Origin of the sequence: Alkalibacillus silvisoli (genome assembly GCF_039521975.1) — a bacterium.
Lineage (GTDB): Bacteria > Bacillota > Bacilli > Bacillales > Alkalibacillaceae > Alkalibacillus > Alkalibacillus silvisoli.
Window position 1 is genome coordinate 1 of record NZ_BAAACZ010000009.1, and the last position, 57671, is coordinate 57671.

General features: G+C 35.6%; 53 protein-coding genes, 1 rRNA gene and 1 other annotated feature. Of the genes, 40 read left to right on the forward strand and 14 right to left on the reverse strand.

Annotated features, from left to right (window positions below; genetic code table 11):
• Positions 1-140: 140 nt before the first annotated feature.
• Positions 141-256 (forward strand): 5S ribosomal RNA (gene rrf, locus ABDZ63_RS04190).
• Positions 257-1185: 929 nt separating this feature from the next.
• Here rrf and ABDZ63_RS04195 read toward each other — a convergent pair.
• The gene (locus ABDZ63_RS04195; RefSeq protein ID WP_343781990.1) at positions 1186-2460 is read right to left on the reverse strand and encodes a BaiN/RdsA family NAD(P)/FAD-dependent oxidoreductase; all 1275 of its coding nucleotides are present in this window, start codon (positions 2458-2460) and stop codon (positions 1186-1188) included.
• Between the two features lie 90 nt (positions 2461-2550).
• On the opposite strand from ABDZ63_RS04195, the gene ABDZ63_RS04200 reads away from it, so the two are divergent.
• The 8 genes from ABDZ63_RS04200 (at position 2551) to ABDZ63_RS04235 (ending at position 9833) form a co-directional block, all read left to right on the forward strand.
• Complete coding sequence (locus tag ABDZ63_RS04200) at positions 2551-4173, forward strand: putative polysaccharide biosynthesis protein (RefSeq protein WP_343781991.1); 1623 nt, start codon at positions 2551-2553, stop codon at positions 4171-4173.
• 12 nt (positions 4174-4185) lie between these two features.
• Positions 4186-4896, forward strand: coding sequence for a pseudouridine synthase (locus tag ABDZ63_RS04205; protein ID WP_343781992.1), 711 nt, complete (start codon positions 4186-4188; stop codon positions 4894-4896).
• 14 nt (positions 4897-4910) lie between these two features.
• Positions 4911-5474: an RNA 2',3'-cyclic phosphodiesterase gene (gene thpR / locus ABDZ63_RS04210; protein WP_343781993.1), complete on the forward strand. Its 564-nt coding sequence runs from the start codon at positions 4911-4913 to the stop codon at positions 5472-5474.
• Positions 5474-6379, forward strand: a complete 906-nt coding sequence (locus ABDZ63_RS04215) for a nuclease-related domain-containing protein (RefSeq protein ID WP_343781994.1) — start codon at positions 5474-5476, stop codon at positions 6377-6379. The genes thpR and ABDZ63_RS04215 overlap by 1 nt, the downstream gene beginning before the upstream one ends.
• 27 nt (positions 6380-6406) lie before the next feature.
• Positions 6407-7321, forward strand: a complete 915-nt coding sequence (locus ABDZ63_RS04220) for a diacylglycerol/lipid kinase family protein (protein ID WP_343781995.1) — start codon at positions 6407-6409, stop codon at positions 7319-7321.
• 108 nt (positions 7322-7429) lie between these two features.
• The gene (locus ABDZ63_RS04225) at positions 7430-8227 is read left to right on the forward strand and encodes a phosphotransferase (RefSeq protein WP_343781996.1); all 798 of its coding nucleotides are present in this window, start codon (positions 7430-7432) and stop codon (positions 8225-8227) included.
• An 88-nt stretch (positions 8228-8315) separates the two neighbouring features.
• The gene (gene trmB / locus ABDZ63_RS04230) at positions 8316-8948 is read left to right on the forward strand and encodes a tRNA (guanosine(46)-N7)-methyltransferase TrmB (protein ID WP_343781997.1); all 633 of its coding nucleotides are present in this window, start codon (positions 8316-8318) and stop codon (positions 8946-8948) included.
• Between the two features lie 30 nt (positions 8949-8978).
• Positions 8979-9833: a YtnP family quorum-quenching lactonase gene (locus ABDZ63_RS04235; RefSeq protein WP_343781998.1), complete on the forward strand. Its 855-nt coding sequence runs from the start codon at positions 8979-8981 to the stop codon at positions 9831-9833.
• A gap of 176 nt (positions 9834-10009) precedes the next feature.
• Here ABDZ63_RS04235 and ABDZ63_RS04240 read toward each other — a convergent pair whose 3' ends face one another.
• Positions 10010-10321 (reverse strand): PepSY domain-containing protein, encoded by a 312-nt coding sequence (locus ABDZ63_RS04240; protein ID WP_343782000.1) that lies wholly within the window; start codon positions 10319-10321, stop codon positions 10010-10012.
• A 147-nt stretch (positions 10322-10468) separates the two neighbouring features.
• On the opposite strand from ABDZ63_RS04240, the gene ABDZ63_RS04245 reads away from it, so the two are divergent.
• A complete protein-coding gene (locus ABDZ63_RS04245; RefSeq protein WP_343782001.1) occupies positions 10469-11536 on the forward strand; it encodes a M42 family metallopeptidase in 1068 nt (355 codons plus the stop codon).
• Positions 11537-11589: 53 nt separating this feature from the next.
• Here ABDZ63_RS04245 and ABDZ63_RS04250 read toward each other — a convergent pair whose 3' ends face one another.
• On the reverse strand, positions 11590-12030 hold the full coding sequence (locus ABDZ63_RS04250; protein WP_343782002.1) for a YtoQ family protein: 441 nt from the start codon (positions 12028-12030) through the stop codon (positions 11590-11592).
• 148 nt (positions 12031-12178) lie between these two features.
• Here ABDZ63_RS04250 and ABDZ63_RS04255 point away from each other — a divergent pair, with 148 nt between their 5' ends.
• From ABDZ63_RS04255 to murC, 6 genes are all read left to right on the forward strand, one after another.
• Positions 12179-12685, forward strand: coding sequence for a hypothetical protein (locus ABDZ63_RS04255; RefSeq protein ID WP_343782003.1), 507 nt, complete (start codon positions 12179-12181; stop codon positions 12683-12685).
• Between the two features lie 23 nt (positions 12686-12708).
• Positions 12709-13731, forward strand: coding sequence for a PTS sugar transporter subunit IIC (locus ABDZ63_RS04260; protein WP_343782004.1), 1023 nt, complete (start codon positions 12709-12711; stop codon positions 13729-13731).
• A gap of 99 nt (positions 13732-13830) precedes the next feature.
• Positions 13831-14643 carry a DUF1444 domain-containing protein gene (locus tag ABDZ63_RS04265; protein WP_343782006.1) on the forward strand — a complete coding sequence of 271 codons (813 nt, stop codon included), beginning with the start codon at positions 13831-13833 and terminating at the stop codon, positions 14641-14643.
• A gap of 5 nt (positions 14644-14648) precedes the next feature.
• Positions 14649-15266, forward strand: coding sequence for a YtpR family tRNA-binding protein (gene ytpR, locus ABDZ63_RS04270; RefSeq protein WP_343782007.1), 618 nt, complete (start codon positions 14649-14651; stop codon positions 15264-15266).
• Positions 15267-15305: 39 nt separating this feature from the next.
• Positions 15306-16415 (forward strand): nicotinate phosphoribosyltransferase, encoded by a 1110-nt coding sequence (locus ABDZ63_RS04275; RefSeq protein ID WP_343782008.1) that lies wholly within the window; start codon positions 15306-15308, stop codon positions 16413-16415.
• Between the two features lie 1097 nt (positions 16416-17512).
• Positions 17513-18808, forward strand: a complete 1296-nt coding sequence (gene murC / locus ABDZ63_RS04280; RefSeq protein WP_343782009.1) for a UDP-N-acetylmuramate--L-alanine ligase — start codon at positions 17513-17515, stop codon at positions 18806-18808.
• A gap of 89 nt (positions 18809-18897) precedes the next feature.
• On the opposite strand, the gene ABDZ63_RS04285 is transcribed toward murC, so the two are convergent.
• Positions 18898-20013: an aminopeptidase gene (locus ABDZ63_RS04285; protein WP_343782012.1), complete on the reverse strand. Its 1116-nt coding sequence runs from the start codon at positions 20011-20013 to the stop codon at positions 18898-18900.
• 146 nt (positions 20014-20159) lie between these two features.
• Between ABDZ63_RS04285 and ABDZ63_RS04290 the strand changes: the two genes are divergently transcribed.
• From ABDZ63_RS04290 to ytxJ, 3 genes are all read left to right on the forward strand, one after another.
• A complete protein-coding gene (locus ABDZ63_RS04290) occupies positions 20160-20576 on the forward strand; it encodes a DUF948 domain-containing protein (protein ID WP_343782013.1) in 417 nt (138 codons plus the stop codon).
• A 24-nt stretch (positions 20577-20600) separates the two neighbouring features.
• Positions 20601-20993: a YtxH domain-containing protein gene (locus ABDZ63_RS04295; protein ID WP_343782014.1), complete on the forward strand. Its 393-nt coding sequence runs from the start codon at positions 20601-20603 to the stop codon at positions 20991-20993.
• A 115-nt stretch (positions 20994-21108) separates the two neighbouring features.
• The gene (gene ytxJ / locus ABDZ63_RS04300) at positions 21109-21429 is read left to right on the forward strand and encodes a bacillithiol system redox-active protein YtxJ (RefSeq protein ID WP_343782015.1); all 321 of its coding nucleotides are present in this window, start codon (positions 21109-21111) and stop codon (positions 21427-21429) included.
• Positions 21430-21466: 37 nt separating this feature from the next.
• Here ytxJ and mntR read toward each other — a convergent pair whose 3' ends face one another.
• Both mntR and ABDZ63_RS04310 read right to left on the reverse strand, forming a co-directional pair.
• Entirely contained in the window at positions 21467-21892 is a 426-nt protein-coding gene (gene mntR, locus ABDZ63_RS04305; protein WP_343782016.1) for a transcriptional regulator MntR, read from the reverse strand.
• A 97-nt stretch (positions 21893-21989) separates the two neighbouring features.
• Positions 21990-24143 (reverse strand): cell division protein FtsA, encoded by a 2154-nt coding sequence (locus ABDZ63_RS04310; protein ID WP_343782017.1) that lies wholly within the window; start codon positions 24141-24143, stop codon positions 21990-21992.
• Between the two features lie 187 nt (positions 24144-24330).
• Between ABDZ63_RS04310 and ABDZ63_RS04315 the strand changes: the two genes are divergently transcribed.
• The 4 genes from ABDZ63_RS04315 (at position 24331) to motS (ending at position 28160) form a co-directional block, all read left to right on the forward strand.
• The gene (locus ABDZ63_RS04315; RefSeq protein WP_343782018.1) at positions 24331-25410 is read left to right on the forward strand and encodes a bifunctional 3-deoxy-7-phosphoheptulonate synthase/chorismate mutase; all 1080 of its coding nucleotides are present in this window, start codon (positions 24331-24333) and stop codon (positions 25408-25410) included.
• Between the two features lie 131 nt (positions 25411-25541).
• Positions 25542-26537, forward strand: a complete 996-nt coding sequence (gene ccpA, locus ABDZ63_RS04320; RefSeq protein WP_343782019.1) for a catabolite control protein A — start codon at positions 25542-25544, stop codon at positions 26535-26537.
• A 53-nt stretch (positions 26538-26590) separates the two neighbouring features.
• Positions 26591-27409, forward strand: a complete 819-nt coding sequence (gene motP, locus ABDZ63_RS04325; RefSeq protein ID WP_343782021.1) for a flagellar motor protein MotP — start codon at positions 26591-26593, stop codon at positions 27407-27409.
• The gene (gene motS, locus ABDZ63_RS04330) at positions 27399-28160 is read left to right on the forward strand and encodes a flagellar motor protein MotS (protein ID WP_343782022.1); all 762 of its coding nucleotides are present in this window, start codon (positions 27399-27401) and stop codon (positions 28158-28160) included. Before motP ends, motS begins: the two co-directional genes overlap by 11 nt.
• A 182-nt stretch (positions 28161-28342) precedes the next feature.
• On the opposite strand, the gene ABDZ63_RS04335 is transcribed toward motS, so the two are convergent.
• From ABDZ63_RS04335 to ABDZ63_RS04350, 4 genes are all read right to left on the reverse strand, one after another.
• Positions 28343-29515: an acetoin utilization protein AcuC gene (locus ABDZ63_RS04335; protein WP_343782023.1), complete on the reverse strand. Its 1173-nt coding sequence runs from the start codon at positions 29513-29515 to the stop codon at positions 28343-28345.
• Positions 29512-30159 carry an acetoin utilization AcuB family protein gene (locus tag ABDZ63_RS04340; RefSeq protein WP_343782025.1) on the reverse strand — a complete coding sequence of 216 codons (648 nt, stop codon included), beginning with the start codon at positions 30157-30159 and terminating at the stop codon, positions 29512-29514. The genes ABDZ63_RS04335 and ABDZ63_RS04340 overlap by 4 nt, the downstream gene beginning before the upstream one ends.
• A gap of 13 nt (positions 30160-30172) precedes the next feature.
• Positions 30173-30811 carry a GNAT family N-acetyltransferase gene (locus ABDZ63_RS04345; RefSeq protein ID WP_343782026.1) on the reverse strand — a complete coding sequence of 213 codons (639 nt, stop codon included), beginning with the start codon at positions 30809-30811 and terminating at the stop codon, positions 30173-30175.
• A gap of 106 nt (positions 30812-30917) precedes the next feature.
• Positions 30918-33893: a transglycosylase domain-containing protein gene (locus ABDZ63_RS04350; protein WP_343782028.1), complete on the reverse strand. Its 2976-nt coding sequence runs from the start codon at positions 33891-33893 to the stop codon at positions 30918-30920.
• Between the two features lie 132 nt (positions 33894-34025).
• Positions 34026-34228 (forward strand) — a binding site (T-box leader).
• 59 nt (positions 34229-34287) lie between these two features.
• Between ABDZ63_RS04350 and tyrS the strand changes: the two genes are divergently transcribed.
• On the forward strand, positions 34288-35556 hold the full coding sequence (gene tyrS / locus ABDZ63_RS04355; RefSeq protein ID WP_343782029.1) for a tyrosine--tRNA ligase: 1269 nt from the start codon (positions 34288-34290) through the stop codon (positions 35554-35556).
• A gap of 154 nt (positions 35557-35710) precedes the next feature.
• Entirely contained in the window at positions 35711-37255 is a 1545-nt protein-coding gene (locus ABDZ63_RS04360) for a glutathione ABC transporter substrate-binding protein (RefSeq protein WP_343782030.1), read from the forward strand.
• 111 nt (positions 37256-37366) lie between these two features.
• Here the strand turns inward: ABDZ63_RS04360 and ABDZ63_RS04365 are convergent, their stop codons facing one another.
• Positions 37367-40186, reverse strand: coding sequence for a UPF0182 family membrane protein (locus tag ABDZ63_RS04365; protein WP_343782031.1), 2820 nt, complete (start codon positions 40184-40186; stop codon positions 37367-37369).
• A 198-nt stretch (positions 40187-40384) separates the two neighbouring features.
• Here ABDZ63_RS04365 and ABDZ63_RS04370 point away from each other — a divergent pair, with 198 nt between their 5' ends.
• From ABDZ63_RS04370 to ABDZ63_RS04380, 3 genes are all read left to right on the forward strand, one after another.
• Positions 40385-41857 carry a UDP-N-acetylmuramoyl-L-alanyl-D-glutamate--2,6-diaminopimelate ligase gene (locus tag ABDZ63_RS04370; protein WP_343782033.1) on the forward strand — a complete coding sequence of 491 codons (1473 nt, stop codon included), beginning with the start codon at positions 40385-40387 and terminating at the stop codon, positions 41855-41857.
• A gap of 137 nt (positions 41858-41994) precedes the next feature.
• Complete coding sequence (locus ABDZ63_RS04375) at positions 41995-43200, forward strand: erythromycin esterase family protein (protein WP_343782034.1); 1206 nt, start codon at positions 41995-41997, stop codon at positions 43198-43200.
• Positions 43201-43313: 113 nt separating this feature from the next.
• Positions 43314-44231, forward strand: a complete 918-nt coding sequence (locus ABDZ63_RS04380) for a cation diffusion facilitator family transporter (protein ID WP_343782035.1) — start codon at positions 43314-43316, stop codon at positions 44229-44231.
• Positions 44232-44410: 179 nt separating this feature from the next.
• Here ABDZ63_RS04380 and rpsD read toward each other — a convergent pair whose 3' ends face one another.
• Positions 44411-45013 (reverse strand): 30S ribosomal protein S4, encoded by a 603-nt coding sequence (gene rpsD / locus ABDZ63_RS04385; protein WP_343782036.1) that lies wholly within the window; start codon positions 45011-45013, stop codon positions 44411-44413.
• A 255-nt stretch (positions 45014-45268) separates the two neighbouring features.
• A complete protein-coding gene (locus ABDZ63_RS04390; RefSeq protein ID WP_343782037.1) occupies positions 45269-45748 on the reverse strand; it encodes a GAF domain-containing protein in 480 nt (159 codons plus the stop codon).
• Positions 45749-45828: 80 nt separating this feature from the next.
• On the opposite strand from ABDZ63_RS04390, the gene refZ reads away from it, so the two are divergent.
• The 10 genes from refZ to ABDZ63_RS04440 all read left to right on the forward strand — a co-directional run bounded on the left by refZ (position 45829) and on the right by ABDZ63_RS04440 (position 55012).
• The gene (gene refZ, locus ABDZ63_RS04395) at positions 45829-46416 is read left to right on the forward strand and encodes a forespore capture DNA-binding protein RefZ (RefSeq protein ID WP_343782038.1); all 588 of its coding nucleotides are present in this window, start codon (positions 45829-45831) and stop codon (positions 46414-46416) included.
• Positions 46417-46733: 317 nt separating this feature from the next.
• Positions 46734-48428, forward strand: coding sequence for a septation ring formation regulator EzrA (gene ezrA / locus ABDZ63_RS04400; RefSeq protein WP_343782040.1), 1695 nt, complete (start codon positions 46734-46736; stop codon positions 48426-48428).
• A 16-nt stretch (positions 48429-48444) separates the two neighbouring features.
• On the forward strand, positions 48445-48837 hold the full coding sequence (locus tag ABDZ63_RS04405; protein WP_343782042.1) for a hypothetical protein: 393 nt from the start codon (positions 48445-48447) through the stop codon (positions 48835-48837).
• Between the two features lie 103 nt (positions 48838-48940).
• Positions 48941-50077, forward strand: coding sequence for a cysteine desulfurase family protein (locus ABDZ63_RS04410; RefSeq protein WP_343782044.1), 1137 nt, complete (start codon positions 48941-48943; stop codon positions 50075-50077).
• Between the two features lie 5 nt (positions 50078-50082).
• Positions 50083-51285 (forward strand): tRNA uracil 4-sulfurtransferase ThiI, encoded by a 1203-nt coding sequence (gene thiI, locus ABDZ63_RS04415; protein ID WP_343782045.1) that lies wholly within the window; start codon positions 50083-50085, stop codon positions 51283-51285.
• Positions 51286-51360: 75 nt separating this feature from the next.
• Positions 51361-51552: an alpha/beta-type small acid-soluble spore protein gene (locus ABDZ63_RS04420; protein WP_343782046.1), complete on the forward strand. Its 192-nt coding sequence runs from the start codon at positions 51361-51363 to the stop codon at positions 51550-51552.
• 517 nt (positions 51553-52069) lie between these two features.
• Positions 52070-52729 carry a hypothetical protein gene (locus ABDZ63_RS04425; protein WP_343782047.1) on the forward strand — a complete coding sequence of 220 codons (660 nt, stop codon included), beginning with the start codon at positions 52070-52072 and terminating at the stop codon, positions 52727-52729.
• The gene (gene ytfJ, locus ABDZ63_RS04430) at positions 52707-53132 is read left to right on the forward strand and encodes a GerW family sporulation protein (protein WP_343782049.1); all 426 of its coding nucleotides are present in this window, start codon (positions 52707-52709) and stop codon (positions 53130-53132) included. The genes ABDZ63_RS04425 and ytfJ overlap by 23 nt, the downstream gene beginning before the upstream one ends.
• Positions 53133-53204: 72 nt before the next feature.
• Positions 53205-54185, forward strand: a complete 981-nt coding sequence (locus ABDZ63_RS04435; RefSeq protein WP_343782050.1) for a class I SAM-dependent methyltransferase — start codon at positions 53205-53207, stop codon at positions 54183-54185.
• A gap of 17 nt (positions 54186-54202) precedes the next feature.
• Positions 54203-55012: an EcsC family protein gene (locus ABDZ63_RS04440; protein ID WP_343782051.1), complete on the forward strand. Its 810-nt coding sequence runs from the start codon at positions 54203-54205 to the stop codon at positions 55010-55012.
• A gap of 37 nt (positions 55013-55049) precedes the next feature.
• On the opposite strand, the gene ABDZ63_RS04445 is transcribed toward ABDZ63_RS04440, so the two are convergent.
• Entirely contained in the window at positions 55050-55499 is a 450-nt protein-coding gene (locus ABDZ63_RS04445) for a universal stress protein (RefSeq protein ID WP_343782052.1), read from the reverse strand.
• Positions 55500-55707: 208 nt separating this feature from the next.
• Here ABDZ63_RS04445 and ABDZ63_RS04450 point away from each other — a divergent pair, with 208 nt between their 5' ends.
• Positions 55708-56418 (forward strand): SDR family oxidoreductase, encoded by a 711-nt coding sequence (locus ABDZ63_RS04450; protein ID WP_425541949.1) that lies wholly within the window; start codon positions 55708-55710, stop codon positions 56416-56418.
• Positions 56419-56501: 83 nt separating this feature from the next.
• On the forward strand, positions 56502-57614 hold the full coding sequence (gene ald / locus ABDZ63_RS04455; RefSeq protein ID WP_343782055.1) for an alanine dehydrogenase: 1113 nt from the start codon (positions 56502-56504) through the stop codon (positions 57612-57614).
• Positions 57615-57671 lie beyond the last annotated feature (57 nt).

Here is a 57671-nt window from a genome sequence, read left to right on the forward strand (position 1 = left end):
TGGTGACACGTGGAGCTGACGGATACTAATCGATCGAGGACTTAACTTAAATCAAGTGATAAAACACGTCTTCGACTTTGGTTGATTCTTATCTAGTTTTGAAGGTATTGGACCTTCAATTAATCTGATATAATGATTTGTCCGGTGGTTATGGCAGAGAGGTCACACCTGTTCCCATGCCGAACACAGCAGTTAAGCTCTCTAGCGCCGATGGTAGTTGGGGTTCTTCCCCTGTGAGAGTAGGACACCGCCGGGCAACTTAAAAAGTAGTGCAGTTAAACATACTTAACTGCACTACTTTTTTATTTAGGCTCTACAATATTTGTTGGGGTAGAGACACAATTCAGAGTGAGGTTTTGGATAGCGGCCGCCCGGCGTCAGGCGTTCCGCTTACGGTGGATGCTTGCACCCAAAGGGCACAAGTGCAACATCTGCTCAAACTTCCCTAAGGGCGTTTGTCGCAGTGTTTTCTTTGCCGCAGCACGGCTCGAGCCAAACAGCCTCATCGATTAGACATCTTAGTATTTTGCACCGAGGAGTCTCGAACCGTGCCCGCGGAAAGCGAAGCATTTTGATGTAGCGATGATAAATATATTCGTTAAAAGGAAAATAAGTGGATGGTGTAACTTTTTATATCACCACATTTGAAATAGAACCTAAAAGCTCTAAAAAGCAGTGATTTAAAAATGAATATATAATCGAGACACAGTAGAACAAGTTGAAGTGGAATTTGGGAGAATAATAGAACCGTATTGATTAACAATCTCCCCCATGAATTTATTAAAGAAGCAGGAAAGTCCAACAAAATGTGAGGGCAAATAATAAATAGCCAGTATTGTATTGGATTGACACAATAGCGTAAAAAACATTTTGTATTTAAAATTACAAACGAAAAAGGGCTTATTATTAAGGCTCTGTTAAAGTTTAGTGTATTTACAAATAGCATAGATCTTAAACAAAGCGACGTGATAGTTGAATAAATCTCGATTGTCTTGTTCAACTACGGGCTGCTTTAGTTTTACATGACAAGATGAAAAAACACTTGGACATAAAAATCCAAGTGTTTCCCACTGCTGTTTATTATTCGCTAATTATACGGTGTTTTAATTTGTTATAACTTGTTTTCACATTGTCTACTCGTTATAAGAACTACTTAACAGATTTAAAGGCAGAACCTTAAGTGGATTAATTAGTATAGTTTGCTGTCACCTGTTGTGCAGCATTTAACCCAGCAATATAACCAGTTGAAAAAGCTGCTGTAATATTAAACCCACCTGTATAACCATGGATATCTAAGATTTCACCACAGAAATATAGACGATCCATTATTTTTGAAGCCATTTGATTTGGAACAATCTCTTTTAATGATATTCCACCACCTGTTATAAAAGCCTTCTCGATCGGTAATGTACCATTAACATAGAATTCAAAGTTCTTTATAAGGTGAGCGAGGTTAATTACTTTTTTCTTTTCTAAGTGATGATAGGTTGTTGATGGATCAATTTCAGCTTTTTCTATGAAATATAATAACACGCGCTCCTGTACAAAAGGTTTCCAAATATGTTTAACAGATTTATTAGGTGCTTCTTTAGAAGCTTTCATTAACTGATCAAGTAATTGTTGTTCGTTTAAGTCAGGGAAACAATCAACTGATACCTTTAATTGATCAACTTTATGTTTTTTTAATGCTTTAACAACATATTGACTTAGTCTAAGTGCTGCTGGACCTGATATACCTTCATGTGTAAATAAAACGTCCCAACGATGTGTTTTAATCGGTTTACCATTAGGTTTTAATGCAGTAATCGCTACATCACGTAAAGAGATTCCTTGTAAAATCTTTTGTTGGATAAATGGTTCTTTAGATGTGATTGGGACTTCTGTTGGATATAATTCTGTAATTGTATGTCCAGCCTTTTTAGCCCAGGCATAACCTTGACCTTCACTACCTGTATGTGGAACTGACTTGCCTCCTACGGCAATGATAACTGACTGGGTTTCGATTTTCTCCCCATCTTCTAGAATGATCGAATGAGAAACATCATCATAATTGACAGCTTTCACCTTTGTATTTAACATTGTATCAACTTGATGATTGTCTAGTTGTTCTAACAACTTATTTACTACTGTGATTGCCTTATCATTAACAGGAAACATTCTCCCTTTATCTTCTTCTTTTAACTTAACATCAAGCGATTCAAAATAATCGATAATTGAATAGTTATTGAAGATCGAGAATGCACTATATAAAAATTTACCATTCCCAGGAATATGTTCGATCAATTCTTTATCGGGTAAAACATTGGTAACATTACAACGCCCGCCACCACTGATGGCAAGCTTTCTACCTAGCTTCTTCCCCTTTTCAATTAATAAGGTGTTCACTCCATGTCTTCCAGCAGTGATTGCTGCCATTAAACCTGATGGACCACCACCAATTACAACAACGTCATATTTCAATTTAATTTCAAACCCTTTCTACTCGTTATTTTCTCTATTGTATATGATAAAATAAAAGAATCGGAAAGAAAAATAATTGTAGGTGAAATTATGTCACAATCTAATATACTTCGTGGCACTATGATGTTAACAGGTGCCAATTACTTATCAAAAATACTAGGGTTGCTTTATGTGATTCCTTTTTTCGCATTAGTAGGTGAGTCGGGTGGAGCATTATATTCTTATGCATATAATCCGTATCAAATATTTTTAACGATATCATCATTAGGTATTCCAATGGCGATGTCTAAATTTGTAGCAAAGTATAATGCTTTAGAAGACTATGCTACTAAAGAAGCGGTGTTTAAATCAGGCTTAATTTTTATGTTTGGGACAGGCATAGTCACATTTTTAGTGATGTTTTTTAGTGCTGAATGGTTAGCGCAAATTTTTGTCCCAGCTGACGGTGACTACTCTAATTCCATCAGTGATGTTACATTTGTTATTCAGATGGTTAGTTTTGCATTGTTAGCTGTTGCTCCTATGAGTTTAGTTAGAGGGTATTTTCAAGGGCATGGTTCAATGGGGCCGAGTGCGATTTCAATTGTGATCGAACAAATTGTTAGAATTGTGTTCTTATTAGTCGGTGCTTTTGTTGTAATAAAAATCTTAGATGGTTCGATTACAATGGCTGTTGGTATTGCTGCTTTTGCTGCTTTTATTGGTGCAATTGCATCAAGTTTAATATTAACTTCAATTTACCGTAAAAGACGACCAGAAATGAAGCGGCAATTAAGACAATCTGGTAAAACCTCAGATATTCCACGTCGAGATTTATACCAGGAGTTATTATCTTATGCCGGTCCGTTTATTTTAGTTGGACTTGCTACCCCGTTATATCAAATAGTCGACCAAATGACATTTAACCGCACGATGGGGAATATTGGACTTGCTGATATATCTGAACAACTATTATCTATTATGATCGTTTATGGACATAAACTCGTTATTATCCCAGTAACGTTAGCTATTGGTTTGGCAATGGCTTTATTACCATCGATTACTCATGCTTTTACTCAAAATAATCATCAAGAATATCAAAGTTATATTAGTAAGTCTTTTCAAATTGTGATGTTATTAATTTTCCCAGCAGCTGTTGGATTATCACTATTATCAAGTGAGGCGTACGGAACGTTATTTGACCCTGAAGCTATCTCTTATGCTGGTCCAATATTAGCGGTATATGCTCCAGTTTCATTATTTTTCGCTTTATTTACCGTAAGTGCATCGATGTTACAAGGGGTTAATAAACAAAACTTTACGGTAATTAGTTTATTTGTAGGTTTATTAATTAAAATTGTATTAAATGTACCACTGATTACAGTCTTACAAGCTGAAGGTGCTGTTATTGCAACAGGTTTAGCTGTACTAACAGCTTCTATATTAAATATTATTAAACTTTATAGGGAAACTAAGTTTGATTTAAAACCATTATTTAAAATTTCGTTATTAATAATTATTTTAACGACCATTATGGCTGTTACTGTACTAATTACGAGATGGCTAGTAGGATTGCCTTTTAGTGGAGAGGTGACAAGGTTCCAATTGTCTGTTCAACTATTTGTTCCGGTTATCATTGGTGCTTACAGTTATTTATGGATGGCATACAAAACAACGTTATTAGAACGGCTATTAGGTGAGCGCGTTAGACGTTTTTCTAAACTATTTATATAGGGGTTATGATACATGCGTTTAGATAAATTGTTAGCAAACGAAGGGTTTGGATCGCGAAAAGATGTAAAAAAAATCATTAAACAAGGGTCAGTCCTAGTAAACGGAAATGTAGAAAAGGATGTTTCAAAGCATGTTGACCCAAAACAGTCGGAAGTCGTTGTAAACGGTGAGGCGATTGAATATCAAGAATTCGTTTATGTTATGTTAAACAAGCCTAAAGGGGTGATTTCAGCAACGGAAGACCCTAAACATAAATGTGTAACTGATTTATTAGACTCATTTTATAATAAATTTAATTTATTTCCTGTCGGTCGTTTAGATAAAGATACTGAAGGGCTAATGTTACTAACGAATGATGGTGATTTAGCCCATCGTTTAACATCTCCTAAGCATAAAGTCAATAAAGTATATGAAGCCACAATTAGTGGTGTTGTGACTGATGAAGATGTTCAAGCTTTTAGAGAAGGAGTGACGTTAGAAGATGGTTATTTGACTAAGCCAGCAATTTTGGAAGTGGATGATACGACAGATGAACATTCCTGGGTAACCGTGACGATCAGAGAAGGTAAATTCCACCAAATAAAACGAATGTTTAAAGCACGTCATCATGAAGTTCGGTTTTTAAAACGGCTTAAGATGGGCGCTTTAAGCTTAGACTATGAATTAGCATTAGGTGAGTACCGCGAGCTAAGTGAAGTAGAACTTGAACAATTAAAAGGTTAAAGTGGTGATGATGAGTGGGTCATTATTTTATTGGTATTAAAATTCCGACTGATATCTGTCAAGGTCTATTAAAGTGGCAAGAAGCAGTTCAACCTTACGTCAGTTATCGACAGTGGGTCCACGTACAAGATTTTCATATAACATTAAAGTTTTTAGGCCCGGTCTCTGACCAACAAGTTTCTAAGCTCATTGAACAACTTAATGACTTAATGTTTGTTAAAAGATTTGAATCAACAATTACAGGGGTTAGTTTTTTTGGTCAACGCAAGCAACCACGAGTTCTATTTGCAAAACTAGATCATTTAAATGAACTTCATCAATTAAAAACTGAAATTGAAAGCACTTGCGCTTCATTAGGGTTTGAGGAAGAATCACGACCTTTTAAACCACATATTACATTGGCGAAGAAGTGGAAGAACCCCAAGAAACACTTAGAGCAAGATTTAAATAATGAGATTCAACCTATTTTAGAAACCATTCAAATGACTGAATTTCACTTATTTAAGATTGATCCCAAGACACAACCGAAATATGAAATTATTAAAACTTTTCATTTTACAGAAACAGGTGAAGACTAATGGCTCAATTGATAAAATTACAAGATTATATCTCACGTTATGAGACAGATATATATCGTTATCCGACTCAATTCCTAAGGCTAAAGAAAGAAAACTATGAAGCCATTCATGCGAAATGGCTACAAGAACAAGAGAATCAATTAGAACCGAGCATTGACGAAGAACCTGACTCACCTGGCCGGTGGAAAAGGTGGTTTAAAAAGCGGCATGAATCAAATGAAGAGATTCAAGGTTCCACATTACCTGAAACAGAAGAAGAGCTAAAATATCAATTTTTAGAGAAAATATATCACTTTCAATTAAAATGGGCTTCAAGTACATTGCAAGAAGTGTCGTTTTTAGACCCACATTATGAACTTGATGAACGATTAAAGTATTTTTTAAAACGTTTTCCTGATACGTATTTGATACTTTATCAGCCTATTTTCAGACTTAAACAAGCTTTATTTGAAATTGAAACGATCATGATCACACCAACATCGATCATTTGCTTGAATTGGTTAAATGATGATGAAGATGATACGACAACTTATGAACCAATTGATCAGCGAAAATGGCTGAAAAGGGTGAATGGAGAGAAATCAACTATCGTGAATCCAAACCTTGCATTAAAAAGATCAGAAGGTGCCCTAAGAAATATATTAAACTATAAAGAAATCAATTATCCAATTAAAAAACTTGTGTTATCAATGAATGGGACAATTAATCATCATCATACTCCATATCAAACAGAGTACATAGACATAAAAAACTATGAATCTTGGTTTAATGAAAATAGACAAACTAAAACACCGCTGAAGCACCAACAATTAAAAGTTGCAAATGCCCTGCTCCAACATACACAAATTACTTCAATCAGTAGGCCTGAGTGGGAAGAAGTTGATGAAGAACTTGACCCTATTTAAAGGCTGAATAAATGAGAGGTTAAAAATATGTATGCACTCATTTTAAATCCAAAAGCAGGAAACGGTAAAAGTAAAAGCGTGTACCAAAAAATGATTAAACAAAATCACATTAATGAACACCTGTATAAAATGTACGTAACGAAGTATCAAGGACACGCTACAGAAATCGTTCAACAAATTAAAGAGGAGAACGAACAAGTTGAAAAAATAATTGTAATTGGTGGGGATGGCACTTTATATGAAGTTATTAATGGTATAAAAAAGTCAAATCTAGTAATACAGTTAGCTTTTATACCAGCTGGTTCAGGTAATGACTTTGCAAGAGGCTGTCAGATTCATTTGAATCCATATAAGCAAATTAAACAGTTATTCACTAATCCGAAAACCATTCAATATTGGTTCGGCCAATATGAAGTCAATGAAGACCAATACTTATTTGCATCTAGTATTGGCTTTGGATTTGATGCTGAAGTGGCCAAGGTAGTTAATGAATCTAGGCTCAAAAAATGGTTTAATGCACTTCATTTAGCGCCTTTAATCTACGTATACGGATTACTCATGACAATATTTAAATATAAACCTAAAACTTTGTCTTTAAATGTCGATGGGGAATGTATTAAAATAGATCATACGTGGTTAATAACTGTCAGTAATCATCCGTATTTTGGCGGTGGTATGAAAATTGCACTAGATGCTGAAGTTAATCCAAATAACTTTACAATTACTACTGTTAACAATATTTCGCGGTGGAAGCTATTATTTTTATTCATCACGGTCTTTTTCGGGAAACATACAAAACTAAAAGAAGTTCATACATTTGAAGCGAAAGAGATTAAATTATCTTCAGAAGTCCCGATTATGTATCAAGCAGATGGCTATACAAATGAGACACAGCAGTGCGTTATAAATAAAGAACAGGAATCTATTACAATAATAAAGTGAGAATTATGTCAAAAACACTTGAAAAATACTCTTTAAATAAGTTATTCTATTCTAGTCTGACTATTTAATTCAATTCGAACGACACGTAGTAAAGTAGGTGAGTGAACGATGGAACAAGTATTAGGTTCCGATTGGTTAATTACACCAGCAGGGGGCAGCTCAGGAGAAGCTTACTTGGCTGAAAATAATAACCAACAAAAATTATTTTTAAAAAGAAATTCATCGCCGTTTCTAGCGATTTTATCAGCTGAGGGAATCGTACCGAAACTTGTATGGACGAAGAGATTAGCAGATGGGGATGTCATTACAGCCCAAAAATGGCTTGAAGGACGTGTTTTAACCAAGTCCGAAATGAAGCAAGACGATGTCGTTCAACTAATTAGTAAAATTCATCACTCATCTGAAATATTACACCTATTTATGCGCATGGGAAAAAAACCTTTAGAACCATGGCATTTACTCGTGAATTTACATGAAAAAGCTCGTAAGCTACGAGTCTCTAATATTGATTTTGTTAAACAATCAACCGATTTCTTGTCTAATAATATAGACTTCGTTGAAAACTATAAGAAAGTTGTCTGTCATGCTGATTTAAATCATTCAAATTGGATGTTAGGTGAAGACAATCACTTATATTTAATTGATTGGGATAATGCGGTATTAGCTGACCCAGCAATGGATTTAAGTATGTTGCTTTATCAATATATTTCGAGGTCCGAATGGGAAGAATGGTTGAAGCGATACGGTGTGCAGCTAGATGACCATTTATTAGCTCGCTGCCAATGGTATAAGACAGCACAATCACTCTCTTTTTACTTATGGCATTTAGAGCGCGGGGATGAACATGAATGTGCAAAGTGGAAAGAACAATTAACAAGTAACCAGCAATTATTTATAAAGTATTAATCACTATCTATATCCTTGCACTAGTCTTGGATATAGATATTTTTATTGTATAATAGATGATAGAAACATTAGGAAGAAAGGTGTTATTATGAGATTAAGAAATAAGCCTTGGGCTGATGATTATATAAAGGAACATACATCTAACGTTGAACAAGATCCCTATGATCGAAAAGGTAATTGGCAATCTATATTTCATAAAGAACAACCAATTGCATTAGAAATAGGGACAGGAAAAGGTCGCTTTATCGAAGGCATGGCAACTTATAATCCGGAGTTTAATTTTATTGGAATTGAACGTGATAAAAATGTAATCGTAAGTGCAATTAATAAAATAAAAGAATTAACAAATACAAAGTTAGTTCATGTAAATGCACGTGATTTAAGAGATATGTTTTCAGAAAATGAAATTGACCGAATATACTTGAACTTCTCTGATCCTTGGCCTAAAACACGTCATGAAAAAAGGCGCTTAACTTATTATACATTTTTAGAGCAATATCAGAGTGTTTTACACAACCAAGGTAAAATTATTATGAAAACAGATAATCGTAAATTATTTGAATATAGTTTAGTTAGTTTTTCACAATTTGGAATGAAATTAGAAGATGTCACCCTAGACCTACATGCACTTGAAGATGAGACAAATGTCATGACAGAGTATGAAGAGAAGTTTTCAAACAAAGGACAACCTATTTACCGTTGTATTGCTTCTTTTCAATAGTTTAGTTAAACATACAAAAGGGGTGAGCGTATGGAAACAATGACAATTGGTAACGCAACATTAACTTGGGTAAATGGTGGTGTGACTCACATGGATGGTGGAGCTATGTTTGGTGTAGTTCCAAAGCCACTTTGGAGTCTAAAATACCCACATAACGAATTAAACCAAATTGAATTAAGGTGTGACCCAATCTTATTACAAGTAGAAAATCACAATATTTTAATTGATTCTGGTGTAGGTTTTGGTAAGTTACCTGATAAGTTAAAGCGAAATTTTGGTGTGTTAGAAGAGTCAAGAGTTTTTGAATCGCTAAAACAGCTCAAATTAACACCAGAAGATATTGATACAATCTTAATGACACATTTACATTTTGATCATGCAAGTGGTTTAACTTATATTAATGATGGGAAGTTAACTTCGAGTTTCCCAAATTCTAAGGTTATTACATCAGAAGTCGAATGGGAAGAAATGCAAAAGCCCAACATGCGTTCAAAAAACACATATTGGAAAGAAAATTGGGAGTCAGTCCAACATCAAATCGTAACGTTTAAAGAGAATTATGAAGTAATTCCAGGGTTAACGATGACACATACTGGTGGTCATAGTAATGGTCATAGCGTCATTCATTATGATGATGGAAAAGATTCTTTCGTTCATATGGCAGATTTAATGCCAACACATGCTCATCAAAACCCGCTATGGGTGCTAGCTTACGATGACTATCCCGTTACTAGTGTTCATGAGAAGAAAGCTTTGTTAGATGAAGCATATGAGAAAGATCGTTGGTTCATTTTTTACCATGATGCTTATTACCGCGCTCTTAAATTTGATCAAGAGCAATCGATCATGGATAAAATAGAACGTAAGCGTTATGAGTATCAATAGAAGCCCATAAAGCAAAATCCGAACGCGTTCATTTGATGATGAATCGTTCGGATTTTCTATTATAATAGATAAATTTGTCTTAACCTCTCTCATACTTTAAAAGACAGCTTCGCTCAGTAAAAGTGTCGAACTAAGTAGGTAAAGCCTTAGTCTTAGCTGAAATTAAATAAGAACGTTTACTCTAAAATATATGTTTCAAGTATTTCACCATTTGTAGCATCTGCATAAAACTTATAGTGTTCAGTCCTACCATCCACAGTACGTGAAACACCACCTTGATAAACAGTGTATAATTTCCCTGCTTGGGCATATTCCTCTTGCTCCATTAAAATCCATGAACCACTTATTGGTCCACTTTGTTTAAATTGTTCTTTTACACGCTTTAACGCAACTTCTGGAATCAGCCAATGTTCTTTAATCTTTTTACCTAATATTGACCCTACTGTGATGCCAATAGCTGCTGGGATCGCTAATTTATACCATTTCATTTTCGCTCACTCCATTAAATAGTATTAGCTTTATTATAATCTTTTTAGCCGTCTATTCAAAATAGTAATATAAACTATGGTGGATTAATGTTAATTTTCTGTTAAAATAAAAAATAAAGAATTATAAAAAAGTTGGAGTGATACATAGTGAATCAAGAAACGAAAAATATGTTTAAAACATTGACTGAATTACCTGGTGCACCTGGTCATGAGCATGAAGTTCGAAAGTTTATGCGTCAAGAATTAGAAAAATACTCAGATGAAGTGGTGCAAGACAAGCTTGGAGGCGTTTTTGGTGTTCGTCACGGGGAAGGCCCTAAGGTAATGGTCGCAGGACATATGGATGAAGTTGGGTTTATGGTTACTCAAGTGACTAAAAATGGTATGTTACGTTTTCAAACCTTAGGCGGTTGGTGGAATCAAGTCATGCTAGCGCAACGTGTACAAGTCATGACTGACAATGGTCCAGTTGATGGTGTGATCGGGTCAATTCCACCCCATAACTTAACAGCTGAACAACGAAAGAAGCCAATGGAAATTAAAAATATGCTTATTGATATTGGTGCAGATGATGAAGATGATGTTAAAAGAATTGGTGTTAAACCTGGACAGCCAATCGTCCCTGTTTGTCCTTTTACTGAAATGGCGAATGATAAAAAGATTATGGCAAAGGCGTGGGATAACCGTTACGGTTGCGGTTTATCAATCGAATTGTTAAAAGAGTTACAAGGTGAAAAGCTTTCACACACCCTATATTCTGGTGCAACGGTACAAGAGGAAGTTGGCTTACGTGGTGCTCAAGTAGCTGCTAATATGATTGATCCAGATCTTTTCTTCGCATTAGATGCTTCACCTGCTAATGATATGGAAGGTGATGAAAATGAATTTGGACAGTTAGGTAAAGGCGCATTACTAAGAATATTTGATCGTTCTATGATTACACATCGTGGTATGCGTGACTTTATTTTAGATACAGCAGAAACACACGATATTCCTTATCAGTACTTTATCTCACAAGGTGGTACAGATGCTGGGCGTGTTCATATTTCTAATGACGGTGTTCCTTCTGCTGTTGTGGGGCTTTGCTCAAGATATATCCATACAAGTTCATCAATCATTAATGTAGATGATTATGCTGCAGCTAAAGAGCTTTTAACTAAACTTGTTAAGTCAATTGATCAATCTACAGTTGATTCTATTAAAGAAAACGGTTAAATTAAAAGAGAGATGAATAGGACATTTGTCTTATTACATCTCTCTTTCTTATGTTATTTAAAAGTATAAGCTAGCACTTCAATTGCTTGATCTATTGTTTCAACAGTAACGTTAGCTTTATTAGATAGTTCTTTTAATGGGTGGATTAATGAATCAGGACGGACTAAAATTAATGGTTTATTTAACCCGATTGCAATTCCCGCATCCATAGCTGTGTTCCATTGCTTATAACTCTCACCAAAAAGAGCAATAACAGCATCTGATTGCTTAAGCATTAGTTCAGTTCTAAAATTGTTAATACCAGAAGCAGCATCGTCACGATATAAGCTGTTGGGTTGTTTACCAAGGATGTTTTCACCTATGTCATCTGAAAGGCTATGATTTTCTTGAGGTCCGTAAAAATTAATGTTTAACCCTTTTTCGGATGCTTTTTGCTTTAATTGTTCACGCCAGTTATCATGGATTTGTCCAGCTAAGTAAATCGATAAGTTCATCATTATGACCTCCTATATAAAATCTGTTACATTTAATAATGAATAGATAACTAGATTTTGTCAAATGTATAAGGGGTAATTTTTAATATAATTGAAAAGATAATAATTATAAACATTGAATGTTAATATAGATCTTGGAGGGTAAAGGTTGAGGTATAATAAAATTTTAGGTGTTTTATTTTTAGGGGTGATCATTGGTGCATGCTCACCTTCAGTAGAAGACGCTTTTAACCAAGCTGACTCTACAGTTAAAGACGTATTTTTATCAACTGAAGCTAAGGAACCTAACTATTCATTTGATAGTTTTAACGTATATAAACCAGACGAATTAGAAGTTCTAGACGAAAGTGAGCACAATGTCGTTTTTACTGACGGTGATCAACCGTTTGTATTATTTGTAAATGAATTAGAAGCTCCAAATAGTAGGTGGTTTTACGACCGAATTGAAGATGAAGGTGTGCATTTAAGAACATTTCAAACAGACGAGGCCTTTAGTTATTTACATGCTTTAGAACATGATGAAGATTACGAAGTTCATCTAGGAATTGGTGGTATTAAAATGTCAACAGTATCATCATTAAACGAAATTGAAGGTGACATTGAAATGATGATTGAAATCATTAATTCAGTTAAAGAGAAAGAAGAGGAAGAATAGAAAAGTCATACGGAGGTTAAACCGTGAAAACTTTTTTAAACAAGAAAGGTGTAGAGCCCTCCTTTCATAATTATTTCATTACAGCATTAAGCTTTATGGCATTAGGGTTATTCGCTTCTTTAATTATTGGTACTATTATTCAAACATTAGGAAGTGAAGTACCTATTTTACCGGAGGCTTTTGTTGAAATTGGGGAATTTGCAACATTGCCAATTATATATGGTGGTGCTATTGGGGTAGCTGTAGCTCATGGCTTAAAGGCACCACCCCTTGTACTATACAGCGCTTTGTTTGCTGGAAGTTATGCTGCTGATATTGGTGGAGGGCCTGCTGGTAGTTTTATTGCTGCATTAGTAGCAGTTGAAATTGGAAAACTTATTAGTAAAGAGACAAAGTTGGATATTGTTGTAACGCCACTAGTTACGATTTTAGTAGGCTTTTTTGTGGCGTCTTTCATTGGACCATCAATTGCTGCTTTACTAGAAGGTTTTGGTTCTATTATTAATTGGGCAACGGACTTAAGACCATTGCTAATGGGGATGATTGTTGCTGGATTAATGGGATTAGCCCTCACTGCACCTATTTCTAGTGTTGCTATTGCCGTTATGTTAGATTTAGAAGGGTTAGCGGCTGGAGCAGCTACAGTAGGGTGTGCAGCGCAAATGATTGGGTTTGCAGCAAGTAGTTATCGGGAAAATGGAATATCAGGGGTCGTATCACAAGGGATTGGTACCTCGATGCTACAAATCGCAAATGTAGTGAGAAAACCAATTATTCTAATCCCACCAACTGTTGCGGGTGTAGTATTAGCACCTTTTGCAACGGTATGGCTCCACTTAGAAAATAACGCGATCGGTGCAGGTATGGGGACAAGTGGTTTAGTTGGCCCTATTATGGCATTCGAAACGATGGGTTTTTCTATTGAATTACTCATTATTTTATCAATTTTATTAGTGTTAGCACCTGCATTAATTAGTTTATTTATATCAGAATGGTTAAGAAAAAAAGGGCTAATCAAACCTGATGATATGAAATTGGATGCTTAATTCACCTATACTTGTTACTCCAAAAGCCCCTAGCTTTTCTCTCAAATTAATACATGATAGAATAATGGCTAGTGTGCTTCGATTAAAGGGGGCAAAACAATGAAAATGACAAGTATTAAAATGAAAAAGAAACTAGAAGAGCGTTTTAATCGTAACGATTGGAAAACAACTTTTGACCGCGACAAAGATACATTTCGTATTGAATGGCAAAATAGTGGACAAGGGGTCACTATTTCTTTACCGGGTGTTATATCAAAATGGGAAAACCGTCAAGAACAAGCGATAGATGAATTAGTTTCACACATAACAGAAGCGCTAACAATTATGAATGAAGAACAAACTCTAGAGGGGAAAGAGACACAAATCTTCCCTGTTATTCGCTCAGGCTCTTTCCCAGAAGAATCAAATGAGGAAGTGCCGCTACTTTATACTGAACATACAGCTGAAACAAGGGTTTATTATGCCATTGACCTAGGTAAGTCTTATCGTCTTATTGATGAAGCTATGATGACTAAAGAAGGCTGGAATCAAGAGAGAATTCGTGAAGTAGCTATGTTCAATATAAGGCGACTACCGACAGAAATGAAGCAAGATGAAGTCGCTGGAAACACATTTTATTTCCTATCGACCAATGACGGGTATGATGCGAGCCGCATTCTAAATGAAGCCTTAATTGAAGAGATGAAAGCTAAAGCAGAAGGAGAATTAGCAATCGGTGTTCCGCATCAAGATGTGTGTATTTTTGCTGATATTCGTAATAAAGTCGGTTATGATGTATTAGCACAAATGATGATGCAATTTTTTGCAGAAGGTCGAATTCCAATCACTTCTTTACCTTTCTTATATGAAGAAGACCGTTTAGAACCGATCTTTATTTTAGCTCAGAAAAAACGTGATGAGGATAAGGAGTAGAGAGCATGCAACTTATTTATAACCGTAAAGGTATTGGAGATGTATTAATTTTAACCTTGAAGCAAACTGAAGAGAAAACAACGACAACATCTTATGGTTCAGTCACACGCATAGCTATTGAAAAGACAAATGAGCCAGTTGCATATAACATCTTCGGTATTTCAGATTACTTAAATGTAAATGGTTATGATTTATTGAACGTAGATGAAGCACTAATACGTAAAATTGAAACAATCTTTAAAGAAAATGGACTTGATGAAGACATTCACATTGATCTTTCACCTAAATTCGTGGTCGGTCATGTAAAAGAAGTTAAGAAACACGAGGATTCTGATCAATTAAATGTTTGCCAAGTGGATGTTGGTCATGAACAAATACAAATCGTATGTGGTGCACCAAATGTAGCTGAAGGACAAAAGGTTGTCGTGGCTAAAGTCGGTGCTATGATGCCAAGTGGTATGGAAATTAAAGATTCACAGTTAAGGGGAGTCCCATCAACAGGCATGATTTGTGCAGCAAGAGAATTAAATCTACCAAATGCACCTCAAGAAAAAGGAATCTTAGTATTAAATGATCAAGAAACAGTTGGTGAATCTTTTCGAGTGGGAATGTATGAAGCTTAATATCTTGGCTGATTAATTAAAGTGGATGAGGGGTCTACGATGAAAGAATTCGAATTAAAACAACAAGGTAAAATAAAGCGTTTAACGAACGAAACCTTTAAGTTCGATGAAAGAATTAAAGAAGGTTGGTTTTCTGCTGTATATTTTTTAAAGACAAAGAAAATAGTTGAAGACCACTTAGCTGATAATGTGGTGACGATGCAATTTTTCCAGAAAAAAAATGCTGTATTGTGTGGTGCAGATGAAGCGATTGCTTTACTTCATACTTTTGCTGACAATCCACAAGATTTAGAGATTTATTCTTTGCAAGATGGGGATAAGGTAAGCCCGTATGAATCTGTTTTAACTGTAACAGGTCGTTATCAAGACTTTGGGTTTTTAGAAGGAATTATTGATGGTATTTTAGGAAGAAGAACTTCAGTAGCAACTAACGTATATGAAGTCGTTAATGCAGCGGGTTCTGGTGGCATACAGAAGCCTGTCATCTTTATGGGAGATCGTGATGATCACTATACACAACAATCTGGAGATGGGTATGCAGCTTATATAGGTGGTTCAACAGCTCAAGCAACCCATGCGATGAATGAGTGGTGGGGGAAACAAGGAATGGGTACGATGCCCCATGCGCTTGTTCAAATGTTTAAAGGGGATATTGTCAAAGCTACTCATGCGTATAGAGATTCATTTCCTAACGATGATTTAATCGCATTAGTCGATTACAACAATGATATCGTTACAGATTCATTAAAGGTAGCGCGTGAGTTTAAAGATGAACTAAAGGGTGTGAGAGTCGATACATCGAAAAATATGGTCGACAAGTATTTCTTTAGAAATCAGCATTTAATGGGTTCTTTTGACCCTAGAGGTGTCAATCCGCAATTGTTATTCGCATTGCGTAAGGCATTAAATGATGAAGGCTTTAATCACGTTAAAATTATGGCAAGTGGTGGTTTTACAGAAGAAAAGATTCGACGTTTCGAGTCCTTACATGTACCAGTCGATATGTATGGGGTAGGTAGTAACTTACTGAAAATGAGGACTGGATTTACAGGTGACAATGTTTTGTTAAATGAAAAACATGAAGCTAAACAAGGTCGAAAGTTTTCACCGAACCCACGCTTAGAAAAAGTAGAATATACTGGCGATTGATTGTCTTAAGACAGTCAATCGTTTTTTTGGCTCTACAATATTTGTTGGGGGAGAGACACAATTCAGAGTGAGGTTTTGGATGGCGGCCGTTGGCGTCAGGCGTTCCGCTTACGGTGGATGCTTGCCGCGGGCACGGCTCGAGCCTCCTCGGCCGAAAAGCGTGGCCTACGGGGTCTCGAGACGCGTGCTGTTCCCGTGACGACCCGGACGGTCTAATGTCGACGTTGGCCACAGGACGTGGCCGACTTTAGTCGACCAGGCGTCACCACCTCCGCTCCTCACCTGAGGTCAACTCGGTGGAATAACCATAAAAAAAGCACGCAACTCCTTTTGTTTTATACCACTAAAACAAAAGGAGTTGCGTGCATATGCCATGACATTACCCGGGTTGGAAAACTTACATGTGATCGATACAAGAGAAGAGAAAGACCATTTTCATTTTTATGTCGAACGCCCACGTGAGATGTTATCATGCCTTGTTTGTCAAACCTAAACGGAAGTCTCTGAGATCCCACAGGCAGTGTTTTCCTGCCGAGAGATGCACCTTTAGTCTGGCTAGTAACGCTCCGAAGTAGGCTTCCTCGGTGCAAAACACTAAGATGTTTAGAGCCGTGCCCCGGCAAAGAAAACACTGCGACAAATGACCGTAGGGAAGTTTGAGCAGATGTTGCACTTGTGCCCTGTGGGTGAAAGAGTCCACCGAAAGCGAATCACAATAACAACAACGAACTATAACAGAGCGTTGGTTTAAAGCGCTTTGATCGAATGCGCCGAAAGGTCTTATGGCATCTTATGGCATCAAAAGTATAAACATGTACAACGACAAATGGCATAAATAAGGAATGCTTTTAGATGAGTCCCCCAACATTAGACTTAGAACCGCTTTAAATAAAAAAGTTTTAAAAAAGGGTTTAATCGTAAATAATAATAAAAATGATTTAATTAGTCGTTAATGTAATTAAAAAGTAATATAGATGTAATAACATTCCTATAAGTCCATACTGGATAATCTTAAGAATTCTGCTATAATGAAAAAAGCAATTTCATAAATTGAACATATAATATAAACAGAATGAAGACAAACGGGGGTTCGATTCATGTCGACTTACCATTTTATTGGAATAAAGGGAACAGGGATGAGTGCTTTAGCACAAATTTTGCATGAGTCTGGGCATGTAGTTCAGGGCTCTGATATTGAGAAGCACTTTTTTACTGAAGAAGCACTGAGGCAAGAAGGCATTCCTATTTTACCTTTTCAAGTGGATAATATTCAAAAAGACCAAGTAGTTATAGCAGGAAACGCTTTTAGTGATGACCATGAAGAAATTGTACGTGCAAAAGAAATAGGGGTACCATTGTATCGATATCATGAGTTTTTAGGTGATTACTTAAAACAATACACGAGTATTGCTGTAACAGGCGCACATGGTAAAACGTCTACAACTGGATTATTAGCACATACGTTAAGTGAAAATGTACCAACATCATACTTAATTGGAGACGGAACTGGCCGGGGACGTTCTGATAGTCAATATTTTGCATTTGAAGCATGTGAATACAGACGCCACTTTTTGGCATATGAATCGGATTATTGCATAATGACGAATGTAGACTTTGATCATCCCGATTATTTTAAGGATATCAATGACGTGTTTGATGCTTTTCAAGAAATGGCGATGAAAGTTAAACGAGGCATTATTGCATGTGGTGACGATGAAATGCTTCAACAAATTCAAGCTAAAGTGCCTGTAGTTTATTACGGATTCTCTGAGGAGAATGACTTTCAAGCTAAAAATATTCAAGAATCTGAAGAAGGTACAACATTTGATGTATTTGTGAGGGGAACTTATTTCGATACTTTCCAAATCCCGACATATGGTAATCATAGTGTGTTAAATGCACTAAGTGTGATTGCATTGTGTGATTACGAAAAGTTTTCTTCTGAGGATATTAAGAAGATCTATACGTTTGAAGGGGTTAAACGGAGGTTTACGGAAACGAAATGGAAAGATGGGCAGATTATTATTGACGATTATGCTCATCACCCAATTGAAATTGATGCGACAATTGATTCAGCTCGTAAAAAGTACCCGAATAAGAATGTTGTTGCTGTTTTTCAGCCTCATACTTATACGAGAACACGGAAGTTTTTAGATGAGTTTGCAGAAAGCTTATCTAAAGCTGATTATGTTTATTTGTGTGATATTTTTGGTTCAGCGCGAGAGAAAGATGGACACTTATCCATTAACGATTTACAACAGAAAGTAGAAGGCTCAGAGCTATTACCAGAAAATAAAACAGAAATCTTACAGAACCATAAAGATAGTGTGATTTTATTTATGGGTGCTGGAGATATTCAAAAGTATCAAGAAGCTTTTAAATCGTTAGCTTAAAGTGAAATAGGGCTGTTTTAGTAGTCATAAAAACTAACTAAAATACAGCCCTTTTAATTTAAATTATAAAGTATTGGCGAATAAAGACTTTAGGATTTCAATTGATCAGCGTTTAGCCCTTCTAGTTCTGGGACGACGAAACGGCCGTCTTTACGAATTAATTCGCCATCAAAGTACATCTCGCCTCCACCATAATCCTCACGTTGGATATTAACCATATCCCAATGAATTGAAGAATCATTTCCGTTATAAGCATTTTCATATGCTTGCCCTGGCGTGAAATGGAAGCTACCATCAATTTTCTCATCAAATAGAATATCTTTCATTGGATGTTTAATGTAAGGGTTAATTCCAATTGCAAACTCTCCAATATAACGCGCGCCTTCATCTGTATCAAATACTTCTTGAATTCTCTCTGGATCATTTGCTTGTGCATCCACAATCTTTCCGTTTTCAAACGTTAATTTGACATTTTCATAGGTGAATCCTTGATAAGGTGAAGGGGTATTGTAAGTAATGGTACCATTAACAGATTCACGTACAGGCGCAGTATAAACTTCGCCATCTGGAATATTCATTTCACCAGCACACTTAATGACAGGGATCTCTTTAATTGAGAAGGTTAAATCAGTTCCAGGTCCAGTAATTTTAACCTCATCTGTTTCCTTCATTTTCTTAACTAGAGCATCCATAGCTTTGTTCATTCTTTCATAATCTAGTGTACATACGTTAAAATAGAAATCTTCAAATGCTTCTGTACTCATTTCTGCTAACTGAGCCATTGATTCATTAGGATAGCGGAGTACACACCATTTTGTTTTGGGAACACGGATTTGACGGTGCACATTCATAATAGTTTGACCGAATAGTTTGTTTTTCTCACTAGGCACATCAGATAACTCATTTATGTTATCACCCGAGCGAATCGCTATGTAAGCATCCATGTCTTCCATTACAGTTTTTTCATAATGTTCCCAGGATTTTAGCTGTGTTTCATTAGCACCTTTTAATAGAGTACGCATAATTTTAGGGTCTTTTAATTCAACGAAAGGATGTCCACCAGCTTCGTATGCTTTTTCAACAATAGCTGATACTAATTCTCGCTTAAGACCTGTATTTTCAATTAGAAGCTTTTCCCCTTTTTGAAGTTTAACTGAATAATTAACTAGTAAGTCTGCTAATTTATTAATTCTTGGATCACGCATTTTATTCCTCCTCTATTTATACAGTGGCATATATCTTATGTTACCATTATACTGAAATAAGGAGTTAAATTCACTAATTAGTTTGACAAGAATAAAATCGGGGTATAGATTTATTATAAGTAAGAAGCGGAAGGAGATGAATGTAGTTGAATCTATTACATATTGCCGCACTGATTGCTGCGGTTGCTTTTGCAGTAGGATTTATTATTTTAGTTGTTTATATTTCAGGCACATTAAAATCAGTCAGACGAACCTTAGATCATGTAGCTAATACAGTTGAGGGTTTTGAAAGTCAAATGGAAGGTGTAACAAAAGAAACTGAATTATTATTGAATAAAACGAATCGATTAGCTGAAGATATTACAGGAAAAACCGAGAAGATGGATGTTTTATTTGATGGTATTAAAGGAATAGGATATACTGTAACCCAATTTAATGACTCGTTACAAAAGTTATCAGACGAATTAAATGAACAAGCTAATGAACATGCTGCTCAAACTTCTCAAACGATTAAGTGGGGAGAGGCTGCTATTCATTTGTGGAAAAAATATAAGGAAAAGTAAAATAGGGATTAAGGAGGAATTGAAATGAGTGAAGAAAAACAAAAGACAGAAGAAAACATTAATAGTAAAGACTTTATGATCGGTACATTAATTGGTGGTATTGTCGGAGCTTCAGTTGCCTTACTATTTGCTCCTAAATCGGGTAAGGAATTACGTCATGATATTAACACAGGTGCTCAACAAGTAAGAGAACGTGCTGATGAGTGGAAAGAAGTAGCTTATGAGAAAGGAACTGAGTTTTCTGATCGATTCAAAGATACTAAAGAACAATTACAAGATAAGGTTAATGATTTGAAACATCAGGCACTTAGTGAAGGTGAAGATGTTGCTCAAGATATTGCCGATGCAATAGAAGAAGCTACAGAAGAGTTAGAACGTCAAGAAGCTGATGAATTATATGAACGTTCTCAACAATAATTAGAGCGCTTTATTTTTATAAATCAAGTAGATTAACTTAAGGGTTGTTAGTTGACAAACTAGCGACCCTTTTATACTTTTAACATATGATCCATAGAATGAGGAGGCACTATAAATGTCAGTAAAACAAATTACAGCACAAGATGAATTAAAGTCAATTCTAGAACAAGATGAGGCATTACTGCTTAAGCATAGTTTAACTTGCCCAATTAGTGGTGATGCGAAAACCCAATTTGAGAAATTCACTAGTCAAACCGATTTACCCGCTTATATTATCCATATTCAAGAAAATCGTGATTTATCAAACCTAGTAGCCGACCATTTTGACATTAAACATGAATCACCACAAGCCTTTTATATTAAAAATGGTGAAGTTAAGTTCCATGCTTCTCATTTTGATATTACAACTAAAAAACTAGAAGAAGTCACACAGTAAACTAATCCCCCAATAAGATTTCTTATTGGGGGATTGGCTATTTTTTATTACTGTTTCGTTTTTGAATGTCTTGTAATGTTTTAAGTCGGTCTGGGTCTTCTTGGAAGTACTCAACAAGGTCACCAATTCGAAAGATGCTATCCCAACTTAAATGATGCTCAATTCCTTCTACTTCTTCATAAATACTATGTTCTTCAGTACCGATAATTTCAAGAAATTGCTCTAGTAGTTCGTGTCGATACACTAAACGCTTTCCGATTTTAGTTCCTTTATCAGTTAGGACTAATCCTCGGTATTTTTCATAGTGTAGATAGTCGCTTTCGTCTAATTTTTTAACCATTTTAGTTACTGAAGAGGGATGTACAGATAAGCGTTCTGCTATATCTGAAGCTCTTGCATAGCCTTTTTGGTCAATGAGTATGTATATTTGTTCAATATAATCTTCCATACTAGGAGTTGGCATAGTGTACCTCCAAAACAATTGTTCAATATATATTATTTTAGCAAATAATAGCCGATAGCAAAAGGTTTTTCACAAGATGCTATCGGCTAGAAAATGGTTATTCATTATGAGTAAAAGACTCGACCCATTCAATATATAATTGATCCCCATCAAAGATTGGCTCAGAAAAGCCTACTTGCTCGTTGTTTCGATAAAGCTTGAAACCCTTACCTTTCAGTTCAGACAGATCGATTTCAACAAATCGAAATAAATCCTGGAATATGAATTGTTCAGTTTGTTGCTCTTTAATCTCAACTAAGTCATCAGGATAAATGAATGAACCTTCATCAATCACTTGGTTATTACGTATAATCGTTAATTCGTTAGAAGTTAAGTCAATCGGTTGTTCATTGTAATAGACGGTTACCTTTGAATTAGACCTTAAATCGAAGCGGTTTAATAACTCAAGTGCTGATATAGAATCAGTTAGGGTAAAATTAATACGGTCATCGTCATGGACGATATCTGACATTGAAACGTCATGCCCATTGAGTTGTAGGGAAATCATCTTTTTTTCAACAAGTAGCGATTTTCCATTTAAAGTGATTTCAAAAGGTTTGTTCTTATTGAAAATATTTGGACTTACATATTTCTTTAATACATCCTCTACAGTAAGGTTGGACTTCCATTCGAGAGAATCACCATCATTGATATGTTCAAATGGCGTCCGATCAATTCCGTTAAGTGTAAGTTTGGGTGCAATGTGGATTGTTTCTTCATTTAGAATGACCGTTTGATTTTCTAGTGTTCCGATTATATCTTCTATGGTGTATTGATGTGTTTTACCATCTTCACCTTTAATGACGTTAATTTCATCCCCGTGAGAAATATAGTCTTGAATAGAAGCTAATTGACCATTTATTTCAATCTTAGGTGGTTGGCCAAAAGAGCCAGGTAAAGTGATTTGTTTAGTGTTAAAAGTAATAACTTGTCCGATACCTGGTTTGCCATATAATTTTTTTACATCTAAACCAGCTGCTAATAAACAATCACCAATGGTTAATTGTTTAACATCAAACAATCTAACCATCCGTCCGTTAACTGTAACGCTAATGTAGTGTACAGGACTTTTTTGAGCTGCTATAGCAATTCCAATTGGTGTCACAAACTCCGGACTACTCGGCAAGTGTTCTTGTCCTTTCAACCCTTTAATAGCATCGATTCCTCTAACAGCTACACGATTGTTTGGTAGTTGAAGTTTTTCTGCAATATGTTCAGTTAACTTAGGTGTTAAGCTTCCACCACCAACTAACATAACAGCTTGAGGTGCTTCTTTGTTTAGGGCAATGATTTGATGACAAATCTCTTTTGCCAGTGCTGAGGTGGCATCGTTTAAATCAGTCGTTACATGATCATAAGGCAATTCAGATTTAAAGCCTAAAATGTCCTCAATCTCCATAACACTTTCTTCTACTAATTGCCTTTTTGCTTCTTCAGCTTGGTGAAAATCGAGTAAATATTGCTGACTTATGGCTTCTGTAATTTCATCACCAGCTTTTGATACCATTCCATAAGCTACTACGGTCCCTTCTTTGGTGATTGCAATATCACTCGTTCCTGCTCCGATATCTATTAAAGCGACATTTAACTTTCTCATTGATTGTGGAATTAGAACTTGAATGGCAGCGATCGGTTCAAGGGTTAAGGCTTCCATTTCAAGATTGGCCCTATGTAAAGCTGATATAAGTGATTCAACAACCACTTTTGGTAGGAAAGTGGCAATAATGTCTACAGTTGCCTCATCTCCTTGTTGATCGATCAAAGAGCCAATTTCATGGTCATCCAAGTAGTAATGTAATACTGAATAACCAACACAATAATATTGTGTACTAGAAGTTTCTTGTTCTTTTTCTGCTAATTGATATTGTGCTTGTTGAACGGCAGTTAACTCCATGTGAAAAATATCGTCATGGGTCATTAAAGGTTGCTCTGAAATGTTAATTTTAATGGTACTTTTTTTAGTTTTTAAAGCACGGCCTGCTGCTGCAACACAGACTTTTGTTAGTGGCCCGTGTTTGGACTCTAATAGGTCTTTAACCTCTTTAATGACATCTGATACAGCCATTATGTTATGTATTTGGCCATCAACCATAGACCGCTCTTTATGTTCTCTTGTAACCATATCAATTACACGGTAAACTTCATCTTCTTTATGTAATATAATTCCGACGACACTTCGAGTTCCAATATCTAATGCAAATAATTTATTCATAACTGTCACCTCAATTTAGATATCATAGGAGCGACTTAATGACAAGACCATAGTGGTTCGATATAATATTTATAGATGAGCTACATTAAAGGATTAAATTTAGCGAAATATGTATAAAAATAAAACTTAATTAAGGATAATGTACCATAAATAGGTGGCAATATAAACAAATTTGGAGGTTTGTATAATGAGTAATCATTTAGATCAATTACGAGATGAGTTAGATCAAGTTAATATAAAGATTCTAGATTTAATTAATGAACGCGGACGTTTAGTTAAAGAAATTGGTGATATAAAAAAATCACAAGGTATGAAAGCATATGATCCAGTTAGAGAAAGGGAAATGTTAGATCATATTATTGACCAGCACCAAGGACCTTTTGAGTATGCAACTGTCAAGCACATATTTAAAGAGATTTTCAAAGCTGCTAAGGAGTTGCAAGAAGGTGATTACCGTGAAACATTACTCGTTTCAAGAAAGAAAAAGCCGTCTGATACAATCATATCTGTCGGAGATATTTCTGTAGGAAATGGTGAAAATCAGTTTATTATGGGACCATGCTCGGTAGAATCACAAGAACAAGTAAATACAGTGGCTAAAGCGGTTAAGCAGCAAGGTGTAAATATATTAAGAGGGGGTGCTTTCAAACCACGTACATCTCCTTATGATTTCCAAGGATTAGGCGAAGAAGGATTAAAGATGTTGCGTCATGCAGGAGACCAATATGGATTAAAGGTAGTTAGTGAAATAACCAACCCGAAAGATATTGAACTGGGGACGAAACATTTAGACATCATTCAGATTGGTGCACGTAATATGCAAAACTTTGATTTATTAAAAGAAGCCGGTAAATCAAATAAACCTATCTTGTTAAAACGTGGCTTAGCTGCTACTATTAATGAGTTTATGAACGCAGCTGAATATGTCGTAACTCAAGGGAATAGTAACTTAATCTTATGCGAGAGAGGAATACGTACGTATGAAACGGCAACACGTAATACATTAGATATTACGGCTGTTCCTATTTTAAAACAGGAAACCCATCTACCAGTTATGGTTGATGTTACACACTCTACAGGTCGAAGGGACTTATTATTACCAGCTGCAAAAGCAGCTATTGCTGTAGGGGCTGACGGAATTATGGCAGAGGTGCATCCAGACCCTGCAGTTGCTTTGTCAGATTCCCAACAACAGATGGATATACCAACATTTGAACACTTTATGGAGCAATTAAAACAACCTCATGCTGTGGTTAATAATGGATAAATGTCGTGATGCCTATTGCGACACATAAAAAAAAGGCTTATGCTTACAATATTAAAAATAAGTGTTCTGTAAGTGATTCAGGACTTTAACAGAGCGGATAAATTAAGCAGTGTATAAGGAGTCGTTAAATCATGGGCGTAACAATCTACGATGTAGCTAAAAAAGCAAATGTTTCAATGGCAACTGTTTCGCGTGTCATTAATGGAAATACAAATGTCAAGCCAACGACTAGACAAAAAGTAATAGATGCGATTAATGAATTAGGTTTTAGACCAAATGCCGTTGCACGAGGCTTAGCGAGTCGAAAAACGACATCAGTTGGGGTCATTATCCCAGATATATCAAACCTTTTCTTCGCAGAACTGGCACGAGGGATTGAAGACATCGCTTCAATGTATAAGTACCATATAATTTTAAGTAGTTCGGACCAACAAAAAACTAAAGAACTTGATTTGTTAGATAACATGCTAGAAAAACAAGTCGATGGTGTGATCTTCATGGGTTCATCTGTAACTGATGAGCATATTGAAGCGTTTGATCGAGCGAATGTTCCAGTTATACTGGCGGCAACGGTGGATGAGTCACAGTCACTGCCTTCAGTTAATATTGATTATTACCAAGCGATGAAAGAAGCGGTAGAATCTATCAGTGATGATACCACAAGTGGAATTGGCTTTGTGACATCACCATTAAACGCGAAAATTAATGATATGAAAAAACAAGGTTACATAGACGCACTTAAAGAGCGTAGCTTACCATTTAATGAAGAATCCATTTTTGATGGGGATGATAGTTATAATTCAGGAATAGAAGCGGCCAATCAGTTTCTTAGTCTATCTCAACCACCAAAAGCGATTATAGCTTCTTCTGACGAAATGGCATTAGGTGTCATTCACGGAGCACAAGATAATGGTGTTAAGATCCCAGAAGAGCTAAACGTCATTGGGTTTGACAATACAAGACTAGCCAATATGGTAAGGCCAACATTAACTAGTGTGTTGCAACCAATGTATGATATAGGTGCTGTTTCAATGAGATTATTAACAAAATTATTGCAAGGTGAAGATATAGAACAAGAGCAAATTACATTACCTCATCGAATTGTTGAAAGGGACTCAACAAAATAAGAAATATGTCGATATTAATAGTAGACAGGTTAATAGAAATAGGGTGAGAGGTAATGAAAAAAAGAGACTTATTAACACCGGTAGGGATAGCCCTAGGTGCTACGATGATTTTGTTGGGGATTTTCTTTAATGATGGGATCTCAGGGGTCAGTTCATTTGTTCAGGTTAGTTCATTTATTGTCGTAATAGGTGGTTTATTAGGTGCTTTATTAGTAAACTTTAATTTAAGCGAAATGAAATTTTGTTTAAAAGTTTTTAAAGAAGCCTTTAAAGATGATGATTATAATTTGAGGGAATTAATTCAGTTATTTATATCCTTATCAGAAAAAGCTAGACGTGAAGGATTATTAGCATTAGAAAATGAATTAGATGAATTAGATGATGAATTCATTAAAAAAGGTGTCTACTTAGCAATTGATGGTATTGAACCTGAGGTAATTAACGACATTATGAATGCTGAAATTGCTGCAATGGAAGAACGCCATAATAGAGGTAGGAGCATTATTGAGAAAGCTGGTGAATATGCGCCTGCTTGGGGAATGATCGGTACATTAATTGGTTTAATCTTAATGTTAAATCATTTAGATGACCCAGGTACAATTGGTCCGAGTATGGCTGTTGCATTATTAACAACTTTTTATGGAATGGTTTTAGCAAACTTAGTATTCTTACCTATTGCAGGTAAACTAGTATCTAGGACAGAAGAAGAAGTGTTCATGAAACAAGTAATAGTTGAGGGCGTGATTGGAGTTCAATCCGGTCAGAATCCTAAAATACTAGAAGAAAAGTTAAGTGCATTTCTATCAGGTGAAGAATTAAAAGAGAAGAAACAGGAGGAGCTTGTTGTAGAGGAGAGTCAAAATGAAGTCTAAAAGAAGAGGTCAGCCTAAACGTAGTGCTCCAATTTGGATGGTTACATACTCTGACATGGTGACACTAATTTTAGTATTCTTTATCCTGCTATTCTCAATGTCACAGATTGATGCTGTTAAATTTAATGCAGTAGCTGAATCTTATCGACAAAATGTTATCTTTGATTTTATGCCTTCAGCAATCCCTTTAGAAGATCCAACAGATTATGAAGAAGATGATGAAGGTGATTTACCTGATGAAGACGAAGATTTTACTGAAGATCCAGAGATCACTGAAGCAGAAGACGAAGAAAATTTAGAAGAATTGTATGAAGAAATACAAGATTACTTGGATGATCATAACTTAAATGACGTGATTACAGCAAGTCAAACTGACCGTGGAGTCGTATTAGTTTTACAAGAACGGGTGCTTTTTAATTCTGGTGAAGCAGAATTAATTGACGACTTTTTACCGTTTTTAGATAAAGTCGCTATTCTATTAGATAACATTCCTAATGATGTTGAAGTTGAAGGTCATACTGATGATGTTCCAATTGATACTTATCGTTATCCTTCAAACTGGGAACTTTCAACAGCTAGGGCGAGTAGTGTTATTCGCTATTTTGTTGATGAACAGAGCCTAGATGCGACTCGTTTTCAAGCTACCGGTTTTGCAGAGTTTAAGCCAGTATCGGAAAATGCTACAGAAGAAGGCTTACAGAGAAATCGGCGTGTAGAAATGATTATTTTAGAATTAAGTCAAAGCAATTGATCTACTCAATTATTGGGTAAATGAAAGATGACCTCGGTTTATTCTGAGGTCATCTTTTTAGGCTCTACAATAATTGTTTAGGTAGCGGCACAATTTAGAGATAAAACCTTCTTGCCTAATGGCTATTTTTATACCTTAGGCTAAGGAGAGGTTTCATGATTAAGGCCATGAATCCAACATATTCACATCATATATTTTTGCTCATTACGTATAGGTTGCAACAGCTTATTGACAAGAATTTTGTTTTTTTCTGTAATTTCTTCTTTTCTTGGGATTGGCTTATAAATGTCAGAACGGTCGTGCCATGTTGTTGGTAATGTCACTGGACTTTCTTCGTGCCATTTATTAACCCAATTTTTAGGTAATTCGCCGGAAAAAGGTGCTCCACCCTGACTAGCTATTGCCCAAATTTGTGCCCAAGCTCTTGGTACGACACGCCAAATATCATACCCGCCACCTCCTAATGCGACCCATTTACCGTTACAATAGTCATTTGCGATTTTATGAGCCAACCGTGGAATTTCCTCATAGATTTCCATTGTACAACAAAGGTGAGAAAGTGGATCAAAGACATGAGCGTCAGCACCATTTTGGGTAACTATAATATCAGGTTTAAAATATGCCGCTATTGTTTCTAAAGTTTCCTTATAAACTTCTATGAACGATTCATTTTCTGTAAATGCATCTATTGGAATATTAAATGAAGTGCCATAACCTTCATTATGACCTCGTTCATTAACGTTTCCCGTACCAGGAAATAAGTATCTTCCAGTTTCATGAATGGATAAAGTACAAACATTAGGATCATCGTAAAAGATCCATTGAACCCCATCTCCATGGTGAGCATCAGTATCAACATACAGTACTTTATAATTATATTGTTGACGAATATATTTGATCGCAATAGCAGCATCATTGTAAATACAAAAACCAGAGGCTTTACGCCTAAACCCATGGTGTAGTCCACCACCAAAATTAAGTGCGTGCTTAAAATCACCATTTAGAACAGAGTCTACAGCAGTCAATGTCCCTCCTACCAGTTGTGCAGCTGCATCGTGCATATGGTCAAAGATTGGTGTATCTTCAGTACCAATTCCAAACTCAAGCCCTTCTTCCTCAGGTAATTCATTGACACTTGCTCTTTTAACTGCATCAACATATGCTTTGTCATGGACTAATTTAATTTCTTCGTCTGTTGCTTTTCGGGGGGCAAGAATTTGATCATCATTTAGTGCATTCATAGATTTTAGTAAATCAAACGTTAGTTCAACGCGTTTTTGATTGAATGGGTGGTCATCACGAAATTTATACTTCTTGAAGTCTTCTGTATAAACAAATGTTGCTTGATTCATCATTTAGATAACCCCGGTATATTTGGCCAAATAACCTCATAGCCGTGCTGCTTAAGTTCATCAATTAACGGCATTGGGTTCATAGTCTGAATTCTTAATACGATAATTTTTTCGTGATAACTGTCTTGATAAGGATATATGAATACAGAAGATATGTTGGTATTGCGATCACTAATAACTTTAGTGACATGAGGCAATATTCCAACTTTATTTGGAACTTTAACTTCAATTTGAGAGCTTTGTTCATGAATACCGGTCAGTTGTATTAGTCGATACAATAAGTCTTTTTCTGTAACCATTCCAATCAGTTGATTATTTTTTGTTACTGGAACACAAGCGATTTCATGTTCATAAAATATAGTTGCAATATCTTCAATAAAATCTAATGGATGAACTGTAATAACGGGTGTTGTCATAATAGATGAGATTTCATGTAGTAAGATTTGTTGGTTATGTGTTTCTTCTAAGATTGATGGTGCAGCGTCTCTTATGTCACGATCAGACAATATACCAATGACTTGATTGTTTTCACTCACAACAGGAATGTGTCTAATTTTGTGTTTGTTAAGTAATTCTAATGCTTCTTCAATACTATTAGTAGGATTTAGTGTAATAACGGACTCTGACATAATTTCTTCTACTAACATGTGAACACCTCTCTTAGAACCATTGATTATTTCTTCCCATGAATCGTAAAGAATCAAATGTTTCAACAGACGACTCAGGGACATGTTTACCGATTCGAACAAGTAAGCAATTAGCCGGATGAGAGATAATCTCCGGATCATCAGTGGACATCGGTATTAAATCCCCTTTGCCCATCATTTTTTCCATTACTTTTCGATATTCCCATACATTAAGGCCAGTTGATTTCATATCCCAATGCCAATAATATTCAGTTGTAATAATGATATAATTTTCCATTTGTGAATCTTTCATAGCTACTTGTAAAATGGAAGAGCCAATTTTTAGACCTCGGTAATCATTAGATACTTCAATAGCACCAAGTTCGATTAAATCGTCCATTTTAATTTCTGACCATCTTTCTAATGGGTCAGGGTGTAAAAATGTAGCATAACCCACAATCTTCTCACCATCACGTGCGATAATGACTCGACCTTCTTCAAAGTCAGCAATTGATTTTACTGCTTCGTACTGCTTTTTAGGAGGTCGGAATGCTGTTAAGCCATCATCAAAATAATAATCTTCTAATTGCATTGATGGTATAGGCCCTTCTACAATTACTTTCTTTTCCTCTTTGTAAATGGTTTTTTGATGATATGTTTTTGGATGTTTCAATGGGACACCACCTAAAAATCATATATAGGTCTATTATAACATGTAAGCACATTGCACTTATATAAAAATTAGCCACTGATTTAATAATCAGTGGCTAAAAATCTTATTATGAGTCATCATTATTTTCTTCATCTTCGTCTTCATCACTGTCATTATCATCGTTCTCATCATCATTACGATCGTCATTGTTGTCGTTATTATTATCATCATTGTTGTCATTTCCATCTTGTTCTGAACTTGCTTCTTCATCTTCTTCGTCTTCCTCATCTTCACGGCTTTCTTCATCTTCTTCGTCTTCCTCATCTTCAATTGTACCGTAAACAACAGAATCAGAAGAACTTGATTCATGACCATATAAGCTAACGGCTACAACAGCATAAGCTCGGTCTTCTGATGGTAAATCATAGCTTGTTGTCGTTGTATGACCAATTTCTTCAAAGTCACCATCTTCTGAAGATGACGATAAAATACGATATCCAACTACTTGACCACCAGCTGAATCCCATTCCAAAGTGCCGCTAGAAATTGAAACGTTATTCGGTGAATTTGGATTTCCATCATCCTCAATGTCTTCACTATCACCAACAATCAGATCAGACCAATCACCACTACCTAATAAATTACTAATGTCAACTGGGTTGGACCATCCAGAACCAAGCTGATAAGATGTGCCCCAACCATGCTCGTTAATAAAGTCTTCTCTTAAAAAGAAACCTTCTTCAGTGAATTCATCAGGTGTTTCATCTACTGCTTCAAATGCTTCTCCATCGATTTGGACTGTACGCCCAGAAGTCATGCTATTATCTTCTTCTGAGGGTACATGGTCAATATTAAATAGGTCTGTTTGGACTAATCCAAGTTCCTCACACATCTCACTAGGTAAAGATCCTGATAAAGCACAGTAACTACGTGAGACAATACCACCAGGGCTAGAGAAACGTTCATCAGTTGCGATGAATTCTTGTTCAGCTTCTGTTGCGGCATTGACTAACTCCGACCAAAAACGTAGGTTATTTCGACTGTAATTACTTTGGTCTAACCTTAATACTGATCGGTCGACAACATGATCGTGAGCGTAGTATCCCATCCAAGTTCCCATCGTGACATTTGGATTCGATGCGACAAACCATGCATCTTCAAATTGATCTGAGGTTCCTGTCTTTCCAGCCCAATCAACTCCAGAATGATTAAGAATGCTATTAACATAAGTAGCTGTACCACTATTAATAACATCACGCATCATATCTAGCATTAAATATGACGTTTGAGCTGAGAATACTTCTTCACGGTCTGTTTCATGCTCATAAACAACCTCACCTTCACGATCGACGATTTTCTCAATCATATAAGGTTCTACATAATCACCTTCATTAGTGAATGTTGCATACGCAGCTACATTTTGTTCTACAGTTAAATAAGGTGAACCACCTAAGACATTAGATGGCACATTTTCACCATCTGAAATCCCCATACCTTCTAAAAATCTAGCAGGATTATCATCTTGTTGAATTATATTGATCATAAGCCTAGCAATCGGTACGTTATCTGAGTCTGCCAATGCTGAACGCGCATCAACTAAACCTCTTTGTTGCTGTGAAATAAAGTTTGATGGTGTCCATGGTGATGTATAACCATCATTATATTCAAATGGAATATCTAATAGAGGTGACCCAGGCTGAATGATCCCTAGCTCCATACCAACTGCATACCCAAACAATGGTTTCATTGTACTGCCTGGGGGCCGAGTGTTATATGTTGCGTTATTCACTTGTCTTCTGTCAAAGTCTCTACCACCAACGAAAGCTAAAATGGCACCAGTTTGGTTTTCCATTAATAAAGCGCCTGCTTCAACAGGGATTTCTTCTGTTTCAACCTCTTCAGTTTCTGGGTTTTCGATTTGAACGGTTACTGTTCGACCATAATGCTCAAATGAATCTTTCACATCCTGAAAGTTATCATAAATATCTTTATTAATGGTTGTATGAATTTCTAAACCACTATGTCTTAACTCGTGGCGTGCTAAATCTCGATAATGCTGTTGTGTTGCATCTACTTCTTGATACTCTTCTAAGTCTCCAGCTTCTTCAGCAAGTTGTTTTGCAATAATATCTCTTGCGCTCATTTCAACTTCATCTGCAACCCAAGGATACTCATCACGTATAGATTCTCTTTTATCTGTGAAGTCTTCAGTAATGTCATAAGCTAAGGCTTCTTCATATTCATCTTCTGTAACTTTACCTGCTGACAACATTCGATATAACACGGTTTCCATTCGATTTAAACCAGGCTCCAGTTCTTCATCAGGTTTAATCGAGCCGCCCGATGCATATGGTGTATAACCATAAGGACTTTGTGGTAAACCGGCGATATATGCAGCTTGAGGTAAGTTTAAATCACTCGCATCGACATCAAAAATACCTTGAGCTGCAGCTTGGATCCCTGCAATATTACGCCCTGTCGAATCACGCCCAAAAGGTACTACATTTAAATAGGCTTCCAATATTTCATTTTTATCAAAGAAGTTTTCCATTCTGAGTGCAATGAATATTTCTTCTGCTTTACGTTCAAATGACACTTCACTTGATAAGATTTGGTTTTTAACTAACTGCTGAGTCAGTGTACTACCACCTGTTTGAGTAGGAGAACCAGAGAATTCTTGATATAAGGCACGCATGATTGCTTTTGGTACAATTCCGTTATGTTCTTCAAAATACTCATCTTCAGTGGCAATTATAGCATCAATGAACATGTCAGAAACTTGCTCAGCGCTAATTTCTTCACGGTGGATATCCCCGCGAATTTCACCTAAGTATTCGTTATTAGCGAAGTAGACTTCTGATGTTTCTTCATAGTTATACACCATTTGCTCCATCTCATCAGCTTCACTAACCGGGATGTCTTTTACTAGAGAAGCGAAATAACCAACACCAAGTCCCCCAACAAAAAATGCTGAAACAATTCCGATTACAAGGAAAAATAGTGTAATATTCCACATGATATCAAGTGATACTCTTGTATATTTTGGGAATTTCCCATCTTGAAAAAACATGAGGAATTTATTATGAGATTTATTTTTACTCATTTTTAGAACCTCCTAAAATGTCGAATATATTATAGCATATCTTGTCGTTGAGTCATATCGTGAAAATTAGTTTAGAAGTTGCATTTTTTTAGAGAATATGCTAAAAATATATAACATAATTAAACATGAATATATAATGCAACGAATAGTTGAAGTAGGAGTATACCTCAATGCGACAGAGAGCTAGTGGTTGGTGTGAACTAGTGCAAGGTATAAGACGAATTACGGCTAGGAGCATTCTCTTTTATAGAGAACGGGTTATACCGTTAATTAATGAAGTGGTAGCAGGGTACTGTTGCAACTAGGGTGGTAACGCGAGTCCCCTCGTCCCTAAGTGGATGAGGGGATTTTTTTATGTTTAAATCAATTACAATTAAATTAGGAGGTAAACGTCATGAACATTATTGAAGATTTAAGATCTAGAGGTCTCATTAACCAAATGACAGATGATGAAGGTCTTGAACAACATTTAAATAAGGAACAAGTTGCATTGTATTGTGGGTTTGACCCAACAGCTGACAGTTTGCATATTGGACATTTATTACCGATTTTAATGCTTAAACGCTTTCAAGAAGCTGGACATCGCCCAATTGCTTTAGTTGGTGGGGGTACAGGACTAATAGGTGATCCGAGTGGTCGTAGTGAAGAGCGTCAATTAAATGAAGAATCAGTGGTACAAGGTTGGGTAAGTAATATAGAAGATCAATTATCGAAGTTTATCGATTTTACTGATGATGATAAAGGAGCTAAAGTTGTTAATAACTATGACTGGTTATCTCAAATGTCAGTGATTGATTTACTAAGAGATGTTGGTAAGTACTTTAGTGTTAACTATATGTTGGCTAAAGACTCAGTTGAATCAAGAATTGAAAATGGGATTTCTTACACAGAATTCACTTACATGTTATTACAGTCTTTGGACTTTTTACGTTTAAATCAAAAGGAAAATGTTACTTTACAAATTGGTGGCAGTGACCAATGGGGTAATATAACAGCTGGTCTTGAATTAATTCGTCGCACAAGTCAAGAAGGTGAAGATATTAAAGCATATGGCTTAACTGTCCCTTTAATTACAAAAGCTGACGGTAGTAAATTTGGTAAAACAGCTGGGGGAGCTATTTGGCTGGATGAGAAGAAAACAAGTCCATACGAGTTTTACCAGTTCTGGGTAAATGCTGATGATCGTGATGTTTTAAAGTTTCTAAAATCATTTACTTTCCTTCCACTAGAAGAAATTGAAGAGCTTAAAAAAGAAGTTGAAGAAAGACCAGAACAACGAACTGCACAACGCCGATTAGCAGAAGAAATGACAAAGATGGTCCACGGCGAGGAGGCTTTAAATCAAGCTAAGCGAATCACACATGCTTTATTTAAAGGCGATGTCAAACAATTAACGAAAGATGAAGTTGAAGTAGGATTTAAAGACGTTCCTACTTACAAGTTAGAAGAGTCAGAAAAGGGGTTAGTGGATTTATTAGTTGAAGCTAGTATTTCTTCATCAAAGCGCCAAGCAAGAGAAGATATTCAAAATGGTGCTATTTACATTAATGATGAAAGACAGCAAGATTTAAAGTATGTGATTAATGCTGATGATCAAATTGACGAAGCTTTTACAATTATTAGAAGAGGTAAGAAGAAATACTTTTTAATTCGACATATGTAATCTAAAAACTAAGGCCTTAAAACTATTTAGGTCTTAGTTTTTAGATTTAATCCTGACTATTGTGATGTGTTTTGTTGACTTTTATGTAAGAGAATAATATGATGTTCATTGTCGTAAATTAATAAAAATGAAATTTAGAAAGGGGAAGTTTTAATTGAAATATATATTACGAATTAGTCTGTTACCTTTACTATTAATCATATTAGTTGCCTGCGCAGATACTGAAGAAGAACAACAAAGCTTATCAATTGATTTAGCTTCATTACCCGCTTCTTTAGACCCGCACGCAGCTAATGATGGTAATTCACTGTATGTCATGACTAATATTTACGATACATTAGTGCAATTGAATACAGATTTAGAAATAGAGCCTGGATTAGCTACTGAATTAGAGCCAATATCCGAAACAACTTGGGAAGCAGTTATCAGAGAGGGAGTTACTTTCCATGATGGGGAAGAACTTAACGCAGAAGTTGTCAAAATGAATTTAGATCGTGTATTAGACCCAGAGGTTGGTTCACCATTAAGTTTCTTGTTTGATATGATTGAAAGCGTTGAGGTAGTGGATGAATACATAGTTCATATTCATACAGAATATCCTTTTTCAGCTCTTCCAGCTCACTTAGCGCACCCAGGGGGACATATGATTAGTCCGAACTCGATTGAACAAGATTATGAAGCAATTGAAAACGGAGAAGACCCTTTGACTCAAGTTAATCAAAACCCGGTTGGAACAGGATACTATCAATTTGATGAACGCGTCTCCGGTGAATATATCACTCTAGTTAAAAATGATGATTATTGGGGTGAGTCTGCTAAGGTTGAGATGCTACAATTTAATGCGGTTCCTGAGGAAAGTACTCGCGTGGCAGAATTATTAGCGGATGAAGCTGAAATTATCTATCCAGTTAATACAAGTGATGTATCGACCATTAATGAATCAGAAGAAGGATATGTAAAGGAATCTGAAAGTGCGAGCATGTCTTATTTAGGTTTTAATGTAGAAAAAGAGCCATTAGACGACGCGCGCGTCCGAAATGCAATCCATATGGCTATAGATAAAGAAGGGCTTGTTGAAGGTTTAATGGATGACATTCCGTTACCTGCTATTGGACCATTAGCGCCGACTGTGTTTGGATATAGTGATGAGGTTGATTCTGTAGATTATAATATAGACGAAGCCAAAAGCTTATTGGAAGAAGCGGGACATGAAGAAGGTTTTAGTATTGATGTATATGTATATGACCGTACAACAACAGATACGGCAGTTTATGTTCAGTCAGAGCTAGAGGAGTTAAATATCGAGGTGAACATAGAGCAATTAGAAATGGGCGCATATCTTGATTTAACAGCTCAAGGTGAGCACGATATGTTAATTGGCAGTTGGGGAACAGTTACCTTAGATGCCGATTATGGATTATATCCAATGTTCCATTCAGAGAATGTAGGTTCACCAGGCAATCGTTCTTTCTTTAGTCATGAAGAGGTTGATCAATTATTAGAAGAAGCCCGTCAATCTACTGATGATGAGGAAAGGTTAGAATTATATCACGAAATTCAACAAATTATTATTGATGAATCCCCAATAGTTCCTCTATACCATTCCGTTTTATTGGCTGGGTTGAGTGAAGACATCGAAGGATTCTTTCAATTTCCGAGTAGCTTCCCTTATTTAAGGGATGTAGAGTTTGTAGAGTAAGGCTAGGACAAATTTAGTTGTCATAATAAAAATCCGAACGGTTCATCATATATGAACTCGTTCGGATTTTTTGCGTTACGTTATCACTACATCAACCGTTGTCTAGACTTCTTATTCTAAACTATTTAATAAAGATTCAATTTCATTCATAATTTGACCAGCACCTTCCCAATCTCCATTTGAAAGTGCATTTTGATAGTCTTCAAATAATCCTGAAAGCTCTTGTAAAGACTCCTCAGCATCACTAGATGGCATAGTTGGTTGTTCAGTTTCAGACTCTTCATCAAAATCAAGGTCTTCTTCAAGGTCAGCTTCTTCATCAATATCACCAATTTCATCATCTAAATCAATATCATCATCAACATCCGCCATATTACCAGGCGCCCCTGCTTCAACTAGGTCTAAAATACGCTCTAATGATTCTTCAAAAGTCGCTTCCATGACAATGTAATCCCCGTAAGCGACAATGACCTGCTTCACTTCTGGTAAAGAAGTTGCGTTAGCTGATTCGATATAAATTGGTTCAACATACATCATTGTATCTTCAATCGGAATCGTTAATAGATTTCCTCTAATGACACTTGATCCCCCTTGTGACCACAAGTTCAATTCTTGGGAAATTCGACTATCTTGATTAATTCGATTTTCGATTTGTTGTGGTCCATATACATTACGTTGTTTCGGGAATTCATAAACCATTAATTCTCCGTAATTCTCTCCATCATTTCGAGCTCCCATCCATGCAATCATGTTTTGTCGATTGCGAGGAGTGTATGGTGTCATTAAAATGAATTCTTCAAAATCCTGTTCTGGTAATTGCATCGTAATATAGTAAGGTTCCATCGTAATATCGTGATCATAATAACGTTCAGTTGCAAACTCCCAAGCATCCTCACGATTATAGAAGACTTCTAAGTTACTCATATGATACGTACCATACATGTCTGCTTGAATGGTGAATAAGTCAACTGGATACCGGAAATGAGCCTGAACATCTTCTGGGATGTCAGTTGTAAAAAGGTCAGGAAAGATGTTTTGATAAGTTTGTAGTAATGGCTCATCATCTTCTACGACAAAGAAGTCAACTTCACCAGTATACGCATCTACCATAACTTTAACTGAATTTCTAATATAATTGTTTTCACCATCATATGACTCTGAATATGGATGATTATCAGCTATTAAATAGGCATCAATTAACCAAGCTAACGATCCATCTTCTCTGACAAAAATATAAGGGTCTTGATCATAAGTTAAAAATGGTGCAATTCGTTCAACACGATCCATAATATTACGCGTAGCTAACAGCTGACTTTCATCATTTAGCTGGTCAGATACAAGCATTCTAAACGACCCTTCATCAATAGCAAATAAAAGTCGATTAATTCCGCTTAATGACACACCTGCCTCAGCACTATAACGATACGACATATTTTCATCACCAGTAGGGTAATCAAACTCATCCACTTCAGTATTGACGATTACATTTTGCGAATGCTCTTCACCGAAATATATTTGAGGACGTGTAACATCAATATCTCCTTCAGGTGGTAAGTCTTGTAAGATGTATTCTGGTTGTCCTTGTTCTGTAATTTCATTCACATGACTCATCGTTACGCCATAACCATGTGTATAACGTAAGTTTTCATTCACCCAAGTTCTTGCTTGGTCAGGTAAGTCAGAAGTATTTAACTCTCTTGCTCCGATAAATACTTGTTGATATTCACCATCAATATAGTAGCGATCAATGTCTACATCATTGAATTGATAATAGTTTCTAAATGTTTGTAACTGATTATAAACATCTAAAATGGGTCTTGAGTCATTTATTCTTACATTATCAATCGTCAACTGATTTCGCTCGATCATGTCTTCATCTAATGATTGGTTTCCTGGATGCTGCTCAGTTGTGATGTCATTTAAATCATAAGCATCTAACGTATAATCTAAATTGTGCTGTAAATAAGGTTCCTCACGATGATATTCATTAGGTGAAACGACATAGTTTTGAACAGCTGCAGACACTAACTGGCCAGCAAGTGCTACGGTAATATATAAAGCAATAGGAATAGCCATCCAAATTAGATTACCTTTAATTAAGGCAACAATGAGGATTATAACTCCAATAATCGCTACACCGGCTAAGACATAAGCTTTTGGAATATTAACGACATCATCTGTATAACTTAAGCCGTGTACAACACTCGTTTGAAAGATATTAACTTGGTTAGTTAGAAGCGTGCCATATGGCTCAAGTAAATGATTACCTGCAATAAATAAACCAATTAATGAGATGCTAATGCCTAAATGTAACTGAGCTGAACGACTTTCACGATACATGTTAAATACCGAATAAGCTAAGGCAACAATGATTGTCATGAAAATTGTTAGCCCTAATAAGAGGTTAATAATAAGCTCTAAAAATGGTAAGACATAAATGTAAAATGAAATATCTAAGTTAAAATATGGATCTGTTTGATTAAAGCTTTCATAATTTAAAGCTTTTAGAGTTGGCTCCCAACCAATCCCTTGTACCATTGAAGTACCAATAATACCAAAAACAATTGCAATACCAATGATGATCGAATAGGCTGACTTTTTGTTTAATAATATATTTGGAATCATCGAATGGTTTAAAAAGAGTACATATGATCTGTGAATCCAAAAAAGTGTTATAAATGTAATGACAAAATATAACACAAAGCCGATAGCTCCAAGTGAGAAGCGGCTAAATAATATCGTTGTATAGACTTGTTCAAATCCAACAGAACCCATCCATATGTATTCCGTAATCCAATTCAAACTTAGAAGTCCGATTACAATCAATGGAATGACAATAAGTCCAATCCATTTTAAAGGATTTAGAAACTTTTTTAAGTTCTCTTTTTGTTTTCTATTTAATTTGGTGTAGAAGTCTTCCTCTCTCCCCATATAATCCCCCTTTTTTATAAATCCAAATAAAATTATACCAAATTAGAACTGCGGATTATAGTTTAAAAATTAAACTATATTTTTTGATTTAAAGTACATAATAATAATGTTAATCATTCCAGTTTAAACAAAGTGAGCTAAGGTAATTAAGTAAGTATAAGTTAGGTTCTTAAATTATACGATATTAGGAGTTCAAAGATGATGAAACTAGAAGAGACATTAACTAGAGTAGATTATAAATTAAGAGGAGTGGATATAGCAGGGCTTACAATTAATGATATCACTGATCATTCAGGTCAGGTTAAACAAGGGTCGCTGTTTGTAGCCATTGATGGTTATACAGCCGATGGTCATGAGTTTATTGACCAGGCTGTTAAACTGGGGGCCGTTGCTGTTATAGGCGAGAAATCGGTTCCAAATTTATCTGTGCCATACATAGAAGTCAATAACAGTCGCGAAGCAATAGGGCAAATAGCTAAGGCATTTTACCGTGATCCCTTACAATATAAAAAAGTCATAGGGGTTACCGGTACAAATGGAAAAACGACGACTAGTCATTTAATACATCATTTATTGCAAAGTAGTGGTGTGTCTACGTCATTAATTGGTACAGCGAGGTGTGTTATTAATTCAGAAACATTCACCAACTCACAAACCACCCCTAGTGTTTTAGAGTTGTATAAACATTTTTATAATAGCCATGATGATGTCGTTGTATTAGAGGTGTCTTCACATGGATTAGCACAATACAGACTTGTAGGTGTACAGTTTGATTATGCGATTTTTACTAACTTAACTTATGAACATTTAGATTATCATAAAGATATGGAAGAATATTATAGTGTGAAGAAGCAATTATTTAACCAACTAACCCCAAAAGGTCAAGCTATTGTGAATATAGATAATGAATGGGGAAAACGTTTATACCATGAATTGAAGCAAGAAAATAAAGAGTGTATAGGAATTGGAAGACAAACAAGTGCAGATGTCGTCATGAAAGAATTAGTAAGTGTAGGCAATCCAAGTGTAACAATCCAATTGAATCATGAAACATACCACTTAACTTGGTCCATGTTAGGCATTCATAATTTATATAACCTTGTACTCGCTTATATTACAGGTTCGGCCATTTTAAAAAAGCATGAACAGTTGCAGCAGTTATTACCAGCTTTTCCGGGGGTTCCTGGTCGCTTTGAACATTCAGAGTTACCAAGTGGTTCTAAGGTCGTCATCGATTACGCACACACACCAGATGCCATTAAAGAGGTGCTACTGACGATTAATGAAGCAAAGCCTAAACGAGTGACTCATATTTTAGGCTTTAAAGCAAATCGGGATGAAAGTAAAAGAGAAGATATGATTAAAAATTCTTTAGAGTATAGTGATGTCACAATCTTAACAACAGGTGACTTAGATGATTTCTCTCAACAGGAGATGACGAGTCATTTAAATCAGTATAAAACAGAATTTAGTAAAGATCAGATTGAAGTTGTTGAAAACAGACTAGAAGCAATTAAAGGTGCCCTCACAAATTCTCATAAAGATGATTGGGTTGTAATCACGGGTCAAGGACATAAACAATATCAACAACCTAATGAGTTGAGAACACAGTCTGATCAAGAAACAATCGAATACTTAAGAAAGCACCTGTCAGTGGAACAGCCTTATTAGTAGTAAAATTACTAGTAAGGCTTTTGATTTGTTCTTTTGAAAATAATCATAATTTTGGTAATATAATGAATGTAGGTTAAACTCTATCAATTTAAGGTGTGTTAATTAAGCGGTATATATTACAGGTGGGATGACGAATGAAAAGATTTGGTTTCATTTTAATCATTGTTTGCGGAATTTTTGTAGGTTGTCAAAGTAAGAGTAGCAACGTCTATGACTTTCAAGATTACAAGGATTACTCATTTATTGACGATTATATAGAAGATAAGCAGGTCGTATTGTTAGGGGAATCAAGCCATTGGACTCAGGATTTTACTGAGGTAGGTGTCGATTTAGTACGGTACTTACATGAACACCATGATTTCTCTATACTAGCTCTGGAAACGAGTAAAGCTGAACTGGAATATTTTACTGAAAATCTGGAGCCGTTAAATCGTAATCAAGATTTTGAATATGCTGTTCTTGAATCATGGGTGAATGATGAGATGGCATCTTTAGCGCAATATGCTTCTGATACAGGTGGTTTTGAGATGAAGGGCTTAGATTGGATTCCTGTAAGTTCACACCCTAATGAAGGTATTTTACAACATATTATAAGCGAAATGAATGAAATTGACCCTGACTTAGGTAATCAATTCGCATTAGCTGAATCGACTTTTACAAAACACATACCAAGGCTATATTTTGAAGTACTGAGCATTGACCATAATTATATTGATGAACTTCTAGAGTCGTATCAACTCATCACAGAAACGGAATATTTCAGTCAACTAGATTCAACTATTCAAACATTTATTGATGACCGAATTTATGTATTAAAACGCGTACTTAATGAGGACTATTTAGCTGATTATAAGATTAATGATGATTTTCAAGATATATATTCTCGGCGGGGATTAGGGATGCTTCATGAATTGGAAAATATAATGGATGAACACCCTCATGAAAAAGTGATCATTTGGGCACATAATGGTCATATTCAAAAAGAGTTTAGTCAAATTAATAATATAGATACTAATTTAGCGGATATTTTTCAGGAAACCCCTCTGGTATTTGGTTCTTTAGTTGATCGCGAGTTAGATTTAGAAACTTATTATATAGGCATGTATTTTAATGAAGGTGAGTTGGTGAGCCAAGGAGATGTAGAGCGGAAGGAAGAAGAGGGGTTCTTAGAATATGAATTGAGTTTGTATAATTACGATCGGCTTTTTGTCGATTTACATTCAAAATCATGGGCAGAAGAGCTTAGGATTGCGCATGATGATGGTGTGTATCAATATGAGATGGTACCTTCTGAACAATATGATGGTCTCATTTATATTGATACAGTAACTTCTCATTAATTATAGGTTTGTTTAGGCTTACGGTGCTAATCTTAGTCAGTAAGTCCTTTTTTGGTTAAATTTATAAAATTAGTTTAAATTATTGATAGAACAAAATAATAGGAGAACTATAAATGACAAAACATTTGGTTGAGCAACGTTATATTAAGTGGTCAATTTACGCCATTACTGTGTTTGCAGTAATTTCTTTTGTTTTAGGTTTATTGTTACAATCACAAGTTATTCTATTTGATGGGCTTTACTCGATTATTAGTGTGTTTTTATCTTTCTTTGCCCTGGTGGCTTTCAAGTTTATGAATAAGTCTGATTCTCACCGATTTCCTTTTGGAAAAGATGTCATTGAGCCGATGGTGATTATCGTTAAATATTTTGCGATTATCGTTTTAATTTCTGGGTCGATCATTGCAGCAGTTATCGCATTGTTTCAAGGTGGTAGACCCGTTTCAATTGGGGCTGGGTTAGCTTATTCTACTTTTTCATCTATCTTTTGTTATATTGTTTATAAATTTCTATCTACAAAAGGTCGTGAAATTAAATCTAACCTATTAAGAGTAGAGGCGAATGAGTGGTATTTGGACACACTTGTTAGTTTTGGGGTATTGATTGGCTTTATGATTGGTTTCGTTCTTCAATTCATACCTATGCTAGAGCCATATATTGTATATGTTGACCCAGTATTAATGATTGTAATTTCATTATATTTTTTGAAGTGGCCAATTATTGAAATACGACAATCTATGTATGAAATTCTTGATATGCGACCACTTGATGGAAAGCCCGAGTTCGTCGAAGAAAAAGTTGACCAAATTAGAGAATTAAATGGAATAGAAGAGTCTTATGTACGTGTTTCTAAAGTGGGGAAAACACTGTGGGTTGATGTGAATTTTTTAGTTCAACAGCAAGGGGTGGTGGATACAATTGATGAACAAGACCGTATCAGAAATGAAATTTATCAAAAAATAACTGAACTAGAAGTAGAGAAAAAATGGTTAACGGTTGCATTTACTAAAGAACGTGATTGGGCGGTTTAGTAATTGGGGTTGCTAGCGTATTTGAAACGGCTTGCTCTTTGGATAGACCAGTATTTTGTTCATTCGGGTTCGTTGTCATACAATTATTAATAACAGATAACCATGCAATAAAACTATAACACACTAAAAAACATCCCAACCATTGTTTGAAATGGTTGGGATGTTTTCGTTTGTAGATCTTATCTTGAGTACCACTCAACAATAAGTGCTTCATTAATCTCTGAAGAAAGCTCTGAACGCTCTGGGTAGCGGTTGAAAGTAGCTTCTTTCTTATCCGCATCTAACGTGATATATTCAGGTACGAAGTTGTTAACTTCAATTGCTTCGCTAATGATGTCAAGGTTCTGTGATTTTTCACGAACACCAAGTACTGTACCTGGCTTTACACGATAAGATGGGATGTCTACACGACTTCCATCTAAAGTGATGTGACCATGAGTTACTAATTGGCGCGCTTGACGACGAGTACGTGCTAGACCAGCACGGTATACTAGGTTATCTAAGCGAGATTCTAGTAGCATCATGAAGTTTTCACCATGTACACCACGCATTTTTGCAGCATCGTCAAAAATACGACGGAATTGACGTTCAGTTAAACCGAACATATAACGAAGTTTTTGTTTTTCTTGTAACTGAAGACCATATTCAGTTAATTTTTTACGCTGAGTAGGACCATGTTGTCCAGGAGCGTAAGGGCGTTTTTCTAATTCTTTACCTGTACCTGAAAGAGAAATGCCATAACGGCGAGATTTCTTCCATAGAGAGCCTGTGAATCGTGCCACGAGCGTCTCCTCCTTTTATTTTATTTGCATAAAATAAAAACAGTGTGTTCCGTACCATGCACATTTTGTTTTCATGTACCTTCGCTCCAGCAGCAGAGAGTTACGCGATACACCTCCTAAAGAGGTACAAAATGAAAACACAGCAAGTCCACTGAGGCTGCCTTTTATTTTACACAAAGAATATTATAGGATGTAAAAGGTATTGAGTCAAGGATTTGTAGTAATTCCTTTCACCGATATAATCTGTTAACTATACTAGATGTGTTTAGTTAGTGTTTCAACAAACTTTTCTAAGTACTTTTGGTCAATTTCATCAAAACGGTTTTTAATAGGTGCGTCGATATCGAGAACACCAAAGATTTGATCTTCTTTTATAATCGGTACTACTATTTCTGATTGGCTTTTAGCATCACATGCAATATGACCTGGGAACTCATGTACGTCGGGAACTAATTGTGTAGTACGTTCAGCTGTTGCTGTACCACAGACCCCCCTACCATTTGGAATTTTGACACAGGCTGGTAATCCTTGGAAAGGTCCTAATACGAGTTCACCATTTTCCATTGTGTAGAAGCCGACCCAATTAACTTGGTCTAAAAATTGGTTTAATAATGCGCTAGCGTTAGCTAAGTTTGCAATAATGCTATCTTCACCTTCTAACAAACTATCTAATTGTTTGATGACTTGTTCATAATTCCCTTCCTTTGAACCGTTGTAATTTTGTACTTCAAACATTGAAAAAATCTCCTTTTTAATTAATTTTTTAAAGGTTTTTTGCTAAAATCGTCGAATATCAGCATATAAGAGGTGATTGCATGTCAGAAATAACAAGTAAAGAAAAAATCATGCGAGCAGCTAGTGAGCTGTTTTACTATAATGGTTTTAAAGGGACATCAACCCGTGCTATTACCGACAAGGCCAATGTTAATGTATCTTTAATAAGCTATTATTTTAAGAATAAACAAGGGTTGCTTGAGCAAATGACAGTAGATTATTACGAAAGTTACTTAGAATTAGTTGAGGTGCTAATGCAACAATATCAACCACTTAATTCTCATAACTTTTATCATGTAATTGAGGAAATTATACATTATAAAGAGCGTCATTTTCAATTCACTTGTTTTATCCAAAGAGAGTTATCTTTAGACAATATTTTTATAAGAGAATTATTTTCTACATATGTCGCTAAGGAAACTTATTATTTAAAAACAATAGCAGAACAAATTACATCACATTATCAATTTAATGAAATGAAGAGAGAGGCTTTTTATTTACAATTCAAAAGCTTAATTAATGCACCATTCACTTATGGAAATGAGTGGAAGAAGTCTTACGATTGGGATGATAGTCGTAAAGTGTTTGTAAATGCTTATATTGATGTTTTGAAAAAGTGGTTTATTTAACCATAGGCTCTGTTAAAGCTTAGTGTTGATTATTTAAAAGGTTGCTCTAAGTTGTTGTATTGTGATGAGCGAAGGTGGCGACTCCTGGTCGACTTGAGCAGATGTTGCACTTGTGCCCTTTTGGTGAAAGCGTCCACCGAAAGCGAATCACAATAACAACAACGGACTTTAACAGAGCATAACCATAAAAAAGTCTATAAGAGAGATAAGAAATAATTTAAAGTAAATTTACAATTTATTTAGCAAATATAGCATTAAACATGATATTATATGTATATAAGTATATGCTCGGGAATGTTTTGTGAAGGGGGCTTTCGATGGAGTACATAATAGGTATACTAATCGTTGTTATTGCTTTTATTTTAGTTGGTGTCATCATGCGGAAAAAAGTATACAACAGAGTGGACATGCTGGAGCAATGGAAAGTCCAATTAATGAGCCGTCAAGTGGCAGATGAGCTAGGGAAAGTGAGGCACCTTAATTTAACAGGTGAGACAGAAGAGCTATTTGAGTCATGGCGTAATGAGTGGGACAAAATTAATGATTATGTGTTCACCGAGATTGAAGAGTTTTTATTAGATGCAGAAGAAGCAGCTGAAAAATATAAATTTGGTAAAGCGTCCCGAACTTTAAAAAATGTCGAACAAAAATTATCAAAAGTTGAAAAAACAATTGATGATATTTTTGAAGAAGTAGACCGTCTACTTCATTCAGAACAGGATAGTCGTGAAGAGGCAGAAAAACTCCACCCCCGTATAAGTGAAGTTAGAAAAAAAGTTCTACAAAATGGTTACCAACTTGGTAAAGCTGAAGTCGTATTTGAAGTGGAGTTAGACGATTTACAAAACGATATGCAACAATATGAAGACTTAACCAACTCCGGAAATTATACAGAAGCTTTGGAACTTATACATACTGTAAAATCAAGGTTAGGTGATTTAAGTGAAAAAGTTGATGTATTCCCTGATTTATATCGTACGTGTAAACATACGATTCCAGAAGAATTAGATCAACTGCAAAATGGTATGAAAGAAATGCGTGATGACGGATTTCGCGTTCAGCACTTAGGAGTCGAAAAAGAGATCCAAACACACCATGAAACACTTTTAGCTTTAGTTGAACAATTGAACAAAGGAAAAGGTGGCGGCGTTCAAGAGAAGATTGATCAAATTAGATCAAGAATGCATGAAATCTATGACCAATTAGAAAAAGAAGCTTTTGATAAGAACTTTGTTATACAAAAGGAAGCATTATTAAATGAAAAAATCGAAAAAGCAAATGAGTCCTTTTCAAAAACGAAGGAAAATGTCATGGCTGTAAAAGAAAATTATCACTTAAAAGATGAAAAGTATGAAGAGCAATACGAACTAGAAAAATCATTAGATCAATTATCTAAAAAAGCTACACGTATAAAATCCATGATTACGCATGAAGAGCATTTATACTCAGCGATTAGAGTGGACCTTGAAGACTGGTTAGGTGAGTTTGGATCTTGGGAAGAGAGGCAGGCAACGTTTGATGCACATCTTTATAGCTTGCGTAAAGATGAACTAAATTCAAGAGAGCAGATCGACGAATTAAAACAAAAAATAAGTAACGTCCGTCAAAAGTTACAAAAAAGTAACTTACCTGGTATTCCGAACTACATTATTGACTTAGTTAACGAAGGACGTCGTTTAATTGATCAATCCAATGAGAAATTGAACATCCAACCTTTAGATGTGGATGAAGTATCAAAAGTTTTAGAAGAAGCAGATAAATGCGTTGAAAGAGCTGTAGAACAAACTAATTTAATTATAGAACAAGCTCAATTTGCAGAATATGTGATTCAATATGCTAACCGATATAGAAGCCGTTATCCAGTATTAGCTGCCAAGGTTGCTGAGGCTGAGGGTCAATTTAGAAATTATGACTATGAAGTGGCTTTGGAACAAGCCGGTCAAGCACTAGAAGAGATTGAGCCAGGAGCGCTTGAAAAGATTGAGCATCAAATGAAATTGACTGCTTCCTAGTCTGGAGTGATGTGGAATGGAACGAATCATTGTTGCGTTAAGTTTTATTTTGTTTTTAGCTACTTGGGTAGTTGTAATTACTTTATTTATTGATATTAATCAACCGACATATATTGGCAAAAACCATCCTATTTCCGAGGAAATAACTATAAGTTATAAAACAACAGACCAGCTAGTTGTATTCCATGAGTTACAAACAAGTACTTATGATGAGGTAAGTAATAGAGAAAACGAAATGGAGTATTCATCTGAACGTAGTCAGGAAATTTTAAACCAAATGCGGTCGATTGATGATTCATCTTTAGATCCGTGGAGAGAATACTTCACAGATGAACAAGAAAGTAACGTGTCTATTGATGAACTAATAGACATATTTAAGCTAAATGATGAAGCTGTCTCTGAATCCTAAGAGAGAGCTTCTTCTTTATTGATAAGAAACTGTATAATTGGATGGTACAATAGTATTATGGTATGATAATTCGATGGATAAGTAATTAAAAGGGGTCTCATATATGATTTATTTGGATAATAGTGCTACAACAAAACCACAAGATGATGTTTTAAAAGCTTTCCAGACAGTAGCAACTAAATATTTTGCTAATCCTTCATCGATCCATCGCATGGGCGGAGAAGTCGAAGAACTGTTGGAAAAATCTCGAACTCAAATTGCATCATTACTAGGAGTTGATCGCCATGAAGTCATTTATACTTCAGGTGGTACGGAAAGTAATAATTTAGCCATTAAAGGTGTGGCTTTCCAATATCAAAATAGAGGGAGTCATATTATTACTTCTCAAATTGAACACCCCTCAGTTTTAGAAGCATGCCGCCATTTAGAAAAGGTAGGGTATGAAGTGACGTATTTACCAGTCAATAGAAAAGGGGAAGTATCTGTTGAGCAATTAAAGAAAGTAATCCGTAAAGACACAATATTAGTGACTTTGATGCATGTTAATAATGAGATTGGAAGTGTACAACCAATTGGTGAAATCGCCAATGTACTGCAAGATTACCCTAAAGTAATGTTTCATGTTGACCATGTCCAAGGCTTTGGTAAAATCTCAATCCCTTATAACCATAAAGGGATTGATCTCATCACTATATCTGGTCACAAAATTCATGGGCTTAAAGGATCGGGTTGTTTAATAAAGAAAGGCCAAGTGAATTTAATGCCATTACAGCATGGTGGTTCACAAGAAGATGGTTACAGGCCGGGAACACAAAATGTCGCTAATGCTGTAGCTTTAGCTAAAGCAATGCGTTTATCGATGGAAGATGCAAAAAATTATCATCAACTAAAAAGTTTAAAGCAAACTATCATTAATGAACTTCAAAGTTATAAAAAAGTGATGATTAATTCTTCAGAAACTGGGGCTCATCATATTATTAATTTTTCAGTACAAAACTTTAAACCTGAAGTCTTAATACATGCATTCAGTGATGAAGGTATAGTCGTGTCAACTAAGTCTGCTTGTTCGTCACGTCAAAATGAAGCGAGCCACGTACTATTGGCTTGTGGTAAGGCAGAAAGTGATGCTTCAACAGCTGTAAGAGTGAGCATGAATAACCATCAAACAAAGGAAGATATTGAAGCTTTTATTCAAGCTTTTAGAAATATTATGTCAAAGTACGAAAAAATAATGGGGTAATTACAATGAAATTTGATCATATCTTAATTCGCTATGGAGAATTAGCTTTAAAAGGTAAAAATCAGAAGTTTTTTATTAATACATTAAGGTCTAACGTACAACGCGCTTTAAAAAACTACCCACACCTTTCTATTAAGGGGAAGCGTGACCATATGTATATATTGTTAGATGGGGAAGACCCACAACCAATTATTAATAAGTGTAAAGATATATTTGGGATTCAGTCTTTTAGCTTAGCAATGAAAGTGGAAAACGATGAAGAGAAAATTAAACAAGCGGCACTTGAAGCGTTAAATCAAGACCAAGGCCAAACCTTTAAAATTACTTGTAAAAGACCAAATAAACACTTCCCGGTTCGCTCTCAGAAAATGAATCAAGTGTTAGGTGGTCATTTATTAACGAATACTGATAATTGGCAAGTAGATGTCCATAATCCTGATGTTGATATTAGAGTTGAAATTCGTCATGATGCAACTTATATTACAGCTAAAAAAATTCCAGGTAAAGGTGGTTTGCCTGTTGGTTCTACAGGAAAAACATTACTATTAATGTCAGGTGGAATTGATAGCCCTGTAGCTGGTTACTTAACAATGAAGCGCGGGGTTAAATTAGAAGCGATTCATTTTCATTCGCCACCATTTACTTCAGAGCGCGCTAAACAAAAGGTGGAAGATTTAGCACAAACTTTAACGAAATTTGGTGGAGAAGTGAAATTGCACCTAGTCCCTTTCACTGAAATCCAACAAAAGATTTTTAAAGAAGCACCTGAAAATTATGGTATGACGATTATGCGACGAATCATGTTGCAAATAAGTGAAAAGGTAGCAGAACAGAAAGGTATTTTATCACTTGCAACGGGTGAAAGTTTAGGTCAAGTTGCTAGTCAAACGATGGAAAGTATGCACGCAATTAATGAAGTCACAAATTACCCTATTATTAGACCGTTAGTTGCGATGGATAAAACAGAGATTATTGACCTTTCTAAAGAAATTGATACGTATGAGATATCTATTCGCCCTTATGAAGATTGTTGTACGATCTTTGTACCTAAACAGCCGAAAACAAGGCCTAAGAGGGAAAAGGTCAATCAGTTTGAAGCGCCAATTGATTTTACTAATGAAATTGAAAAAGCAATCAATGGTGTTGAAACTGTCGTATTTAACGCTAGTAAATCACAAAAAGACGATGAAATTGATGAACTGTTATAAATTATAACTTCCATCATTTGCATTGTATGAACTCTCCTTGGTTATCTCAAAATAGGTAACGAGGAGGTGAAAGAAATGGCTAACAACAACTCTAACAACTTAGTAGTACCAGGTGTACAAGCTGCATTAGACCAAATGAAGACTGAGATTGCTCAAGAGTTTGGTGTACAATTAGGTCCAGATTCAACATCTCGTTCTAACGGTTCTGTAGGTGGCGAGATCACTAAACGCTTAGTACAACAAGCGCAACAACAAATGCATCAGTAAGTAAAAAAATAAAATAGTGAATTGAAGCTTAAACATTCTAGTCAGTTGTAAAAACGATCAAAACATCTTTAATTAATAAAGTGTATGTTTTTACAGCCGGTATAGAATGGTGGAGGGGGCAGTTGATTGAGTAACTGCCCCTTTTCATTTTATTCAAATTTAAAAGGTACAAATGAATTAGGGAAACTTAATCCCGGCTGCTTTACCGATTTTGTAGTGGTAAACCAGGTTCCAATTAAAATATCAAATACTATTTAAGTAATATAAATGTAAAAAAATGTAGCGGTTTAGGTGGACGAAGTGTCTACAAGCAATCGATATATAAGCTAACTTAATACAGCCTTACTTGGAATTAAAGCTCTCCATTTATTGAGAGCTTTTTTAAATTGTTATAGCTATATTAGTCTATACCTTTGTCACTAAGTAATGAGTTACCTTTAACTAAGTTTTGTTAATTTTTATGTATAATTTACCAATTATTGCTGAACATAATGGGTGCAAAGGTAGGTGAGGTTTGTTGGTCATTGTTGGGGGTATTCTAATAATTATTCTGATCACAGTTATATTTGTGTTATTTACGAAAGTAACTGTGGAGCTCATGCTTACATATGAAAATAAGCAGAAAGATGTCTATATTACTGTGAAATGGTTAAACTTTAAAGTTTTTAAACGAACCATTCCTGTGATCGACCTTAATAGTGATCTTTCAGTTGATGTATTCGAGAAGGATGAGATGCTTAATGTACAAACTCCAGATAAAGAGAAGAACTATACACCAAAAGAAATGCAAGAACAATATCATATTGTTCAAAAAGTAATTGATACAACAAAAGATGTCATTCCCCATATTAAAAGGTTAATTGAATCCTTTCACCTACACCATTTCCACTGGGTGAGTGAATTAGGGGTAAAAGCAGCTAATCAAACAGCTACTTTAGTAGGGATGACCTATTCAACTAAAAGTATGGGATGCCATTGGATGACGGTTTTAATGAAAAGTGATTTAACACCACAGTTTAAGGTTATTCCCAATTATAACAAACCAACATTGGAATCAGAACTCGAATGTATATTATCGATTAGAATCGGTCAAATTATGCGTAATGCGCTGTCCATAGCATGGCAATATCAAAAAATTAAGAGGTGGAATGTAAATGAGCGAACATCCAATTCATAATATGATGGAAACAGCAATGGAAAATTTAAAAGAGATGGTTGATGTTAATACGATTGTAGGTGATCCGATTGAAACTCCTGATAAATCAGCTGTAATCTTAACAGTTTCAAAAGTTGGTTTTGGTTTTGCATCAGGTGGAAGTGAATTTAATGGTCAATCTGAATCCAGTGATGGTTCAGCGAACATGCCTTATGGTGGTGGTGCTGGTGGTGGTGTTTCAATTACGCCGATTGCTTTTTTAATTGTTAGAGCACATGATGTTAAAATGGTTCATCTTGATGAAGGCACTCATATAGTGGAAAAACTAATAGACTTAGCACCTCAAGCAGTTGAGAAAATTCAACATATGATTCAACAAAATAAAAATGTTAACCCATATGGAACAACGAATACACCTGATTAAAAGCTATTGCTATAAAAGTCCTGTTAAATTTGCTAAAATTAAAGTGTAGAAAAGTATGACGGAGGGACTTTAATGGAGCAACAAATTGATAGCTTGTTCAATTGGTTAGACGAGACAACGTCTATTATTGAGCAAGAAGAAAATACACCTTACATTGAAGCATTAATTGCAGCTAGTAATTTACTTTTTGAACAACAGGTCCCTGAAGACCTTGAACCCAATTATCGTACTCAATTAACTAATCAGGTTAATGCTATTCAGTTTAGTGACTTTGAACGTGAAGCTAGGCAGAAGGCGATGCAATTAGCTATTTTAAAAGGGATGAAAGGTGCTACTCAGCAACACCACTACATCACGCCTGAGACGATCGGTGTTTTTATAGGTTATCTCATTACTAAATTTGTAGGTGGTCAAAATTCATATCGACTGTTTGACCCAGCATCTGGTTCGGGTAACTTATTATTAACTATTTTGAATCAACAACAAAATATGGAGGTTGATTCGTACGGAAGTGAAGTTGATCCAACATTAATTAGGTTAGCTTTCAACAACACTAATCTACAAGAGCGAGAGATTGAGTATTTCCATCAGGATAGCTTGAAGCCTATACTTTTAGAACCAGTTGATGTGATTGCTTCTGATTTACCTGTTGGTTACTATCCTGATGATGATACAGCGAGCTCTTATGAATTAAAAGCAGAAGAAGGTCACTCTTTTGCACATCATCTCTTTATCGAGCAAAGCATTAAATATACTAAGGAAGCAGGTTACTTATTTTTTGTAGTACCAAGCTTTCTTTTTGAAAGTGAGCAAAAAGACCAGCTTCAATCTTACTTAAAAGAGCATGTACACATTGTAGGTGTATTAGAACTACCGAAATCGATGTTCCAAAATGAAAAATTTTCAAGAAGCATATTAATATTACAAAAGAAAGGCCCTCAAACTAGGGACCCTAGAAAAGTAATGCTCGCACAATTACCCTCATTTAAAGATGTTGAAGCGACTAATAATGTCATCACTCAAATTGATCAATGGTTTAAGAATGATCGATAAAAAAGGAGTCGTGTTTTATGGGAGAAAAACGCGTCTTAACGGAGATAATGCGCTTTGAACAAGAAGTTGCTTCTTATGTTTCGAATGACTTTGAAAAGGTTTATGAAATATGGGTTCAAGACCAATTTAATAAATTACCCAAACGTGTACAAAGTAAATTCTTCGATAGCGTAGATCAATGGTTACTCTATACTTACACCTTTTTACAAGGTACAAATGCTCAAAACGAATCTTATAATCGAATTCTCCAAGTAGGGAGAACATATGATGAGCATGTAGAGAAAATTGAAGATTTAAGGCACCTGTCAATTGAAAAATTAAATTATTTAACAGACCAACAAGTGGCCAGAAATCGTGTTTATGCCTTTGTCCAAGGAGGAGTATCTGGTGCAGGTGGCTGGCTCTTACTTGGAGTGGACCTGCCCTTGATGATTGGCCTAAATTTAAGAACAGTCCAATTGATAGGAACTTGTTATGGTTATAACATGCACAACCCAATTGAAATGTTGATCGCCCTTAAAGTACTTCACGCCGGAGCTCTCCCTAAAAGACTTCAATATGAAGCTTGGCAAAATTTAAAGCATGATATTGACAAGTATGATTCCCTTATGTCACAAGAAAAGCAACTGACGAACAAAACGTGGATAGAACAACCGTTAAAAAATATCTTTAAGACATTAGCGATTATAATGTTTCGCAAAAAATTGTTTCAAGGTGTTCCTTTAATTAGTGTAGGAATTGGTGCAACTGTTAATTACAAAACAGCTAAAGATATAAGTGATTTTGCTAAACGATTTTACCAATATCGTTTTATTCAAAAATCATAAAAAATTGGGGTTATCCCCCAATTTTTTTACGTTTATCTCATTTACCCATTTCAGGTCTAATGACTAAAACATCGACTTTAGAATATCTAGTGATGTGCTCTGATACACTTCCGATAAAAAAACGCTCTACTGTATTCATTCCTGTGGCTCCGCATATTATTAAATCTGCATTGTGTCGTGGGGCCACTTCTTTTGCGATTTTTACTTTTGGTGAACCATGTTCAAGGTCAGTCACCACGTTGTCAACACCAGCTTCTTCTGCTCGGGTCTGATAAGTTTTTATCAGCTCAAGTGCGTCATTTTGTACTCGGTCTGACACGCTACGATCGTATGCTTCAATCGTTGAATAAACCCGGGTGTCAACAACGTGAGAAATAATTAATTTGGCATGATTACGTTTGGCGATGTCGATTGCTTTTTGAAAAGCAAAGTCCGATGCTTTAGAACCATCTACTGCTATGACAATGTCATGATATTCAAATGCCATATAGACACCTCCTTGTCTTGGTACGTCTATTGTACCATCATTATCAGAATATTCATACTAATATAAATATAGAGTTTGAACTTGTTTCGTTCATTTTCGAAAATAATCATGGTAAAATTAATTTATGGAAGGTCATCATAGTATGATTGGAGGCCTTAATATGAGACATGCTATTATAACAGCTGGAACTAAAGGTTTAGGAAAAAAGATGACAGAACACTTTTTGAACAAAGGGTATAGTGTGACTGCAACATATCGTCACGATCAAGCTAAAGCTGAAGAGCTTTTAGAGGAATTTCCTGAACATAAACATCAATTACATATTGAGCATTTAGATACGATGAACGTTTCGACCATTAACCAGGCAATTGATGGTGCTTATAAACGATTTGGACGAATTGATTGTTTAATTAGTAATGCTGGACCTTATATCTTTGAAAGAAAAAAGCTGTTTGACTATACTGAACAAGAGTGGCATGAGATGGTTAGAGGGAACTTAGATGCTTCTTTTTATTTACTTAAAAAATGCCTACCCATCATGCGATCTCAGCAATATGGACGAATTGTTTTCTTAGGATTTCAAGGTGTAGACCACAGCTCTGGGTGGATTTATCGTTCCGCTTTTGCCTCAGCAAAGGTTGGTTTAGCATCCTTAATGAAGACAGTTGCACTAGAAGAAGCAGAAAACAAAATTACCGCTAACATGGTTGCTCCAGGTAAAGTCATTGACGAAATGAAAGAAGCAAACATTGTAAGCAGTAAGAAGATCACAACAACTGAAACACCAATTGGTAGACCAGGAACAGGTGAGGATATCGCGAGAGTAGTCGGTTATTTAAGTGACGAAGATTCGGATATGATTACAGGTTCTGTCGTTGAAGTGACTGGCGGATTAGACGTTATTCATCGTCATTTATAAATCAGTTTCCACTTTTTTTGTAATCATGTTATAGTAAAAGCGGTTACATAAAATATATATTAATAAATGTAGGAGGATTAGTTATGAGAATTGGAGTACCTAAGGAAATAAAAAATAATGAAAACCGTGTCGCATTGACTCCTGCGGGGGTTATGAGTTTAATAAAAGCGGGTCATGAACTTTATTTAGAGACAAACGCAGGTGAAGGTTCAAATTTCACTGATGAGCAATATAAAGAAGCTGGTGCAACGATCGTTTCAACAGCGAAAGAGGCTTGGAGTCAGGAGATGGTTATGAAAGTAAAGGAGCCATTACCTGAAGAGTATGATTACTTCTATGAAGGATTAATTTTATTTACTTATTTACACTTGGCCGCAGAGCCTGAATTAACAAAAGCTTTAACTGAGAAAAAAGTAGTCGGGATTGCGTATGAAACAGTTGAATCAAACCAAGGGACATTACCATTATTAACACCAATGAGTGAAGTCGCTGGACGTATGTCTTCTCAAATTGGTGCACAATTTTTAGAAAAATCACGTGGCGGTAAAGGTATTCTGTTAAGTGGAATTCCAGGAGTATCACGTGGTAAAGTAACTATTATTGGTGGCGGTGTAGTTGGTACGAACGCTGCTAAAATTGCAGTCGGGTTAGGTGCTGATGTAACGATCATTGACTTAAGTCCTGAACGTCTACGTGAACTAGATGATATTTTTGGTAATCAAATTAAAACAGTGATGTCTAACCCATTAAATATCGAAGAACACGTAAAACATTCAGATCTACTTATTGGTGCCGTACTAATTCCAGGCGCTAAAGCACCTAAGCTTGTTACCGATGCAATGATTCAACAAATGACTCCAGGTTCTGTCATTGTTGATGTAGCTGTTGACCAAGGTGGTATTGTTGAAACGGTTGATCGTATTACAACACATGACGATCCTACTTATGAGAAACATGGTGTTCTTCATTATGCTGTAGCGAACATGCCTGGTGCTGTTCCTAGAACGTCAACGATTGGTTTAACGAACGTCACAGTTCCTTATGCATTACAATTAGCAAATAAAGGATTTAAACAAGCGGTATTAGATAATGCTAACCTTTCTAAAGGGGTTAACACTTTAGATGGCTATGTTACATATAAAGCCGTAGCTAGCGCTCATGATTTAGACTATAAAGATTTAAATGATTTATTATAGGTTTTAATTTAAGCTCTGTTGAAGCCCGTTATTGTAATTGTATTCACGTTAGGCTGG

What these genes read in the sequence shown, in the direction of transcription:
- ABDZ63_RS04350 (WP_343782028.1), bottom strand. Translation starts at nt 33,893, where the DNA reads ATGAGTAAAAATAAATCTCATAATAAATTCCTCATGTTTTTTCAAGAT.
- refZ (WP_343782038.1), top strand. Translation starts at nt 45,829, where the DNA reads ATGTCAGAAATAACAAGTAAAGAAAAAATCATGCGAGCAGCTAGTGAG.
- ABDZ63_RS04295 (WP_343782014.1), top strand. Translation starts at nt 20,601, where the DNA reads ATGAGTGAAGAAAAACAAAAGACAGAAGAAAACATTAATAGTAAAGAC.
- mntR (WP_343782016.1), bottom strand. Translation starts at nt 21,892, where the DNA reads ATGCCAACTCCTAGTATGGAAGATTATATTGAACAAATATACATACTC.
- ABDZ63_RS04405 (WP_343782042.1), top strand. Translation starts at nt 48,445, where the DNA reads ATGGAACGAATCATTGTTGCGTTAAGTTTTATTTTGTTTTTAGCTACT.
- ABDZ63_RS04450 (WP_425541949.1), top strand. Translation starts at nt 55,708, where the DNA reads ATGACAGAACACTTTTTGAACAAAGGGTATAGTGTGACTGCAACATAT.
- ABDZ63_RS04420 (WP_343782046.1), top strand. Translation starts at nt 51,361, where the DNA reads ATGGCTAACAACAACTCTAACAACTTAGTAGTACCAGGTGTACAAGCT.
- ABDZ63_RS04200 (WP_343781991.1), top strand. Translation starts at nt 2,551, where the DNA reads ATGTCACAATCTAATATACTTCGTGGCACTATGATGTTAACAGGTGCC.
- ytpR (WP_343782007.1), top strand. Translation starts at nt 14,649, where the DNA reads ATGCAACTTATTTATAACCGTAAAGGTATTGGAGATGTATTAATTTTA.
- ABDZ63_RS04235 (WP_343781998.1), top strand. Translation starts at nt 8,979, where the DNA reads ATGGAAACAATGACAATTGGTAACGCAACATTAACTTGGGTAAATGGT.
- ABDZ63_RS04220 (WP_343781995.1), top strand. Translation starts at nt 6,407, where the DNA reads ATGTATGCACTCATTTTAAATCCAAAAGCAGGAAACGGTAAAAGTAAA.
- ABDZ63_RS04275 (WP_343782008.1), top strand. Translation starts at nt 15,306, where the DNA reads ATGAAAGAATTCGAATTAAAACAACAAGGTAAAATAAAGCGTTTAACG.
- ABDZ63_RS04285 (WP_343782012.1), bottom strand. Translation starts at nt 20,013, where the DNA reads ATGCGTGATCCAAGAATTAATAAATTAGCAGACTTACTAGTTAATTAT.
- ABDZ63_RS04215 (WP_343781994.1), top strand. Translation starts at nt 5,474, where the DNA reads ATGGCTCAATTGATAAAATTACAAGATTATATCTCACGTTATGAGACA.
- ABDZ63_RS04310 (WP_343782017.1), bottom strand. Translation starts at nt 24,143, where the DNA reads ATGAATAAATTATTTGCATTAGATATTGGAACTCGAAGTGTCGTCGGA.
- ezrA (WP_343782040.1), top strand. Translation starts at nt 46,734, where the DNA reads ATGGAGTACATAATAGGTATACTAATCGTTGTTATTGCTTTTATTTTA.
- ABDZ63_RS04340 (WP_343782025.1), bottom strand. Translation starts at nt 30,159, where the DNA reads ATGTTAGTAGAAGAAATTATGTCAGAGTCCGTTATTACACTAAATCCT.
- tyrS (WP_343782029.1), top strand. Translation starts at nt 34,288, where the DNA reads ATGAACATTATTGAAGATTTAAGATCTAGAGGTCTCATTAACCAAATG.
- ald (WP_343782055.1), top strand. Translation starts at nt 56,502, where the DNA reads ATGAGAATTGGAGTACCTAAGGAAATAAAAAATAATGAAAACCGTGTC.
- motS (WP_343782022.1), top strand. Translation starts at nt 27,399, where the DNA reads ATGAAGTCTAAAAGAAGAGGTCAGCCTAAACGTAGTGCTCCAATTTGG.
- ABDZ63_RS04375 (WP_343782034.1), top strand. Translation starts at nt 41,995, where the DNA reads ATGAAAAGATTTGGTTTCATTTTAATCATTGTTTGCGGAATTTTTGTA.
- ABDZ63_RS04240 (WP_343782000.1), bottom strand. Translation starts at nt 10,321, where the DNA reads ATGAAATGGTATAAATTAGCGATCCCAGCAGCTATTGGCATCACAGTA.
- ccpA (WP_343782019.1), top strand. Translation starts at nt 25,542, where the DNA reads ATGGGCGTAACAATCTACGATGTAGCTAAAAAAGCAAATGTTTCAATG.
- ABDZ63_RS04440 (WP_343782051.1), top strand. Translation starts at nt 54,203, where the DNA reads ATGGGAGAAAAACGCGTCTTAACGGAGATAATGCGCTTTGAACAAGAA.
- ABDZ63_RS04250 (WP_343782002.1), bottom strand. Translation starts at nt 12,030, where the DNA reads ATGAACTTATCGATTTACTTAGCTGGACAAATCCATGATAACTGGCGT.
- thiI (WP_343782045.1), top strand. Translation starts at nt 50,083, where the DNA reads ATGAAATTTGATCATATCTTAATTCGCTATGGAGAATTAGCTTTAAAA.
- ABDZ63_RS04380 (WP_343782035.1), top strand. Translation starts at nt 43,314, where the DNA reads ATGACAAAACATTTGGTTGAGCAACGTTATATTAAGTGGTCAATTTAC.
- ABDZ63_RS04435 (WP_343782050.1), top strand. Translation starts at nt 53,205, where the DNA reads ATGGAGCAACAAATTGATAGCTTGTTCAATTGGTTAGACGAGACAACG.
- ytfJ (WP_343782049.1), top strand. Translation starts at nt 52,707, where the DNA reads ATGAGCGAACATCCAATTCATAATATGATGGAAACAGCAATGGAAAAT.
- ABDZ63_RS04205 (WP_343781992.1), top strand. Translation starts at nt 4,186, where the DNA reads ATGCGTTTAGATAAATTGTTAGCAAACGAAGGGTTTGGATCGCGAAAA.
- murC (WP_343782009.1), top strand. Translation starts at nt 17,513, where the DNA reads ATGTCGACTTACCATTTTATTGGAATAAAGGGAACAGGGATGAGTGCT.
- trmB (WP_343781997.1), top strand. Translation starts at nt 8,316, where the DNA reads ATGAGATTAAGAAATAAGCCTTGGGCTGATGATTATATAAAGGAACAT.
- ABDZ63_RS04365 (WP_343782031.1), bottom strand. Translation starts at nt 40,186, where the DNA reads ATGGGGAGAGAGGAAGACTTCTACACCAAATTAAATAGAAAACAAAAA.
- ABDZ63_RS04370 (WP_343782033.1), top strand. Translation starts at nt 40,385, where the DNA reads ATGATGAAACTAGAAGAGACATTAACTAGAGTAGATTATAAATTAAGA.
- ABDZ63_RS04225 (WP_343781996.1), top strand. Translation starts at nt 7,430, where the DNA reads ATGGAACAAGTATTAGGTTCCGATTGGTTAATTACACCAGCAGGGGGC.
- ABDZ63_RS04335 (WP_343782023.1), bottom strand. Translation starts at nt 29,515, where the DNA reads ATGATGAATCAAGCAACATTTGTTTATACAGAAGACTTCAAGAAGTAT.
- ABDZ63_RS04390 (WP_343782037.1), bottom strand. Translation starts at nt 45,748, where the DNA reads ATGTTTGAAGTACAAAATTACAACGGTTCAAAGGAAGGGAATTATGAA.
- ABDZ63_RS04410 (WP_343782044.1), top strand. Translation starts at nt 48,941, where the DNA reads ATGATTTATTTGGATAATAGTGCTACAACAAAACCACAAGATGATGTT.
- motP (WP_343782021.1), top strand. Translation starts at nt 26,591, where the DNA reads ATGAAAAAAAGAGACTTATTAACACCGGTAGGGATAGCCCTAGGTGCT.
- ytxJ (WP_343782015.1), top strand. Translation starts at nt 21,109, where the DNA reads ATGTCAGTAAAACAAATTACAGCACAAGATGAATTAAAGTCAATTCTA.
- ABDZ63_RS04445 (WP_343782052.1), bottom strand. Translation starts at nt 55,499, where the DNA reads ATGGCATTTGAATATCATGACATTGTCATAGCAGTAGATGGTTCTAAA.
- ABDZ63_RS04315 (WP_343782018.1), top strand. Translation starts at nt 24,331, where the DNA reads ATGAGTAATCATTTAGATCAATTACGAGATGAGTTAGATCAAGTTAAT.
- ABDZ63_RS04265 (WP_343782006.1), top strand. Translation starts at nt 13,831, where the DNA reads ATGAAAATGACAAGTATTAAAATGAAAAAGAAACTAGAAGAGCGTTTT.